This is a genomic window from Pseudomonas sp. MC6 (assembly GCF_054790575.1).
This window is the reverse complement of the sequence record NZ_CP186504.1, coordinates 2,014,290-2,071,960: the sequence shown is the minus strand read 5'-3', so window position 1 is coordinate 2,071,960 and position 57,671 is coordinate 2,014,290. Positions and strand designations below refer to the sequence as shown.

The window sequence follows — 57,671 nt, the reverse complement described above, 5'->3', positions numbered from 1 at the left end:
TGTCTGGACGATGCCGTCGCCGATCCGGCATTCGCCGCTGACCCCTATATGCACCAGCACGGCGCCCGCTCGATCCTGTGCCTGCCGTTGATGAATCAGGGCCGGGTCGCCGGGGCGTTGTACCTGGAGAACAATCTGTCGGCGGGGGTGTTCAGCCCAGCGCGTATTGCCATTCTGCGGCTGGTCGCTTCACAAGCTGCCATCTCGCTGGACAACGCGCGGCTGTATCGCGACGTCGCCGAGCGTGAAGCGAAGATTCGCCGGCTGGTCGATGCCAACATCATCGGCATCATCGTCTGGAGTGTCGAAGGGGAAATCATCGAGGCCAACGACGCGTTCCTGCGCATGGTCGGCTACCAGCGCGATGATCTGCTCTCGGGAAACGTGCATTGGCGCGACATGACCCCGCCGGCTCGGCGCGCCGAAAGCGAAGCGGCGCTGGCGACGGCGATCCGCACCGGGCGCACTCAGCCGTTCGAAAAGGAATACATCCGCAAGGACGGCAGTTGCCTGCCGGTGATCGTCGGTCTGGCCGCGTTTGAAGCCAGTCAGCAACAGGGCGTGGCGTTCGTCCTCGACCTGAGCGAGCGCAAACAAGCGGAAGAACAAGTGCGCGAAGGCGAACGCCGCTATCGTCAGGTGCAAGCGGAACTGGCCCACGCCAACCGCGTGGCGACCATGGGCCAGCTTGCGGCGTCCATCGCTCACGAAGTCAACCAGCCGATCGCCGCCACCGTTACCAATGCCAACGCCGCGCTGCGCTGGCTCGGCGCACAACCGCCGAACACCGATGAAGTCGAGCAGGGCCTCAGGTGCATCATCAGCGATGGCAACCGCGCGGCCGACGTACTCGGCCGAATCCGCGCATTGATCCGCAAGACGCCGCCGCAACGGCAAGCGCTGGACCTCAATGCGGTGGTGGACGAAATGGTCGGGTTTACCCGTGGTGAGGCGACTCGATACGGGGCTGTGGTGTCCGTGCAACTGGCCAGCGACTTGCCGGCGGTATTGGCGGACCGGGTCGAGTTGCAACAGGTCCTGCTCAATCTGATCGTCAACGCCCTGGAGGCGATGGCTGTGAGGGAGGAGGGCGAGCGCCGGCTGTCCATCACCAGTGATTACGTCGGCGAAGACGTGCGGATCACGGTCAGTGACTCCGGGCCGGGGTTTGCCTGTGAGCGCGCGGAAGAAGTCTTCACCGCGTTCTACACCACCAAAGCCACCGGGCTGGGGATGGGGCTGTCGATCTGTCGCACGATCATTGAGGCGCATGGCGGACGCTTGTGGGCGGAGGCGAATGCGCCTTGTGGGGCGCGGGTTGTGTTTGCGTTGCCGAGTCATGAGGCATTGCAGCGAACATAGGTTGCAATGTGCGCACGGTGACCACTTGGTTTTCATCGTGAACACGTAGTTCTCGAATGTCGATATCAGACACGATCATGGCGCAATCAGTCTACTGACTCACCGGGCAGGCCGGGTAAGGTGAGGTGTCTTTAAGTCAAGATAACCCCATGCAGATCATGGGGTTGATAAGAACTGCGGCGGTTGAGGGGGCTTCTTTCGGGGAGTTTTACAGGCAACGATGATGATCGTTTGCTCACAGCAACTCGCTTAAATGTCGATCAGCAGAGAATAAAAAACCAATGATCAGCCCTAACTCCATGGATTCGAGTAGCCAATTGGCGCAGGGCTTCAAGCCTCGTCACGTCACCATGCTATCCATCGCCGGGATTATCGGTGCCGGTTTGTTCGTAGGCTCAGGGCATGCCATTGCCGCAGCGGGGCCGGCGGTTCTGCTGGCTTATCTGTTCTCGGGTCTGCTCGTCGTGCTGGTCATGCGCATGCTCGGCGAAATGGCGGTGGCTAACCCGGACACCGGCTCGTTCTCGACTTATGCCGATCAGGCGATCGGTCGTTGGGCGGGCTTCACCATCGGTTGGCTCTACTGGTGGTTCTGGGTGTTGGTGATTCCCATCGAAGCGTTGGCGGCCGGCCATGTTTTGAACCAGTGGTTTCCTCAGGTCGATGCCTGGTTGTTCGCCTTGGGCTCGATCATTGCGCTGGTGGTGACCAACCTTTTCAGCGTGTCCAAGTACGGTGAATTCGAATTCTGGTTCGCCATGGCCAAGGTTGTGGCGATCATCGGTTTTATCGGTGTCGGTTTTGCCGTGTTGATGGGCTGGATTCCCGACAGGGAAGTCAGCGGGTTGAGCGGGTTGATGGCCGACCACGGCGGATTTGCGCCCAACGGTCTGTCGGCGGTGGTCGGCGCTTTCATCACTATCATGTTCAGTTTCATCGGTACCGAAGCGGTGACCATCGCCGCTGCCGAATCCAACGACCCGTCGCGAAACATTGCCAAGGCCACGCGCTCGGTGATCTGGCGTATCGGCGTGTTTTACCTGCTGTCGATCTTCGTCGTGATCTCCGTGGTGCCCTGGAATGATCCGTTGCTGGCCTCGGTCGGCTCTTATCAGCGTGCCCTGGAAATCATGAACATTCCCCACGCCAAGTTCATGGTCGACGTCGTCGTGCTGATCGCCGTGGCCAGTTGCATGAACTCCTCGATCTACATTGCCTCGCGCATGCTTTACTCGCTGGGCCGTCGTGGCGATGCGCCGAAAATCCTCAAGGCGACTTCATCGGCAGGCGTGCCCCGCGCGGCCGTTATCGCCAGCACCGTGCTGGGGGCGTTGATCACGGTGTGGAGCTACTTCATGCCCGCCGGGCTGTTTCAATTCCTGCTGGCCAGCTCCGGCGCGATTGCCTTGCTGGTGTACTTGGCGATCGCGGTTTCGCAGTTGCGCATGCGGCGGATTTTGCAACAGCGCAACGTCGAGTTGACCTTTCGCATGTGGCTGTTTCCGTGGCTGACGTGGCTGGTGATCGTGTTCATCTGCGCCGCGCTGGCGGTGATGATGATCACCCCGCAACACCGCACCGAGGTCACTACAACCATCGGACTGGCACTGGCGATTTCCTTTATCGGCTTGGTGACGTCGCGTCACCCTGCGCCGGCGGCGAGGGTCACGTCGGTGGGGTAGGCGTTTGCGCCGATCCTGATACGCCCTTCGCGAATGCCGAGGGGCATGACAGACGCCTGTGTCTCAGACCGACTCTTACGAGGACATGATGTCATCGACCCCCTCCGTGGCCGACGCGACAACGCAATGCGTGGGTTTTCTGCTGCTGGACAAGTTCACCCTCATGTCGCTGGCGTCCGCCGTCGAGCCCTTGCGCATGGCCAATCAATTGACGGGCCGGACGCTGTATCGCTGGCATACCTACAGTCCCGGTGGCGCGCAGGTCTGGGCCAGCGACGGCGTGCCGATTACCCCGGATGGGGCGTGGAGCAATCCCACCGTGGCGGACACCGTCATCGTCTGCGGTGGCGTTGGCATCCAGAGCGTGATAACCCGCGAACACACAACCTGGCTGCAGGCGCTGGCGCGGCAATCGAAACGCTTGGGCGGGGTGTGCACGGGTAGCTGGGCGCTGGCCAAAGCCGGGCTGCTCGATGGCTACGAATGCAGCGTGCATTGGGAATTTCTGGCGGCCATGCAGGAAGCTTTCCCGCGCGTCAGCGTCAGCACCAGCCTGTTTACCCTCGACCGCAACCGCTTCACCAGCTCCGGCGGGACTGCGCCGCTGGACATGATGTTGCACTTGATTGCCCGCGATCATGGCCGTGAACTGTCCGCTGCCATTTCCGAGATGTTCGTCTACGAGCGCATCCGCAACGAGCAGGATCATCAGCGCGTGCCGCTCAAGCATGTGGTCGGTACGCATCAGCCCAAGCTGCAGGAAGTGGTGGCGTTGATGGAGGCCAATCTTGAGGAACCGATCGATCTCGATAACCTCGCCGAATACGTCGATCTGTCACGGCGACAGTTGGAGCGGCTATTTCAGAAATACCTGCAATGCACGCCGTCGCGCTACTACTTGAAGTTGCGGCTGATTCGCGCACGACAACTGCTCAAGCAGACGTCTTTGTCGATCGTTGAGCTGGCGTATGTGTGTGGGTTCGTCTCAACGCCGCATTTTTCCAAATGCTATCGCGAGCACTTTGGCGTGCCACCGAGTGACGAGCGCTCAGGTTCCGAGATGAGTCGTAAACCGGTAATGCCGCCGTCAATGCTCAAGCCGCTGACGACGCTTGATCAGGCACGTAATGAATCGACGTTTGCCAGTGTTCGGATGATGGAGCGCACGGATCTGGCGTCGACGGGCTGATCGCTCGGGACGGGTTATCACTGCAGATTCCGCATCCGTATAGTTCTTGCTCCATCAGGTGATTGCCCATAAACCCTCCTGTTCAGGTCAATGAAGCCGGTGAGTCACCGGCACGAGGAGGGATCATGGACGTCACCGCAATTCCCGAAGGTTTCGCCCCGTTTACCCGCAGCAGTCCGTTGCTGGATTTGCTTGGCCCGATCTACGCGAGGGGTAGCGGGCTGCAATTGGAGCTGGGCTTATTGACTGACTCACGCCATGCCAATGGCCGTGGCACCTTGCATGGCGGTGTCTTGGCGACGTTGGCCGATGTCGGCATGGGCTACGCCATGGCCTTTTCCAGCGACCCTCCGCAGCCATTGATCACGGCGAGCATGACTCTGGATTATCTCGGCGCCGTAAAAATGAACGAGTGGCTGGAAGTGCGTTTGGAGTACTCGAAAAAAGGCCGGCAACTGGCGTTTGCTGCTGTCAGCTTGCATGTCGGCGAGAGAAACGTTGCACGGGCCAGTGCGGTGTTTGCGGTGCCGGTGAGTTGAAAATGTGTGTCCATCAAGAGCTGGGCCATCGATAGACTGCGTCTTGGGGAATAGTGGGTAAATATTTCCATGTCTCGGATGATTGCTTCTGGCCGATATCCGCTCACGAACGATTGCTATCGGCCAAATCCAGTCACTCAGTTGTCGATGTTTTTCCAGCGCAACGGCGTGCACTCCGAAACTCCGACCGACGCTGCTTCGGCGATGACCATCACTGAGTACTCATGATCCTGCCTGCCATCCTCGCACTGACCAACACCATTTCGCTGGCGGAATGAAAGCACTTTGAAACTCTTCTGACGCTAAATGCATTCTTTCACTCGAAGCCCCACAGAATGACGCCATCCGTACAAATGCGAACGCTGAGTGCCGCGTATTTGCCTAAGGCCCTGTCGCGTGAGTAGAATGCGATTAATTATCAATTGTGTACTTTCCGGAATTCCGATGCGCAGCGACGAAACGCTAGGTACTGCAGATCTAGGGCTGCTCTATCGCACCCACCACTCGTGGTTACACGGCTGGCTGATCCGACGCATTGGATGTCGCGATAACGCAGCAGATTTGGCGCAGGATACCTTCGTACGTCTGCTCAAATCCCGTCAGTCCAGCCCCTTGCGCGAGCCACGCGCCTACTTGAGCAGCATCGCCCGCGGATTGATGATCGATCAGTATCGTCGTCGCGAACTCGAACGCGCCTACCTGGAAAGCGTCACGTTGCTGCCTCAACACGAGGTTCCCTCGGAAGAAAGCCGGCTGCTGATTCTTGATGCGCTCGAGCGCATAGACCGCATGCTCGGTCTGCTTAAACCGAGAGTTCGCCAGGCGTTTTTATTTGCCCGACTCGACGGTCTGACGTGCGCGCAAATCGCCGAAAAGCTCGGTGTTTCCCGCGCGACGGTGGAACGCGACCTGGCCACGGCCCTGCAACACTGCTATCGCTTGCGTTATGTCGAGGCGTGAGTCGCAGGCGCTGGATCCGGCCATTGTTGAGCAGGCGATCCAATGGCTGGTGCGCCTTCGCTTCAATCAAGCCGATGAACAAACACAGCGCGCTTTTGAGCACTGGCTGCAGCAGCGCCCCGAGCATGTGTTGGCGTGGCAGCGCATGGAAACGCTTGGGGATGAACTCGCAGGCGTGCCAGCCCAACTGGCCCGACAAACCCTCAATGGCAGCAATCAAGGCATGCGCCGGCGGGAAAGCCTGAAGCTACTGGGCATATTGGCGACTGTCGGCACGGCAGCCTGGCTCGGCCGCGACTACACACCCGTTCCCGCCATGCTTGCGCAACAACGCAGCAGTACCGGCGAGCAACGACGCTTCCAGCTCGATGACGGCAGCCTTATCCAGCTCAATAGCGATAGCGCCGTCGACAGCGATTTCGACTCCCAGCGACGCCTGATCATCCTGCGACGGGGTGAAATCATCGTGAATGTCGGTGCGGATCAACACTCACCTCAAACGCGACCGTTCTGGGTGCAATCACGTGACGGGATCATGCGCGCTCAGAGTTCGCGCTTTCTGGCACGTGAACGTGACGATGGCACGCTGGTCGCGGCTCAGGAAGGGTCAGTCACGGTTTTCCCCGGCTCCAGTCAAACGCCTGCGAGCCGCAGCGTCCAGGCAGGCAATCAGTTGCTGTTCACATCAAGTGGCGCCCGAATGTTCAGGGACAACGGCCTTGATCTATGGAGCTGGGCGGACGGGGTGATCAGTGCGCGCAATATGCGCCTCAATGATTTCATCGTGGAGTTGTCGCGTTATCGCCCCGGGGTATTGCGCTGCGCCGAAGAGGTTGCCGATCTTCGCGTTTCCGGCACTTTCCAGCTCGCCGACAACGATCAGGTACTGGCATTGATCGCGCAATCACTGCACTTGCACATTGATTATCGGACTCGTTATTGGGTGACCGTGACCGCTGCCACCTGAGTCCATCACAACTTTTTTGCGCTGCCTGAAAAATAATGAGGTGGTTTCACATTCTCGTTCGACTTCTAAGGAAGGCCGGAATACAGGCCAGTCTGCCGATATCCTTTCTTGGAGCGAGAAAATGAGTTCGTCCCCGGTTTCACAGCGCCATCCATTAAATCGTGCCTTGCAAGGTGCGATGTTGGGTTTGATCGTCAGCAGCTACGCATTGCCATCGCTGGCGCAAACGTCGGGTGCTGACCACAGCAATCAAGTCAAGCAGTGGAACATCGCTGCCGGCCCACTGGCGCCGGCGCTTGATCGCTTTGCGCGCGAGGCTGGCATCAGTCTTTCCTTCGACGCGTCGAGTGTTGCGAACCGCACCACCGCGGGTGTGAATGGTTCGCTCGATACGTCGGCAGCGCTGTCATCGTTGCTGCAGGGGAGCGAATTGCAGATCGAACAGCAAGGCCCGAACGCCTACCTGTTGGTCCCTCAAGCAAAGACCGCCGGCCCGCTGGAGCTCGACGCAACAGACGTCGAGGACTACCGCCTTGCACCCCTCATCATCAATGCCAAGGTCAGGGTCAGTGCCGACGACGACGCCAACTCGGTGGTCGCCAAGGAGCTCTGGGTTGGCGGCAAGGTGGCAACCAGCATTCTCAATACCCCGGCATCGGTATCGGTTGTTACCAACAAGGAAATGGAACAACGTAGCGTCAGTACCACGGAAGAGGCGCTGCAATACACGCCGGGCGTGATCACGGACTTCTATGGGACGGATGACCGCAACGACTATTTCCAGATCCGCGGCTTCCAGGCCACCACTTACCGTGACGGCTTGACCCTGAGTTCGATGCGCGGCGTACGCGAAGATCCATTCGCTTACGAGCGTATCGAAATTCTGCGTGGCGCCAACTCCACGCTGTTTGGCCCCGCGGACCCGGGCGGCTCGGTGAATTTCGTGACCAAACAGCCGCGCTTCGAGCAGTTTGGCCAAGGCTATGTGACCTACGGTTCGTTTGACCATGTCGAGACGGGCATCGATGTCGGGGATGCGCTGAACGACGAGAAAACCCTGGCTGGCCGCTTTACTGCCAAAGGCCAAAACAGCGACCGCGAATACGACCACTCTCAGGACGACAACCAGTTGTTCATGGGGGGGCTCACCTGGGCACCGACGGATTACACGTCGGCGACGATGATTCTGGACTACCTGAAAACCGAAAGTTCGCCAAACAGTGGTGGCTATCCGCTGGACAAGGAATACGACCGCAGCAAGTTTTATGGCGAGCCCAGCTACAACTTTCACGATGTCGAGCGCACCAGCCTCAGCGGCAACGTCACCCATGACTTCGACAACGGCTTCGTACTGCGCAGCAATCTGCGCTACAGCAAGTTGACCGATGATTTTGGCTACGTATATCTGAGCGACAGCGCTGCACGGGTCGGTACCACCGTTGACCGCTATCAGTTTGGAACGGACACCGAAGCCGACCAGTTCAACGGCAATCTGATGCTGCAATACGATGCCCGCTTCGAGAACATCGACAGCAGCAGCCTGGTGGGCGTGGAGTACCTCGATTCGACCACCAAGGAAAGCTCGGTCTACGCTCCGACGACCTCGATTGACATTGCCAACCCCGTGTTTACTGGCGTTTCACGCTCAATCGCGCCGTATGCCGTGAACAAGCGAGACGCGACCACCAAGGCCGTATTCCTGCAGCAAAACCTGTCGTTCTACGAGCGTTTCATCGTCACCGGCGGTGTGCGCAACGACTCGATGGACCTGACCAGCAAAGGTCTGGAGTCCACGGAGAAAGACACCTTCTCCGAAACCTCCTACCGAGGTGCGTTGACCTATATCGTCAACGATGAAGTGTCCACCTATGTGAGCATGGTCGAATCCGTCTCGCCGCCGCAGGTTGGCGTCACACCGCAGACGGGCAGGCAGTACGAGATAGGCGTGAAGTATGCGCCGATGGGGATGGACGCACTGTTCTCCGCAGCCGTTTATGACCTGACCCAGGAAAACGTCACCATCGCCGTGGTGCTGCCGAGCGGCATTATTGAGCAACAGACAGTGGGCGAGTCGCGGGCGCGTGGCCTCGACCTGGAGGCCAAGGCGCAGGTGACGCAGAACCTCAGCCTGATCGGTGGTTACTCCTATATGGAGTCCGAGGTACAGCGCGGTTCGTTGTACGACGGCAGCTCCCTGAAGGGTAATGAATTCGCCACCGCACCCAAGCACTCAGCTTCGCTTTGGAGTTATTACGACGTGCCTGCCACTGATGTCAGCGTTGGCTTGGGTGCGCGCTACGTCGGCTCTTACTACTTCGATGCCGCCAACTCCGGCAAAAGCGATGGCACCACGCTGTTCGACGCCGCGTTCAACTACAAGATCGCCAAGGGCACCGACCTTGCGGTGAACCTCAGCAACCTGCTGGATGAGCAGCACGTGGTCGGTTCCGGCACCGCCAACTTCTACAACCCGGGTCGCGAGATTACCGCCAAAGTGAGTTACAAGTGGTAAGCAGACGTGTAGACCTTTTTCCCAGATAGGAAGCGGTGCCCGCTTTACTGCGGGCACCGTCAACCTGGCCAACATCTGTGAGATGAAAAGCAAGGGTATTCGATTTTCATTCCCAACCAGCCCCACACCCTCAAGCCTGATCCATCGCCGCCGCCACGCCCTGATCCTCACCCAGAAACCCACCACTCTGATGCTGCCAGAGCCGTGCATAAATGCCGTTTTTGCTCAGCAGTTCCGAGTGCGTTCCCTGTTCGATGATCCGCCCCTCATCCATGACAATCAGTCGATCCATCGCCGCAATCGTCGACAACCGATGAGCAATGGCGATCACGGTTTTACCCTGCATCATTTCATCGAGGCTTTCCTGAATGGCCACTTCGACTTCGGAGTCCAGCGCACTGGTGGCTTCGTCGAGCAGCAGGATCGGCGCGTTCTTCAGCATCACACGCGCAATGGCAATGCGTTGACGCTGACCGCCGGAGAGCTTGATGCCGCGTTCGCCGACCAGCGTGTCGTAGCCGCTGTGACCTTGTTTGTCGCTGAGTTGGCTGATGAAACCGTCGGCCTGTGCGTTGGCGGCGGCGCGGCGGATGTCTTCGTCGGTGGCATCCGGGCGGCCGTAGGCGATGTTGTCGCGAATCGAACGGTGCAGCAGGGACGTGTCCTGAGTGACCATGCCGATCGCGCTGCGCAGACTGTCTTGCGTCACGTGTGCGATGTTTTGCCCGTCGATACGGATCTCACCGCTGTCGACATCGTAAAAGCGCAGTAGCAGATTGATCAAAGTCGATTTGCCCGCGCCGGAACGGCCGACCAGACCGATCTTTTCGCCGGGGCGAATGTGCAGGCTCAAGTTGTCGAGGACCTGGCGTTCGCCGTTGTAGTTGAAATTCACCTTGTCAAAAGACACCGCGCCGCCAGCCGGCACCAACACAGTGGCGTTCGGCGCGTCCTGCACTTTGGGACCACGGGTGAGGGTGGCCATGCCGTCCTGCACGGTGCCGATGTTTTCGAACAGCGACGTCATCTGCCACATGATCCAGTGCGACATGCCGTTGATGCGCAACGCCATGGCGGTGATCGCCGCCACCGCGCCGGTGCCGACCTGGCCAAGATGCCACAGCCACAGGGCATAGCCGCCGGCACCGATAATCAGCCCGACCACCAGTGCCTGGTTGACGATTTCGAACTGGCTGACCAGACGCATCTGGCGAAAACCAGTGAGCTTGAAATCCTCCATGGCGGCGCGTGCGAAGTGCGCTTCACGCTTGGAGTGCGAGAACAGTTTCACCGTGGTGATGTTGGTGTAGGCGTCGGCAATGCGCCCGGTCATCGATGATCGAGCATCGGCCTGTTCCTGGCCGACCTTCCCCAAGCGCGGCACAAAATAAACCATGGCCAGCCCGAATAATGCGAGCCAGGCAATGAACGGCAGCATGAGTTTCAGGGCGAAGCCGCCAGCCAGGGCGATGATCGCAATGAAGTAAACGCCAATGCCCGGTGCGATTTCGATCAGCGTGAACAAGACTTCGCGCACGGCCAGCGCGGTCTGCATGACCTTGGTCGTGACCCGCCCGGAGAACTCATCGGAGAAGAACGAAAGGCTTTGCCGCAGCATCAGTCGATGGAAGTCCCAGCGCAGCCGCAACGGTAAATTGATCGCCAGGATCTGGTGCTGAACCATGGTGCGCAGCGCCACCAGCCCGATGCTGATAAACAACACAATGCCGATGCCCCACAGCACGCGACTTTCCTGCGCGTTGACACCGCCGCCGGCCTGCCACGTCGAGAGCAGATCGACGACCTGGCCGAGAAAGGAAAACAGCCAGGCTTCGTAGATTGAAACACCGGCACTGAGCAGCGCCAGCGCGAGGATATAACCGCGTGCGCCGCGCGTGCAGGCCCACAGGAACCGCATCAGGCCGACGGGCGGAGGTGGTGCTTCGTCGGGAGGGAATGGGTCGAGCCGTTGTTCAAACACGCGCAGCATTGTGGTCTCCGAAATCATCAGGGTTAGGGGATTCTGCCATTGAATGACGGACTTGAGGGTTTGCATGTCACTGACTTGTCCCCACCAAGTGTCATTGCCAGGGATCACTGCGGTGCAGCACACCACGGATTTCGGGGGCATGCCGATCAGCTAAGCTGTCTGCTCAAACGACTTGAGCAGCGCACGATGCAGCGAACAAATCCGGTTTCATGTTGGGAGTCGATGGGCAAAGGAAATGTTTAATTTCTTTTTGATGTTTGTGTTCGTGCTCATCCCCACGGCATCGCTCTCACTCGACAGTTATCTTCGCTACCGGGTGGCAAAGAGCAAACCGGTGAGCAGGCGTGGAAGGCTTGCAATCATGTTCTTTCAATCATGCTGATCATGCAGTTGCTGGGTTTGGCGCTGTACTTCTTTTACCTCGCCTAAGCCTCAACGTTTACGCCAGTTCGTCAGGCACCTTAACGGCCTCGACACGCGCCGAAATCCACTTCCGACTGTAGGCCAGTACGCCTTGAGCGATGGCCGTGGGAAAGTGGATAAAACCGTGGGGCGAGGAGGGCAGCAGGTACATCTCGACCGGCGCCGATTGCGCCCAGCGCCTGGCGATGTCGAGGGTGTCGTCGCGCAGTGGATCGAGTTCGCCGGCAAACAGCAGCGCCCGTGGGAAGCCGCTGAAGTCGCCGTACAGCGGAGAGAGTGGTGGCTGACGGCGCTGCTCGTCAGTCAACTCGGGTGTGAGCAGACGTAGCGCCTCGACCATGCCGGGGCCGTCCAGCACCAGGGTGTCCGCCGGCGCGTTGCGTACGCTTGGCGTTCCGGTGAGGTCGTAGACACCGTAATACAGCAGTGCGCCGCGGATGCGTTGCAGTAAATCGGGCCATTGTTTCAGCGCCAGCAAGGTCGCAGCCGCCAGATGACCGCCCGCCGATTCACCGACCACTACAACAGGCAGACCGGCAAATTCGGCATCACTCAATACTCCGCGCGTAGCGTTGAGGCAGTCTTGCAGCAGACCTTCAATTGGCGTTGAAACCGCTAATCGATAGTCGACCGAAACCACCGTCACTTCGCAGGTATTGACGATGGCCGCGTTGAAGTTATCGTCCATCTGCGCATTGCCGATCACCCAGCCGCCGCCGTGAAAATCCAGCACCACGCCTTTCGCCGGGCCCTTGGGGCGGATGATCCGCACGGGCACTTTACCGATCAGTTGGCGCTCAGCAGTCAGGCCAAATTTGCGCAACACGCCGGAGCCGCCGATCTGGCTGACACGCAACAGCGCTTGAATCAAGCGTGGCGTCAGGCGGTTGCGGATCTTGAAACGCGGCAGCCAGGCGAGTTTGCGGTTGAAGGCGCGCACCTGCGCCAATTCACGCTCGCCCTGCGGCCACGGCGCTTCACTACCCCAATTGGCATCGGTCATCAGCGGTTCTTGATCAGAATGGAAAAATTCAACGCAGCGGCAACGCACAGCCACGCCAGATAGGGAAACAGGATCAAGCCAGTGATCAAATCCAGTTGTATCGCCAGCACCACCATCGCCGCGACCACCAGCCACAACACGGTGAGAATCACCATCGCCGCCAGCACCTGATGCGCGCCGAAGAACACCGGCGTCCACAGTGTGTTCAACGCAATCTGCGCTGCCCATAACGCCAGCACAGTCTGGCTGCCGGGGATCAGGCTCAAGCGATAACCGGCCCACGCCAGCAGTAGATAGATAATCGTCCAGGCCACCGGGAACGCCCAGTTAGGCGGGGTGAACCCGGGTTTGTTCAGCCCTTCGTACCACGGCCCCGGCTTGAACATGACACCAGTGGTTGCCGCTGCTGCGCAGGCCAGAAGAAAAATGAAGAAGGTCATCGCCAGTCCTTGGCTGAAATCAGCCGGTTGGGGTTTAAGAAAGGGACGCCCCGGCGAGCGAAAAGTTTGCCATGAATTCCGGATTGGTCTGAGGAGTGATTCAATTTGAACTAAAAACTGACCACTGCGTCAGGATAGTCAGTTGCCTTTTTCTACTGACGCGGATGACATCATGTACACCTATCACATCAAATATCGATTCAACGGAGAGCCTCGGACTTTTCTGCTTGAACTCAAAGAACAGCAGTTGGCCGTCCACGAAGCCGCGATGCATCTGCTGGAGTTACATCTGGGCGACGCGGAAAACGGCCTGCTCATGCCCACCGCAGATTCGACACCCGAGCAGATCCTCGAACATGCCGAGCGAGTAGGGATAACGGACATCAATGTGGTCAATCAAACCAACTGACACCGATCCTTGTGGGAGCGAGCCTGCTCGCGAAAGCGCAGTGTCATCCTGCACATCGGTTGGCTGACACACCGCTATCGCGAGCAGGCTCACTCCTACAGTGGTTCTGCCGCTTGGTCACAACCTCTTTTGCATGATGATCGTGCGTTCGGCTCCGTGATATTCATCCCGAATCCTGTCGAACCCAAGCGATCGGTAAAAACCTTCAGCCGTGATCGAAGAGGGCACATGCAGCGTGGTGAAACCCTGGCTAACAGCGACCGACTCAAGCTTTTCCATCAGCCGCTTACCCAGCCCTTTACCCTGACAGCCCGGCTCGACAAACACGCTGCGAACCACGTCCTGATCAAGACTGGCGGTAGCCACGATGTGCTGATTGAAAGTCGCCACATAAACCTGACGTTTGTCTAGCAAGCCAAGAACCGCCTGCGGCGAAAAGCTGCGTTGCACCTGCTCGATTATGTCTGGCGAATAGTCGCGCCCATTGGACTCACGCAAGGTGTTCACGATGAGTTTACTGATCATGGCGGCATCTTCGCGTGTTGCCATTCGAATCTGATCTTCCATTTTCGTTAGTCCCTGAGACTTTCCCTGCCGGTGGATGGACCAAACACGCACCCCACGGCCCATTCGCGCAGCCATTTCCATTCCAAGCGAAACTGTCATATTCAGTATCACTTGCCTACCCATAGTGACCAGCCCAACGCTTAAACAATGAGGCTGCACTGTGTTTCAACGTCTGCTGTGTTCGCTGTCCGTACTGAGCCTGTCCATCGCCGCCGCCCATGCTGCCGAGCCCGTGTTGCTCGACACGCCGCGCCTGCAGGGCATGGACAATTTCCGCGATGTCGCCGGCACCACCATCGCGTATTCCACCGCCCACGACGGTACCATGCGCGCTGGCGTGTTCTACCGCGCCAACGCGGTAACCCCGACGGCGTCTGACCTGTCGACCCTCAACAGCCTTGGCATCAAAGCCGTCTACGACCTGCGCACCCCCAGCGAAATTGCCGCCACCCCTGACACAATGATCAGCGGCGCGACCTGGCAGAACATCGACATCATCGGCAGCACCACCTCTGGCTCGAACATCAGCAACATCTCCTTCAAAAGCGCCGCCGACGCCATCGCCATGATGGAGCAGACCAATCGCGCGTTCGTCAGCGATGCTGGCATGCGCGGCCAGTTCAACAAACTGTTCAACGAACTGGCCAGCACCGACGGCGCACAACTGTTCCATTGCACCGCCGGCAAGGACCGCACCGGCTGGACCGCCGCTGTGTTGCAGAGCATCGCCGGTGTCGACAATGCGACCATCATGGCCAATTATCTGGCGACCAACGACTACACCGCCGCCCGCGTCGCCGCCACGTTGAAAGCCATGCCGCCAAGCATGGCCACCGTCTACGAGCCACTGCTCGGTGTCCAGGCCAGCTACCTGCAAGCCGGCTTCGACGAGGTCGCTGCGCAATACGGCAGCATGGACAACTACCTCAAACAAGGTCTCGGCCTGTCGCAGGAAACCATCTACGTCCTGCGCGGCAAACTGGTCGAATACAACAGCCTGCCGGGTCAGGCCGGGCTGATCGGCAACGCCGCCACCGGCGCCGAATTGCTCCGCGAATTGCAGAACACCAACCTGTCCGGCACCTACAGCGCCTACAACTACTACCTGCAATCGGCCATCGATGCCGGCACCCTCGGCGGTGTTGAAACGCAGGTCGGCGGCCAAGTCCACGCCGACGCCGCCAGCTACCTACTGCGCCAAAACGCAATGATCGAACAAGCCGCCGCGCCATTCGCCAGCGGCACTGACCTCAAGGTCGGCCAATATCGCCTCTGGACCACCGCGCTCGCCAGCTACCTCGGCACCGACGGCTCGGCCCACGCCGAGAGCAGCAATGAGCACAGCCAAGGCCTGATGGTCGGCATCACCCAGCGCTTCAGCGAACAACTCAGCGCACGCGGCGGTTTCGGCTACAGCAAAGGCACCGTCGGCGGCGCGGGTGGCGAAGCCGACACCGACTTCACCTTCCTCAACATCGGCGCCCGCTACGGTTTCACCAGCCTCGAACAAGGCCTGTTTCTCGACGCCAACGCCAGCGCCGGCTACGTCGACTACGACAGCAAACGCGACCTCGGCGGCGGCCTCGGCACCGCGAAGGGCGACACCCACGGCAACCTCACCGGCGCCACTGTCGCCCTCGGCTACCGCGCCCCGGTCAACGGCATGACTTTCGAACCAAGCCTTGGTTTGCGCGTCAGCCACCTCGACCTCAGCGGCTTCAAAGAGAAGGGCAGCGAACTGGCACTCGACGTCGACGACAACAGCGCCACCCGCCGCAGCGCCGTCGCCAACCTCAACGTAGGTTTCGCCCCGGTAGCGATGGGCGCATGGCAACTGGTGCCCGGCGTACAAGTCGGTTACGAACGCACACTGGGCGACAACGAAGTCGATAGCCAAAGCCACTTGCTCGGCCTCGACATCGAACAACGCGCCGCCTTCGACAACCGCGACCAATTCAGCGGCGGCGTCAACCTCATGGCCAGCCTCGGCGCCCTCAGCCTGGGCGCAGAAGTCGGCGCCAATGGCGGCGGCAGCCACGGCTTCAACGGCGGCCTGAAAGCCAGCTACGCGTTCTAAAAAATACACGGGATCAAGGACGACCCCCCAATCCAACAAACACCCCAAAACCCAATGTGGGAGCGAGCTCGCTCGCGAAAGCGCCAGATCAGCCAACATCAACATCGACTGACCCACCGCATTCGCGAGCAAGCTCGCTCCCACAAATTTGATTCCATCCAATAGCAGCCAATCAAAAGCCCCTCACCCTAACCCTCTCCCGAAGGGAGAGGGGACTGACCGCGTGGATTGGAAGAGTTACACCGACGTGGCATACCGAGTCGAGCTCAAATTTTGAAAAGCCCACCAATCGGATCCCTCTCCCTCGGGAGAGGGCTGGGGGGCAGCCCCACCACAAAACCTGCGAGTGTCCCATGCGCTGGTATATGAAGTTGTGGGAGAGGGGACTGACCGAGGCGTCTTGCATCATGCATCGACCTGAAAGATCGAGACGATTATGGATTCAAAGCAAGACTCTCAGGTCGGTGTAGATCTTCAATATCCCCGGCTCGGTTCCCTCTCCTTGGGGAGAGGGCTAGGATGAAGGGAAAGCAGTTACCGCAAAATCAACTGGCCAACTCGGTCAAACGCCTCCGCGCCCACTCCTCGATCAACCGCGCCGGCGTGCCATCCCCCACGCTTAGCGACCCATCGGCGCGGTGCGACGTTTAGCTAAATCTTCTCACCACAAGTTACCTTGCAAACCTGTTACCCAATCACCCCCGAGCCCGAAACTCCGCCGGACTCACCCCAAAAGCCCCCCGAAAATACTGACAAAACCGCCCCACATTACTAAACCCGAACCGCAACGCCACCTCCGTCACCGACCCTGAACCCCGCCGTTTCAAAACCTCATAAGCCCGCTCCAGCCGCACCTGCCGCTGATACGCCACAATCGACATCCCGACAAACCGCCGAAAGCCCTCCTGCAACGCCCTCTGACTCACATGACTCAACCGCGCCAGATCCACACCGCTCACCAACTGCTCCGGATGCGCCTGAATAAACTCCACCGCCAACTTCACATGCCGTGGCGCAACCATCGCCGTCGGCCGCCGCAACGCCTCGGAAAAATTATGCGGCCATGCCTCCAGCACCGCGTCAATCAACATCTCGCGCAACCGCGACGGCATCAACGTCCCGCTGTTGAGCAACAGATCAAACTCGGTGCCGGTGGCCAGATCAATCAACGCCTTGATCCCCTGAAACGCCGCCGAATTCAGATCCACGCTCGGCTCAAAAACGATCTTCTGCAGAATCGGTTTATCCAATAGCGCCGATAGCCGCTCGGTGAGCTGATGGCGGTTGATCGACATCCCGTGATGCGCGTGATCATCCAGAAAGTGCATCGAACGGATATCCGCCTTATCGATCGCCAGCCCCACGTGCGACATACCGATAGACTCGGTGGCATGGTTGAAAACGATCTTGCCAGCAGTGGGAATGACGAAGGTGATCTCATCCTGCGGATCGGGGAAAGCGACGGTGAAATCACCGTGATAATGCATCCGCCGAAAACTCACGCCATCGTGCCGACCGTAAACGCCGCCAATGATGATGTTCGACGGCAGCGGTGGATTGTCGGCATAACGATTGCCAAACAATCTGGAAAACAGTGCACCGAAGTCGTCCGAACGGAGGTTGTCGGAGCGCAGGATGATTTGCTGGCGAACGGGAGTCGGAAACACCTTGGCGGCACCTTCGGTTGGGGGCTCTAGGACTGGGGTGAAGGGTAGGGCGCCAAGGAGATTAGCAGGCGTAATATGACGCGTTTGTGACAGCTAGAAACATGCCGTTACAGCGCGGCACGACGTTTAAGCAAAGGACACTCGGCAGCCCATGGCCAACATGGCAACCTGCTCACCACTCTACTCAGCGAACAAACAGAGGCACCGCGCCAAGCCCCAGGCCCTGTTTGACCCGCCCTGAAAGCCATAAAGATCATTGGAGCGGCAATGCAAGCCAACACACAAACACTCCCCATCACCCTGACCCCGGAACTCGACTTCGACCAAAACGCCGCCAGCGCTTTCGGCGAATCGCTGACCCACGAATACACCCAAGCCACGCCATTCCCGCACATCGTCATCGACAACTTCCTGCAAGCAGACGTCATCGCCAGCATTCGCGAACACTTCCCCGTCGAACCGACCGACAACGAACAGACCTACGAGCGCGGCTACAAAGGCCAACTCAAACGCCAGATCAGCCCCAACGCCTGCAGCCCGTACCTGAAGAACGTCTTCAACACCTTCAACTCCGCACCCATGCTGGAATTCCTCGAAAAACTCACCGGCATTCAAGGGCTGATTCCTGATCCTTATTTTGCTGGCGGTGGATTACACGAAACCAAAACCGGCGGCTTCCTCGGCGTGCATTCGGATTTCCGCCTGAACAAAAAGCTCAACGTTGAGCGTCGGTTGAACGTGATCATTTACCTGACCGAGGATTGGCAGGAGGCGTACGGCGGCAACCTGGAGCTTTGGGATGTGGGGATGAAAAAGTGCCTGAAGAAGGTGCTGCCGATCTATAACCGGTGTGTGATTTTTAATACGGACAAGGACAGCAATCACGGGCATCCGGAGCCGTTGACTACGCCGGAACACATCACTCGGCGGTCGATTGCGCTTTATTACTACACGGCGAGTGGGGTGGGGGTTGATCCGGGGCAGAGGAATAAAACGCACTATAAGCCGCGGCCGAAGGATCGGTGGAGTTTGAGGTATTACGTGAATAAATTGTTCAAAAAGACGGGGTGAGGAGGCTATTAGTATTCGGCAACAGCCTGTTTTCTGTGCTGGGCGGTCTGACAATGCGATGCGTCTCTGGCTTCAAGTCTCGATGCTCTATAAAGTGATGCCTAATTGATATCACCTGTGCAGGGAGCAACGATGAAGTATTTGACGAGGCTTTGTTACAACACGGACGGATGGAAAAAACCCTCAGGCGTTGCGCAAGCGAGGGAAGTCAAAGGCTCATACACACGCCAATTCGGGTTTGGACACGAGGAATGGATGTTCAGGGATGAGTGGGTCGTTGACGGTTGGCGCTACGCGTTCGTTCAGGGCGTAAACAAAAGTCGCAAGCGATTGCTTAAAAACGCGCAGCCCTTTGACTTACACCTTTTTAGTATTGAGCCAAAATCGAAGCGTCGATACGTCGGTGAGATTAAAGAGGTCGAGTGCCTTTCTGATCAACAGGCGCAGGGCACGCTTGAGTTGTTTCGAGGAAACGGCTGGTTCCAAACGATGTGTGAAGAGATTGCTGAGCTTGGTCACGACCCAGAGAACTTAGGTCATGAAAAGTATGCGCCGTTTGTGTTTAACATCAGATTTCGTCTGGATAACGTCAAACTTTACGATACTGATGAATATTCTAAGGCAGGCGATCCGATTATAGAGCGATGTAAGCGTTATCAGCTTTACTCGGTGGTTGTACAAGGTGATCAAACTTCGGGCATAAGGCGTAAACCTGCGGGCAAGGATTTCATTACCATTCCAAAAATCAAATCCACATCAAAAACGGTCACCTATCAACGCACATTTGAGCATGCAAGGATGCAAGAGAAATTACTTCAGCATCTTATGGGGGTTTATCCTCATGAGATGGTTCGCGCTGAGCGAGAATATATTGATATCGCTGTGGAGACAGAGGATTCACTCATACTCTATGAGATTAAATCGGATATTTTGCCGCGATCGGTCTTGCGCCACTCCATTGGGCAACTGCTTGAGTATGCTTATCACGCGCAGGCACGAAAAAAAGATATAAAGCTAGTTGCCGTGGGGCGGCAGCCTTTAGAAGTTGAGGATGCCGAGTACCTTGACTTGCTTAGGGATAAATTCATTTTGCCGTTGAGTTATTTGTGCGTTCCATTAGATTGAAAGTACTGAATTCTTGATGGCGAAAAAAGTGCTGTTTATACAGGTTGAACAGAGTCGTTGGTACTCTGTTGATATTGAGGGGTGTAGTGATGGGTAATGCTTCTTTTTTGACCGGCGGTGGATCGGGTTCGCCTCCGTCTATAGGTGAGTGCATCTATCAACTGGAGAATACTTCAGTTGTTTTTTTGAATGCTTGGGAAAGAATGGACATTCAACGTGCCGCACGGGCAAGTCAGGAGGCAATGCAATACCTAGATCATGTTGTGAACGAAATCATGAGGGCCAGAGACCAAATGAAGTCTGATAGCTGCTACATCGGGTCTCTGCTGGAAGCTCAACTTAATATTCCAAGAGCATTATCAGCTTCACCCGTAAGCCGTGTCCAGCAAGATGACCTATCTAAGGGGCCGGGTAATGGGGGACTTCCATTTTCAGGGAGTGCACTGTCTTTAGAGAAGTTATTGAACAAGATCAAGCATCGGAGGCTTTCTTCATCAAATTTCAGGATTGGCATCAATGGTGAGCATATCTTTATAGTGGGTGTCGATAAGCCGGATCGCCTGCCTGATTCTATCGTTGAATTTGTGGTAAGTGATTTTTGTAAACATTGCAGTGATGTGGCTAGAGTGATGTAGGTACAGTTAAGCAAAACTGCGCCAGACCACCATAACCTAAAATGGTCTGGCGTTAGATATTCCTTAGTGGTTGGCATTCGAAGGATGGTCGCCGGCGGTTTCGCGGGCGAAGCGGTTACGAGTTCATTGGATAAAGAACAGATGGAGTTTTCGTATTGCGGCATCTTCTGAGTGAACCACAACTGACCAAGGTCAGAGCGGCACTCTCCGAGCCATTCAACGATTTTCCGGTCGAATATGACTATCTGGCGAGGAAGGTTAGAGGCGTCGACCCTGACGTCCTTTACGAAATCCTCTATTTAGAGGTTGCGCCGGTGTGTTTCACTAATCTTGTGGCCGCTGTACCTCCGGTGTGGACAGGCTTCGACCCCGAAACGCTCAGAGAGTCGATTGAAGAAAGGTTGGCTGCGAGAGAGCGTAATTGGTTTCGTCGGCAGTTCGACAAGGCGCTGGTGCGTTGGTTGGAATACAACTACGCCTACATCTGGAAGGAGATCGCCAGCAGACTGTAGTTTGCAGAGCAAAATGGGTTCATATCGCCAATATTTCGATGCAAAGCATAATTAAGAGGCGGTCTTGTTCCGAATTTTTCAGTACTTCATCTGGGTCTATTTTTTGGTGTTATCGCTTTGCACACGTTTCGATGTCGGCTTGAGTGGTTATCTCTGAGTCAATGCCTAATCTGTATTTACAATAATCGATGATGTCTTGTCGCTGCTCGTTCGTGAGTTTTTCTATACGTCGATAATTTCCGTCATTCGCATGAATGTTGAAAAACTGCATTCGAAAGGTCGGATGCTTTTTGATGAAAAATATTCGAGTGACTTCGCTGTCTGAAACTTCGTTGTAGAAGCCTGTATTCAGAATAAGCAAAAGTGAAATTAGAGAAGCGAATAATAAATATCTCATACCGGCCTTGGCTTGAGTGGTGGTAATCATTCTGGCTTCGTGGGTGGGTCTGATCAACCTCCATGACGGCATCCCGACCGTCATGGAGGAATTTTCGTTACTCCGTCGGCACCACGTTATCCAACGCCCGATTCACCGCCAACTCCCCTAGCATTACCACCTGCGCAATGCCTTGCAGTGTCTTGCGTGCCGGTCCGTGAACCAGACCGATTACATCGCCGAGCATTACAGAGGCCGAGCCGAGCGATTCACTGGCGTTCACCAGCAACTCCTCAGTCTTGGTTTTTGGATTGGCGATAAACATCGTGTTGGTTTGGTACGGGGTGAGCATGATTTCTGGAGCGGGTCCGAGGTAATGAGAGAGAGCGGTCGACGGCTTCGTTGAATTTCTTTGCGTCTGGGGATTCGTCGCCCGCGATCGGGTCGGTTTCTGGCGGATTCGGTGTGATCTTGAACATGATGTAACTCCCTTGTGTCGCTTAAAAGGAGCCATCACCCACTCGCTACCAAACGATGGGTGGCGGCCATGCACAGGTTGGTAGACCGGGACACAAGGAAAACCGGCGCGCTCGAAAGCGCCCTGCGCATGACCACCATAAAAGCCAGGCGAAGACTTTCGCCAATAGTGAAATTGCGCACCTTGTATACACGGGCTACCAAACCCGATCACTGCTATTCAGTGACCGACCCACAATAGAATCCGCATCCAAGGCGCACAAGCCGGCGGATTCTGGCGTAGTCGTAGGCAACGGCGCAAGGCGTTGTAGGTTGGGATGACGTAACTTGGGGTGTCTTTAAACAAAGTCTAGAAATTGCTTCAACAGGGCAGTTAGAGCTGTTTTTGCAATGTCTTTTTGGACTGGAGGAGCGGGAGCCGTTTAGCGATCCATCAGGGCACGTCCCGTCGCTACAGGGGGATCTAATTCGCCAGCGAAATCAGCGTGTCGATGACATTGGTGGGCACGTAAATCAGCGTAATCACCGCATACGCTTTACGCGACCGAGCCATAAACGCGCCAATCGGCAACGCAATCATGATCACATCCAGCAAACCCCAAAGCGCCACCGGCGATGCTTCAAACAGTGTGACATTGACGATCAGCCCCAGGCACAGATACGTGGACAGCGACAGCAATGCATAGCGCCCATCCTGCTCGAAATACACGCGCAATCCGTTCTGCTCATCCTCACTGCGGCTCGGCAGCAGCAACGCGGCCGTGACGAACAGCGACAATGTCAGCATCACCAACAATAGAAATTCGAGAAACGAGAAGCTCTGTTTCACCGCCGACAGTGCGTTGACGCCCACCAGAATTGCAGCTGCATGGTAAACAGCATCACCGCCCAGACCAGTGCCACCCAGTCGGGCTTGGCGACGCGGCGGATGCGGAACACCGTTAATGCGCCGAGCAGGAGGCGGGTGACGGAGAGCCCGAGGATCATCGAGAGAACGGTGGCGACGATTGGGAAGTTGTTCATCTTGCCTCTCGTGAACTCGGTTTTGGCTGTCAGGGTGTTTGGGCAGACTAGGTGCGGCGGGTAGGACCGTCAAACGTGGCAGTGCGGTCGGGTTGGCAGAAAACGGCTGTAGAGCCTTGCTGCGCGGAGGTAATGGATTAGGATGCCCGAAGGCTGGAATGGATCTTCTCGACTAAGGATGTGTGGTTTATGGAATCTGCTTTTTCGCAAGTCATCGAGCGTTTGCAAAACCGTCGGTTTTCCGTGGCGAATAACGCTCAGGGCTTGTCCGATGCACGCACGGTGTTTCACTACTTCGTCGAAGGCGCGGCGGTTTGGGGGACTTATGCGGGTGGCCATATTCGCATGGGTAACCAGGTCGGGCGGGTGACCGGGCCTGACAGTATCGAGCTGCTTTATCAATGCATCACCACCGATGGCGAGATCCGCGCGGGTTGGTCGCGGGGTGTGGTGGGGGTTGATGAGGCGGGGCGGACGACGTTGCGGTTTGTGTGGGGGTGGTTGTCGGGGGCCGAGGGTGGTGGGGAGTCGAATTATGTTGAGGTGGTCGCGTAACCGTCCGGTTTTTAGCTACGCGAGCCTTTCAATCACCGCAAAACCCAATTAAGTCGAACTCACCGCCGCCACATCCCATGTCCGCATCACCTGCGTAATCGCCGCATCAATGCTCTCAATCGGCGTGTCATCCCGAGCAAGGATGGAAATCCCCTGCAGGAAACTGTCGAACACCGTCGCCATGGCGGCTGCATTCGTGTCGTCCGCTAACAATCCTTCACTCACACCACGCTCGACACACGCAACAATCCCTGCGCGGGTTCGGGCGCGGGAGTGGGTGAGGGCTTGAGCGACGTGGGCGTTTTCCGGACTCGGCGCGCTCATGACGCCGAGGGTGACCATGCAGCCTTTGGGGTGGCCGTCGTCGCACTGCATGCGTGCTGACTGGCGCAGTGCGGTTTCGATGGCTTGGCGGGGCGGCAGGGTTTCGTCCCACAGGCATTCGGTGACTTGGGCGAAGGTCGTCAGGTAGCGCTGCACGCATTCGTCGAACAAGGCTTCTTTGGAGCCGAACGCGGCGTAGAAACTCGGTGCGGAAATGCCGCCGCCCAGTTCAGCCTTCAACAGTGAAAGGGATGTCGAGTCGTAGCCGTGTTGCCAGAACAATTGCATGGCCTGGTCGACGGCGTCGTCGCGATCGAATGCGCGGGGGCGGCCGGTTCTGGCCATAGCTGAAACTCCTCGGAAAGTGATTTGGATACTAGTCGATACATAAGTCGTTGACAACGTGCCTCGGCTGCCGCCAGTATTTTATATCGATCGGTATTTAAGTCTGACATTCTGCTCACAAGGAGTTTCCCGTGACACCTTCATTGACTCTATCGGCGGCGCCCAAACGCCTGCCCATCGGCGCGCTGCTGGCGCTGGCCATGACCGGTTTTATCTGCATCGTCACCGAAACCCTGCCCGCCGGGCTGTTGCCGCTGATCAGCGAAGGCTTGGCGATTTCGCCTTCGATGGCCGGGCAGATGGTCACCGCGTATGCGCTGGGCTCGGTGTTGGCGGTGATCCCGATGACCATCGCCACGCGCGGCTGGCGTCGGCGCAATGTGTTGTTGCTGACCATCATTGGTTTTCTGCTGTTCAACTCGATCACGGCGCTGTCGTCGCACTATGGCGTGACACTCGTAGCGCGCTTCTTTGCGGGGGTGGCGGCAGGGTTGGCGTGGAGTTTGTTGGCTGGTTATGCGCGGCGGATGGTCGAGCCGGATCAACAGGGAAAGGCGTTGGCACTGGCCATGGTCGGCACGCCGATTGCCCTGTCACTGGGCGTGCCGCTCGGCACTTGGCTGGGTGGCCTGGTCGGTTGGCGCACGACGTTCGGGTTGATGTCGGCCCTGACTTTGATGCTGATCGTTTGGGTGTTGGTGAAAGTGCCGGATTATCCGCCGCAGCCTGCGCATCAGCGCCTGTCGTTGCGCCGCGTGTTGACCACGCCGGGTGTGCGGCCGGTGCTGGCGGTGGTGATCAGCTGGATGCTGGCGCACAACATTCTCTACACCTACATCGCGCCGTTTGTGGCGCCGGCGGGGCTGGCGGATCGCGTGGATCTGGTGTTGTTGGTGTTTGGTCTCGCGGCGTTGGCGGGGATCTGGCTGACGGCCAAGTTGGTTGAGCCGTTGTTGCGCAAGACTGTTCTGGTGAGTCTGGCCACGTTTGCACTGGTGTGCGTGGGATTCGGCTTTTACGGACGAGTGCCGGAGGTGATTTATCTGGGCGTGTTGGTGTGGGGATTGAGTTTTGGCGGTGCGGCGACGCTGTTGCAGACGGCTCTGGCGGATGCGGCGGGGGATGGCGCGGACGTGGCGTTGTCGTTGAATGTGGTGGCGTGGAATAGCGCGATTGCGGGCAGCGGCGTGGTCGGCGGTGTGCTGCTGGATCGATGGGGTGTTGCCGCTTTCCCATGGGCGATGGTGGTGTTGGTGGCGGTGGGTTTTGTGATTGCCTGGAGTGCTCGAGCGCATGGGTTCAGAGCTGGGCCGCGTGGGGCGGAAGCGGCGGCCGTGGTTGGGCACTGAAGGTTTTTCAACGCAGCTCATTTTTTGAAGTGCGCAAGAAGTTGCGCAGTGACTTTCTTTTTTTCTCGGGTGAATGCCCTGTAGCCCACGTCGTTATTGGCCTCCAGCCAAGTGCGCAACTTCTTGCACACCACTGCGCAAGAAGTTGCGCACTTCTCTTGGTTTTTCATCGGTTTAGTGTCAAGAAAAGTGAATCGATGGCCGCAAAGCCTTGATCTGTATGGGTTGCATAAAAGCTGGCATGAACTTTGATGGCGCATGGCCATCCTTTCAGGCAATGGTGCCTGAGAGGTATGTCTTTCAAGCAAGGAGAGCATCCCCATGGCAACACCAGCGTACATGTCCGTCACTGGCGAAAAACAAGGCCTGATCACTGCCGGCGCGTTCACCGCCGACTCCGTAGGCAACACCTACCAGGAAGGCCACGAAGACCAGGTCATGGTTCAGGCTTTCACCCACGACGTGATCATCCCGCGTGACCCACAATCCGGTCAGCCAACCGGTCAGCGCGTGCACAAGCCAGTTGTGATCACCAAGGTCTACGACAAGGCTTCGCCTCTGCTGCAAGCTGCTCTGACCTCCGGCGAGCGCATGAGCGAAATCGTTATCCAGTGGTTCCGTACTTCTGCTCAAGGCACCCAAGAGCACTACTACACCACCAAACTGGAAGACGCGATCATCGTCGCCATCAACAACAAAATGCACAACTGCCAGGATCCAGGCAACTCGCACTTCACCCACCTGGAAGAAGTGCAGTTCACCTACCGTAAAATCACCTGGACCCACGAAGTATCCGGTACTTCGGGTTCCGATGACTGGCGTGCTCCAGTCGTTTAATTACGGCTGATGGTTGTACCGCCCCGACCGGCATGACCGGTTGGGGCGCACTCACTTCTAAAGAATTTTTGCCAATAGCCCCACAGCGGGCTGTTGCGCATCGCAGCACTGCGCGAGGAACAAGGGATGTTCTCACCGGCCAACCAGCCTCATTTCAATCTGACCGTCGATGGCGTCGACAGCGATTTCCAAGTGCTGTCGTTTACCGGTCGTGAGGCCCTCAACACGCCGTTCGAATTCGAGCTGGAACTGGTCAGTGAAAAGGCCTCGATCAACCTCGAAAGCGTGCTGCACAAACTGGCATTTCTTCAGCTGTCGCCAACCGGCACTGGCATTCACGGGCTGGTCTACAGCATCGCCCAGGGCGAGGCGGGCAAGCGCCTGACGCGCTACAAGATTTCCCTGCGCCCGCAACTGGCGTACCTCGCGCACCGGGTCAACCAGCGCATTTTCCAGCAGATGACCGTGCAGCAGATCATCAGCCAAGTGCTGGAAGAACACGGCATCCTCGCCAGCGATTACCACTTCCAGCTCAGCGCGATTTATCCGGAACGGATCTACTGCGTGCAGTACGACGAATCGGATCTGGATTTCATCCAGCGCTTGTGTGAGGAGGAGGGCATTCACTACCACTTCCAGCACACGTCCAGCGGCCACAAACTGACCTTCGGCGATGACCAGACGGTGTTCCCGAAACTCGCGCCAGTGGCCTATCAGCAGGACTCCGGACTGGTCGCCGACAAACCGGTGGTCAAGCGTTTCGGCCTGCGTCTGGCGACCCGCACCAGTCGCACCACGCGCCGCGATTACGACTTCGTCAAACCGAAGATCGAGCTGGAAAGCGACGCCAAAAGCAGCGCGCAACCGGACCTCGAAGACTACGATTACCCGGGCCGTTTCGTTGATCGCGAGCGCGGTAAACACCTGGCCAATCGCGCCTTGGAACGCCATCGCAGCGACTACCGTCTGGCCGAGGGCAACAGCGATCAGCCGATTCTGGTCAGCGGGCATTTCCTCGCCCTGACCGACCACGCCAACCCGACCTGGAATGATCTCTGGCTGCTCACCGAAATCTTCCACGAAGGCAAGCAGCCGCAGGTGCTCGAAGAGTCGGTGACCAGCGACACCACCGACCTCAAGGATGATTTCCACCAGGGCTATCGCAACCGCTTCAGCGCCATCCCATGGGACGTGCCGTATCGTCCGCCGCTCGATCACCCGAAACCGAAAGTCCTCGGCACGCAAAGCGCGGTGGTCTGCGGTCCTGAAGGCGAAGAGATCTACTGCGACCAGTACGGCCGGGTGAAGGTGCAGTTCTTCTGGGACCGCGAAGGCAAGCACGACGACATGACCAGTTGCTGGATGCGCGTCGCGTCGAGCTGGGCGGCCGAGACCTTTGGCTCGATCAATATTCCACGGGTCGGCATGGAGGTGTTGATCACCTTTCTGGAAGGCGATCCCGATCAGCCGCTGATCACCGGTTGCCTGTACCACGGCGCCAATCTGCCGCCGTACAAGCTGCCGGATTTCAAGACCCTGGCGACGGTCAAGAGCAAGGAATACAAGGGCAGCCGCGCCAACGAACTGCGCATCGACGACACCACCAGCGAGATCAGCATCGCGCTGCGCAGTGACCACGGTGCGAGTGCGATCAACCTCGGTTACCTGACCCATCCGCGCCCTAGCGGTGGTCAGCCGCGTGGCGAAGGGTTTGAGTTGAGAACCGACCGCCACGGTGCGGTGCGTGCGGCGGCCGGTCTGCTCATCACCACTGAGCCGCGTCCGAACGAATCCAAGCACCACAAGGATCTGCCGGAAACCGCTGAACGCCTCGCCACCGCCAGCGATCAGCAAGATGGATTCGCCGTTCAAGCCAAAGAGCTGCAAGCCCAGGAAGCCGGCGATCAGGACGACGTCGCTAAAGCGTTGCACGCCCAGCATCAAGGCGTACTCGGCAGCGGTCCGGCGAACCTCACCGCCAACGAATTCCCCGAATTCACCGAACCGCATCTGGTGCTCGCCAGCCCAGCCGGCATCGCCCTGACCACGCCACGCTCCAGCCACATCGCCACCGGCGAACACCTGGCCTTGAGCAGCACCGGCCACACCAGCCTGTCGATCGGCAAACGCCTGCTGGCCAGCGCCAGTCGTGGCATGCGCCTGTTTGTGCAAAGCATGGGTTGGCGTCTGGTAGCCGCGTCCGGCGACATCGACGTACGAGCGCTGAAGGACAGCATCAACCTGCTGGCCAAACTCAACATCACCGCCAATGCCGACCGCATCACCATCACTGCGAAAACCGAACTGGTGATCCAGGGCGGCGGCAGCGCCACCACCTACAACGCCGGCGGCATCACCCACGCCACCAGCGGCCCGTACACCGCGCACGCGGCGAACTTCGCCTACACCGGGGCGAAAAGTCTCGCCGGAGTGTTCCCGGAACCGCCGAAACCGGGCAAGGGCAATCTGGAACTGTTCAACCAATACGCCGGGCGTCAGGGCATCAAAGAGGGCGATTACGAAGTCATCGACGCCCTGGGCAAAAGCATCAAGGGCAAGCTCGACGGCAAGGGTTTCGCCAGCGTCGCCGGCGCTGCACCGGGGCCGGCGCGCGTGCTGTTCGGCAAGGATCCAGCAGACACCTGGAGCGATGGCAGCTACATCGGTAAGCCGGAATGGCCGTTGAATCCGCCGGGGGCTGAAGACGTGCCGAGTCAGGTGCAAGCCATGGTCGCGCAGGTGTTGCCGAGCAAGAGTTGGGAGATGTTGGAGAAGGGAAAGGACATGGCGCAGACAGGGATGAGTGCGATGCAGACCGCGCAAGGTGCGATGCAAACGGCGCAGCAAGTGAAAGGCGTGGTGCAGGGCGGGGTGGCCGGGTTGCCGAAACTGGCGAGTGCGGCGTTGCCGAGTGCGTCGAGCATCCTCGGCGCCGCGAGCAAGGGCGGACAGCTACCGACGCTTCCCGCACCAACGCTTCCAAAACCTTCCTTGAAAACCCCGGGCTTGTTGGCGGGTGAGATGCTGTCATGACCACTGAAATCGTAAAACGTGAACCTCAGGTTGCTATCGTTCCACTGAACGCTATCGACATCCAGGACGTTGCCAGCAGCGCAGCGACCTTCGATGCCTGGTTGCAATCAGCCACCGATGGTGTGGTCACCCTCGACCGGATCAAGAACGTCGCCGGCGCCTTGCCGGTTGTGGGCAACATCATGGCGCTGGTCGATGCGTTGGGTGACATCGTCACCTTGTCGAACGCCAAGCAGCGTGACTTGCTCGCGTGGGCCAGCCTGGGCATCAACCTGATCGGCGTATTGCCATTACCGCCGGCCATGGCCGCTGCGCGCATGACCCTGCGCCCGACGCTGTTTCTGGTACGCCAGGAGATGAAGGCCAGCAGCAAATTGTTGCTCAGCACCTCCGTGATCGAGGTGCTGGTCGGGCACCTGAACGCTTCGATTGTCGGCACGCTGGATGATTTTGTTGAACAGGCCAAAGGCAAATTGCCCGGCATCCTGGCGGACGCTGGCAAGCTCGGCGAAGAGGTCATAAATGAGATTGCCACGGGTATCGAGGCGGTCGCTTTCGGCAATCTGGATGCCAAAGGTGATCTGAATGCGGCCAGCGCCCAGGCAAGCGCAGCAGTCGATCAATTCAAGAATGATCCGCTGGCCTCATTCAGCAATGTTTTCGGGGCTGCCGCGAGTGCTTATAAAGCGGCTGGCAAGGGCCTTGCCAACAGCGTGGCGCAAAATCTGGTACCCGATGACTTCAAGAAAAACGTCTCCGAAGAAACCAAAAAACTGCGGGTAATGGGTCCGGAGCTGCGCACCCAATTGAGCAAACTCGACGATGAGTCGGTGCAGAACTCCATTGGCTGGTTGCTACTGATCCTCTCCAGCGCCGTCACCCTGTGGCGCAAGCGCAATGCCCATGGTCAGAGCGCTGCGGTCCATCCAGACAAGACTGGAGAGGCAAAGCACACGGCGTCCGATGGTCAATTGGGATCCAGTGGTCAACAGGCTCCTGCGAAAGGCGCGCCCGAGCCGAAGAAAAACGGCGCCTGCACGGGCACATGCAACAGCATCAGTTTTGCCTTGGGTTCTGAAAGACTCAGTCATACTGATTTCAGCTTGCCGGGGCCTTTCCCTGTCGAGTGGACGCGCATATACAACTCACGCCTCGATGCCTACGATCACAGCGAACTCGGCGCTCGCTGGATTTCTGAGTTCACCACACGCTTTGACTGCGTTGACGATGGCCTGATGTTCTATGGCGCCGATGGCCGCGATCACAGCTATCCGTTGCCTAAGGTCGGCCTGTTCCACTACGACGCCATCGAAGACATCACCCTAGTCCGCAACAGCGAAGATCAACTGCTGCTGTGCCGTGGTTTCGAACGCAAGGAAACCTACGTCCGCCGTGGCCAGCGCTATGTGCTGAGCAATATCTCACTGCGCAACGGCGCCGGGATAATGCTGTATTACGAGCATCGTCACGGCGAGCACTCGGTGCTCTCTGACCTGATCACCTATCAGGAAAACGACTTCACCAAAGTGCACTTGCACCTCGGCACGATGATCGACGAGCACGGCCGGTTTATCGGTCTCTGGCAGATCGTTGATGGCGAACCACTGCGCCAGCTCTGCGCCTACCAGTACGACGCCTATGGCGACCTGATTCAGGCGCAGGACGAGAATGGCGCAGTCTGGTCGTATCAGTTCGAGCATCACCTGATCACCCGCTACACCGACCGCACCGGGCGCGGCATGAATCTGCAGTGGGATGGCCAGAGCGCCAAGGCCAAAGCCGTGCGCGAATGGGCCGACGACGGCAACTTCGACACGCGCCTGGAGTGGGACGAAAACATCCGTCTGACCTACGTCACCGATGCCCTCGGCAACGAGACCTGGCACTACTACGACATCCTTGGCTACACCTACCGCATCCGTTACGCCGATGAACGTTCGGAATGGTTCTTCCGCGACGAGGCGAAGAACATCGTGCGCCGCGTCAATGCCGACGGCAGCACCGATCGCTACAGCTACGATGAACGCAGCAACCTGCTCGAACACATCCGCGCCGATCACACGGTGATGCATTACGCCTACGACGATCAGGACCTGCTGATCAAGATCAGCGATGCCGAGGGCGGTCAGTGGCAACGCGCCTATGACGACCAAGGCAATCTGGTCGAAGCGCTCGATCCGCTCGGCAACAAAACCGAATACGCCTACAACAAATCCGGCCAGCCCACCGCGATCAAGGACGCCAACGGCAACGAAAAAACGTTGGACTACAACGACGCCGGGCAACTGGTCGAGTACGTCGATTGCTCGGGCAAAACCAGCGCCTGGGAGTACAACGAACTGGGGCAGATGATCTGCTTCACCGACGCCGCCGGAAACACCACCGAGTACGAATACAAGGCTGGCCAACTGGTGCTGATCAAGCACCCGGACAAGACCGAGGAGCGCTTTGAGCGCGATGCCGAAGGTCGATTGTTGGCGCATGTCGATGGTCTGGATCGCTGCACCACTTGGAGTTATACCGCTGCCGGTTTGATCGCCGAACGCGTGGACGCTGCCGAGCAAACCCTGCGCTATCGCTGGGACCGCCTGGGTCAGCTATTGGCGCTGGAAAACGAAAACGAACAACGCGCGCATTTCCATTACGATCCGGTCGGACGCGTGTTGGAAGAAAGCGGCTTCGACGGCCGCACCACACGCTATCAATACGATGCGCAAACCGGTCGCCTTGCCCAATCGATCAATGGCAACCGTGTGATCTCGGTGAGCTTCGACTCGATGGGCCGCTTGACCGAACGTCGCGCCACCCTGGGCGAGCAGTCGCAAAGCGAAATCTTTGCCTACGACGGCAACGGTAACCTGGTGCTGGCCGACAACGCCGACAGTCGCCTGCAATGGTTCCACGACCCGGCCGGCAATCTGCTGCGCGAGCACCAGCATTATCTCGGCCTGGAAAAGCCCACCGTCGCAATCTGGCAGCACGAGTACGACGTGCTCAACCAACGAGTAGCCAGCGTGCGCCCCGACGGCCACCGCGTCAGTTGGCTGACTTACGGCAGCGGCCACCTGCTCGGCCTGCGCCTAGATGAACACGAACTGATCGGCTACGAGCGTGACGACCTGCACCGCGAAGTCGCTCGCCATCAAGGCAACCACCTGCTGCAAACCCAAAGCTGGGACCCGGCCGGCCGTTTGCAAGAACAACTGCTGGGACGCAGCGACGACAAATCTACGCTGCTCAAACGCGAATACAGCTACGACGCCGCCGGCCAACTGACCGACATCAACGACAGCCGTCGCGGCCCGCTCGCCTATCGCTACGATCCCGTCGGCCGATTGCTCAGCGCCACCACACGTCAAGGCGTGGAAACCTTCGCCTTCGACCCGGCCGGCAACCTGCTCGACGACAAGGCGACAGAAATTCGCCGCCCACTGGACCTGACCCCACCGCGCAGCAAACTGGTCGACAACCTGCTGCGCGAATACGCCGGCACCCACTTCGACTACGACGAACGCGGCAACCAGATCCAGCGCTGGCACAACGGCCAACGCAGCGACCTACAGTGGGATTTGTTTGATCGACTGGTGCATTTCGAAGACCCGCGCCTGTCCGTCGAATTCGCCTACGACGCACTGGGACGCCGCCTGCACAAAAACTCCCGCGCGCACTACAAACAGCGTCCAGAAGCAGGCTCTCTCTGGAACAGAAACGAACACGCGCGCAAACAGCGCGAACTCGGCTGCGGCTTCACCTTGTACGGTTGGGATGGCGACAACCTCGCCTGGGAAAGCAGTCCAGCGCAAAGCGATGGCGAGCCCGGCCGCACGGTGCACTACGTCTTCGAACCGGGGACTTTTGTCCCTGTTGCACAGGCTGTACGGCACGCGCCAATCGATCTGATTGGGCTGCCGGATTACAGCGGTGAGTACAGTCTGGACGAGGACCCGTTGTGGAATCACAAGGCCACAGCATTACCGTTTGACGCGTTGGCCTGGTACCAGTGTGATCACCTCGGCACCCCGCAAGAGCTGACTGATTCACAAGGCAACATGGCGTGGACCGCGCAGTACAAGGCGTGGGGGCAGGTGACGGAACAGCGTTCGGAATGGGCGCGGCAGCATGGGGTGGTGAACCCGATCAGATTCCAAGGGCAGTATCACGATCATGAGACAGGGCTGCATTACAACCGGTATCGGTACTATGATCCGGGGGTTGGTCGGTTCATAAGCAAAGATCCGATAAGTTATACCGGAGGCATTAACCTTTATGCCTATGCAGCGAATCCGGTTGAGTGGGTGGATCCATTGGGCCTTTGGGGCTCAAACCCGATAACAAAATATCGTCACAATGAGAACGGATCGCTGAAGAGCGTAACCGCGAAAATTCGACCGGAAGATTTGGGAACTGGGACAAATACCAACACCAGTTCACGGGGGTTTGCGCGTAACTTGGGCTGTAATACGGACGACGCTGGCCATGCCATCGGAAATCGACTGGGTGGAAGCGGTGGTAAGGGGAACATTTTTCCTCAAGCCCCTAGTGTTAACCGTGGTGAGTTCCGTGACTTTGAGGGAGATATTGCCGAAGCTGTTAAAGGCGGTAGTAACGTAATAGTACGTGTCACCCCTCAGTACGATGAAGGTGCCACTCGACCTCATTCTGTTCTGTACCAGGCGAGAGTTGACGGGAATACTGAAAGTCGGCTATTCCACAACCCTTGTTCGTGCGATTGTTGATAGGAGCGTTTTATGTCACCTAGTGAGCGATTACAAAATTTTCTTTCGCAGATGCATGAGTGGGAGGTGGGATTTCATGCCGAGAAGCGATGCGACGCATATAAGACGGATTCGGGGTATCGGACTAAGGCGAATGAAGCGGCAAAATCAAGGTTGGAAGCGATATTCTCTGAAAATCTGAGTGTGAAAGCTTCAATTGCCCTTGGATCAGCAAGGCTCGATACATTAGGTACTGGACAGCCTCCGGAGTATGAACAGACCATTTTGACTGATACCGAAGAACAGCTAGATAAGGAAACGAATATTCAGGCAGTCAGAAAAAAAGGGCTGAAACAACGTTATCGATACACCGTGATCGTAGAGCGTGATGAACCAAAAATTGATGGGGTTAGCGTTTGGCGCGCTAGCAGTGAGAAATGGGAGCGTCGTCATGCGATTTAGCCCTAAACCGGTCTCTGAAGAAAATCACCTGTGCACGAGTTGATGAAAACTGCTCTGGGACAGACCACGTTTCTGAAGGTTTTTTAAGCGTGGTTTGCCTTATTCGAAAGCTTGAATTGTTCGTGGATAGACCGGGTTTTTTGAATCTTTGAGAGATATTACCAAAAGTTCAATGTCTAGCACGGTAATGAATGGCCACCCTGACTCGGTATCAATACGTCATAGCGACCGGGCGCCTATCGAAGACTTTGATCAGACTTGGAGTGGTTGAACTATCCCGGATGAGCAATCTTTAAATGATGCTGGCTGAAATTTATAGAAAAATTATAAGCAAAGAACCCTATAAAGATATGGGTGTATTCTTTGAAAGTTACGAGAGCTTCGAAGAGATACCGCTTGTGTCTAGATACAAGCGGTTGGATTTTCTAAAAAAAGAGATGAGCAACGATAAGGTTTCGGAAGTGCTGGCGGGGGGGGCTATCTTTTTGATGAATCTGATAAAGATAATGCGCGAAACGGATAAGTGTAGTTTCTATGCCATCACTTTTACGGATTTTTATGGAATAGATGAGCGGGAGGTTATTGTCCCCAATATTTTTGTTTGTCCCGGGGCGGCTTCAGTTGGATTTATCGATAAGATAAAAGAAAAAAGCGCAATAACCGTGTCGAAAGAAGTGAAAGAGGTGATAAATAAATTTCATAAAATAGGTGGCGAAGCTATCTTCGATTTTTATGAAAGTAGATTTTATGACCCCGCATGTGATGAGGAAATTGTTAGGGTCTTTGCCGTACCCAAAGAGGTGGATAATAGGGTTGGCAAGTCGAGCTTCCGAAGTCTTATACCTTAAAGCGCTATGGGTGAATAAAACTGGGATGAATTCAATTGATTTTAAGAGATGTAACGTCGGCTCGGTTATTCGTCCAGCAGATAATTCCGTCGCGCTTAAGCAGTAGATCGGATTTTTGGTAAAAGCTGTGGATGCATAGGATATCAAACTCTCTGATTGCGAGAATGATCCTTTGCGTCTTGCTAAGGGCTATGTGGATGGCAGGATACCCATTGAAACCTGTAAGGCTGAGGCTGCGGTTTGGTGGGCAAAAATCGATGAGAAAGGCGCAATACGAGGCTTTCAAGACAGGGACGTATTACTGGCGCGGCTAGCTATCTGCCTGCTGTCAAATGATGAAGATGATGTTTCTGTAATGGGAGATAATCTTTCATGGTTTTTTGAGGTGCTGGGATTCTTGAAAGTGGATATGACGATGCCAATGAGAATGATGATTGAGTATTTTGAATTTAAATGAATTTAAAGATCGCTAGGCAGGGAACAGCGTAGTAGCAATATGAGGCGAAACTTGCCGGTTGCGCTGGGACGGCGACAAGCTTACCTATGAACGCCGCCCGACACAAAGCGACGGAGAACCAGGTCGCACCGTTCGCTACGTCTGTGAACGTGCACTTTTCCTGTTGTTCAGGCTGTACGGCATGCGCCAATCTTACAAAGATCCCATAGCTCCAGCGGGCCGATAAATGAATTTTGATCATATTATTTTTATTGCGAGCACCGACTGCTTTTCAGCAAAGCTCTTAGGGGACCGTTTTGCTGATAATCTTGATGGTATAAAAAATATCGCCAGAGCGGCGACTCTGGAGTTAATGAATGGAGATGCTGACTATTACTACGATGCAGATTTTAGAGAGGAAAGAATAAATAAGACAAAAAACGATTTTGTCCAAAAGCTCTCAAAGCTTAGCGATTCAATTTCTGGAAGATTTGCTGAGCTTGACTCAATTGCTAGCCAGCGAGCACTAAGCCAGAGCGCCAATTCTATTCAACTTATAAAGAGTGTGTCTGCCAGAACATATTGGTTGAATACCGATGACTTCCAGATTGAAATTTCTGACGAATTAATCGAGGCAGTCATTCAGGCTCAGCTTATGGAAGTGCCTTTAGACACAGAAACAGATCTTGCTTGGGAAGAAATTCATGAGCGATGGGAGTATTCATCATCCGAGTGGGACAAATACATAAAAAATATTATGAAAGACGTTCCTGACGCGATCTGTGCGATATTTAACGATCTTTACAACTCGCCGCTTTCTTTAAGTTATCTGAATGTCTGGAGTGAAAGATTGTCAAGAAAACACTTTATGACTCTGATTAAGGCCATTGAAGATGAAGCTTTCTTGGAAATGGAAAAAATCGATAAGGGTTACGTAGAGCTGGTCAGGCCTACTATGAAACAGTTTTACGAATGAAGAGTTTTTAACGGGCAGATCAAGTTTTTTGACTGTTAGTCAAGCACAGTCTGCCTGCGGCTCCTCACCCGGAGTGTATGGACATGAACGAAATTTTTCACAAGATTGTCTTTGAGTTAACGCCTGGCGAGGATGGTTATCCTCCTGTATCCGCTGAGTCTATTTGGGGCATCTATGCCGGTGATGGTACCCATATCTTAGACAATACTCCCTATTACGTTTATGGCGTGAGTAAGGGAGATTCCGTGCAGGTAAAGTCCAGTGGCGATGAGATGATAGCTGTGCGTGTCGCAAAACAGGGTGGCCATTCGACTGTCAGAGTTTTTGCCTTTGCCAGTGATACTGAAGAGAGAAGTAAAATAATCGCTCATCTTCATCAGTTGGGTGCCTCGTGCTCAGTTAGTCAGGAAATGTCGCTGTTTGCAGTGGATATCCCCTCGGATTGTGATTTTTTCGCGATCGACAGATATTTGTCTGATATTGCTGATGGGGAAAATATTGCATATGAGGATGCTTGTCTGCAGCACTCACATATTAAATCATCTCGTCTGGGTGAGTGCCTGTCATTGGCTTCTTTGCCACTACTAGCTCATTGATTGAGTAAGCCCTAAGGGGGCATGGAGACAGGCCGTGAGCTGGAGTTTATTAATCGTAGTCTGTCCCTATTAATACTCCTGGAACGGGTAAGTTAAGTCTGCCTAAACGAGGGGCGCTGCCGTAACGGAGAATTTATGTCCAAGACACGTGTAATCGGTACATCGACAGACGCTATTCAAGCGGCAGAAAAGGAACTCGGCCGAACACTGCCAAAATCCGTTTCGGATTGGCTTTTGGCAAATAACGGAAAGTCCTTGGGGGCGTTAACGATATTTCCTGTGCGTGACGCTCGTGACCCACGGAAGACGTGGGAGTCGATCGTTCACCACTTTAAAAAAGACTGGCAGGAGTGGTTGGAGAATTTTTCCGATACCTCCACCGATTTCTCGGCACTTCTACCGTTCGCCGAGTTTGGCACAGGCGACTATTACTGCTTCAACTATGCGGTAAATGGGCAAACCGGAGAGCCTGTCGTTGTGTTGTGGTCCCATGAAACGGGTGAGATTGATCAGGTAGCGGAAAGTTTTGCAGCGTTTCTTGCAATGCCGGGACGGCCGGGCTGATTGTTTCCGGACCACAAGTCAAAGGAGTGACAACATGAAAGACGCGATTCGCCTGGGCGACTCCACCACCCACGGTGGCAAGGTGCTCGAAGCCTTCTCTCAGACCGACCTCAACGGCAAACCGATTGCCGGGGTTGGTCACAAGGTCAGTTGCCCGTTGTGCAAGGGGATTTTTCCGATCGCCGAGGGCAGCAGCACCTACACCGTCGATGGCACGCCCATCGCCCTCGACGGCATGAAAACCGCCTGCGGCGCTGCGCTGATTGCGAGCGGGCCGAAAGGCGCCGTGATCAGCTAGGTACTCAATCATTCTGGATTCAATCAATACCCCCGCTGTAAACCTTAAAGGACTAAACATGAAATACACCGCTTTGATCTTCGCCATGACCGCAGCCCTGGGCACCGCCAGTTTCGCCCATGCGGAAGAGATGGATCCTGCAGCGCTGAAAAATGCCTATGACATGGGGCGCAACTCGGTTGGTTTGATCAACCACTGCGTCGACAAGGGATTCTTGAAAGCTGACAGTACTGAGAACGCCAAGAAGATGAGCGACTTTATTAAGGGCATGCCTGGGCCAGTGGACAAAAGTGACGGCGACAAAATCGAAGCTCAGGGACGCAAGGGTGAGATGTTTATGAACGGTGAATACCAAAAGCTCGAGGGTAACCTGCCGCCGACGCTCAGTCTCAAGCAGTGGTGCGAACAGGCGGATCAAGGCATGCGTAATGGCTTGAGGCAAGTAGGTTTGTAAGTGAGTCCGACCTTGTGGCCCGGCTCGAAAAACGCTCGCTGATTGCGAGCGTTTTTTATTCCGCTGCAGGTGCTTGATGGAGTTGTATTGGCTCAGCCCCTTGGAATCCGCCAACCCGCCCTCATAACCATCGCTATACCCAACACCCCGAAGAGGAACGACACGCCATGACCACTCAAACCGAAACCGCCATCCTCGCCGGTGGCTGCTTCTGGGGCATGCAGGATCTGCTGCGGCGCTATCCCGGCGTGTTGCAGACTCGCGTCGGTTACACCGGCGGCGACGTGCCGAATGCCACCTATCGCAACCATGGCGACCACGCCGAAGCCATCGAAATCACCTTCGATCCTGCCGTGATCAGCTACCGACAGATCCTTGAGTTTTTCTTCCAGATCCACGACCCGAGCACGTCAAACCGTCAGGGCAATGACCTCGGTCGCAGCTATCGCTCGGCGATTTATTATCTCAGCGAAGCGCAACGTGATATCGCCGAGGACACCGCTGCCGATGTTGATGCGTCAAAACTATGGCCGGGCCGCGTGGTGACCGAAATCGAACCGGCGGGGCCGTTCTGGGAAGCAGAGCCGGAGCATCAGGATTACCTTGAGCGTATTCCGAATGGCTACACCTGCCATTTCATTCGCCCGAACTGGAAGCTGCCGAAGCGCGCGTGAGCGGTGCACGCTGCTCATTCAGCGCCAGCACGTAAGCACTGAACATATCCGCCAGCCCGTCGGCGCATACCGAGATTTCTTCCTCTGTACGGGGGCTGCTGGAAAAGTCTTTCCCCACCGAACTGAGCGTGGTCAGGATCAAATCGCACGCCGACGTGCGGATTTGTTCACCGACCTCAGGCAGCAATTCGTCCATGAACGTGGCGAAAATCCGCCGCCCGGCCGCGCGCACTTCGTGGGCCTCGGGGGCGTTGCGGTAGAGCGGGGCGGCGTCGTTCAGTGCGCCGCGCATCTGCGCTTCGTCGCACTCTGAACGAATGAATGCCTGCACCAGGGTGCGCAGGCGAGTGAGTGGCGGCTGCTCAAAGTCTTGCAGAATCCGCTGCAGCATCTGCGTGGTGTGCAGCCATTCATCGCTCTGCAATCGGAACAGGATTGCGGCCTTGTTGGGGAAGTACTGATACAGCGAGCCGATGCTCACACCGGCCTTTTCTGCCACCCGTGCGGTGGTGAAACGGCTGGCCCCATGCTCGCTCAAAACCTGAATAGCCGCTTGCAGAATCGCCGCCACCAGTTCGCTGGAGCGAGCCTGCTGCGGCTGTTTGCGTGAGGAAATAAGGGCAGTCTTGCGGTTGGTCATGGGCAGCTCGGGCGTCCGTGGGAATGCGAATAGCGCAAGAAGCGAATCGCTCGCATTATTTAAATGCGACGAATCACTCGCATTTTAATCCCCAACTAACGGAAAGCAATCATGACCACCCTGACCACTGAACCCTTGGCGAGCCTGATCGAACGCCTCTACACCCAAGCCAGCGCTGCCACCAGCCCGGTGCTGCAAACAGTGTCTGGCGAAGAACGCGAACGCCTGATGCACAGCAAAACCGAATACCTGAAACTCTATGAAATGCTCAAAGACCTGTGGCTGCCGGTCTCCCGCGATACCGGCAAACTGTTGTACATGCTGGCGCGCAACACCCAAGCCAAAGCCATTGTCGAGTTCGGCACCTCATTCGGCCTTTCGACGCTGCACCTGGCGGCCGCGTTGCGCGATAACGGTGGCGGTGTGCTGATCGGCAGTGAGTTCGAGCCTTCGAAGATCGAATTGGCGCGGCATCACTTGTTGAAGGCGGTGTCAGCGATCTGGTGGAGATTCGTCAAGGCGATGCACTGGTGACGCTGGCGACGGATCTGCCGGACTCGGTCGATCTGCTCCTGCTTGATGGCGCGAAGGCGTTGTATGGCGACGTGTTGAGTCTGGTCGAAAAACACCTGAAGCCGGGCGCGTTGGTGGTGGCGGACAACACCGACTATTGCCCTGAGTATCTGACTTACGTGCGCGCGCCGCAGAGCGGTTATCTGTCTGTGCCGTTTGCGGATGATATTGAGCTGTCGATGCGAGTGGGGTGAAACACTGGTCACTGTGGGAGCTTGCCTGCAAGCGATAGCGATCGGTCAGTTAGCTTCTTCGCAACAGACACGCCGCCTTCCCCAGCAGGCTGGCTCCCACAGGGTTAGGTGTCAGAGCAGGCTCCACGACACCCCGACATAAACCCCCATCCCTTCACCCGGAGTAGACCGCGCCGCATCCAGCCCTTTGTCGTCATACCCCGGCGTGACCGTTGCCGCGTAGTGTTTGTTGGTCAGGTTGCGCATATCCACCCACGTCTGCCAGTCACCTTTCGGCGCGTTGTAACCCAGCGTCGCGCCAAACAGTGCGTAAGGATCGGCGTAATAACTGTTGGCGTAATCCACCGCCACTTTAGACACCAGTTGCGTATTCACTGCCGCAAAGAACCCCTGCGGCCAGTCGTAACGCACTTCGCCTTGGTAATAGTGCATCGGCAGACCGGGCAGGCGGTTGTCGCCGAAGCGATCATCATCGCGATAGTGGAAATCACTGAAGGTATACGCCTGACGCAAACTCAACTGACGGCCATCATCAGCCGACCAGAGTTTGCTGTTGAGGCTGGCTTCCACGCCTTGGTGCACGGTCGGGCTGGCGTTAAGTTCATACGGCGTGACGGCATTGGCATCCGGCAACACCGACAGCAGTTCATGCCGCACCTGCGCGTAGTACCACGCCAGACTCCATTCACCGACGACGCTGTCGCCACGACCGCCCAGCTCCAGCGTGGTCGCGGTCTGGTTCTGCAGTTTGATCGGGTCTTTCTGTGTACCGCTCGCGGCGCCATTGCCAGCCGGAAAGCGCACGTTGGAGCTGTAGATCAGCGACCACGGGTGCGGCGCTTCAACCGAGCGGCTGAGGTTGCCGAACACTTGCAGGTCCGGGGTGATCTGGTAACGCAGGCCGAGGCGCGGCGCGTAATCCCAGTCGTTCATGCTGGTTTTGCCGCCGCTCTGCGGGTAGGTCACAGCACTTTCGCGGCGGGTGTAGATGGCGGCGAGACCCGTAGTCAGCCACAGGTCGTCGGCGATTTCCAGGTCGTTGCCCAAGTGCAGAACGGTGTCCGAACCCTGATAGGTGAAGTTGCGCATGCGCGTGCCGGGCACGTAGCTGGCGGTGTTGCCAGAAGGAATGCGCACGAACTCGCTGGCGCCATCGTTGGGCAGGTGTTTGGTGATGCGCAGGCCGACGTTGCTGTGGCTTTCCATGCCGAAAATCGTGTCGCGGCGTTTGTAGTCGAAGGTGCCGCTGACGTCGGTATAGGCGACCTTCAAGCGGTTCGGGCCCTCGCGCAGGTCCATCGGGTAGTCGTGGTAAACGAGGCCGGTCTGGATGCTCGAATCGTCGTCGATGTAATAAGTAGTCTTGTTGCCGATGAAGGTGCTGCCCGGCTGCTTGCGACTGTCATCGCGAGCCACATAGGACGGATTGGCCGCCCGTGGCGAGTGTTCGATGGAGTGCTTGGTCACGCGGCCGGCGAGGTCGTTGTCGGTCTCGCGGTAACGAATATAGAAGCGCGTTTCCAGGTTCGGGTTGAAGCGATAGCCGAAATTGGCGATCACACCTTTGCTTTCGCTGGCGGTGTGATCCTGATAGCCGTCGGCGTTGGAATCGGTGAGCGACACGTAGTAATCGAAGTCGCCGAGCACCTGCCCGGAACTGACCTGACGCTGCTGATAGCCGTGGCTGCCGGTGGCATAACGCACCTGAAGTTTCGGTGCGTTGTAACCGGTGTGGCTGACGTAATCGATGGCGCCACCCAGCGCCAGCGAGCCGCGATCGAAGCCGTTGGCGCCGCGCAGCACTTCAACGTGATCGACCCACAGCGGCTCGAGCAATTCATATGGCGTACCGCCCGGGCCGGTCAGCGGCAGACCGTCGAGCAGGGTGTACAGCCCCGACGCATGGGCGCCCGGCGCGCGGTTGATGCCCGAGCCACGGACCGAGATTTTCACGCCTTCGTTGCCCGCCGACTGCGCATAAACCCCAGGTTGATACGCCAGCACATCCTGATTGCTCGCCACGCGGCCCTGCAATGGCTGGCGCATGTCGACCACGCTAGTGCCGCCGGGCACCTGATCGAGGCGGGCCTTGGCCTCCTCAACAGAGACATCACTGCCGTTGCGATCCTCGGCCGAAATCAGCACTTGCCCCAGTTCCAGACCTTGAGTCTCGGCCATCGCCGGGCAGGCGAGGGCCAGGCCGAGCAGGGCGGTGGGCAGGGATTTGGACGCGGGCATCGAGAAAACTCCAGGCAGACAAGGGCAGGGCAATGAACAGTGCGACGCAAGAAAGAACGAAGGAAACACATGGCAATTTTGCTTTTTGCCCGGTCATGGCAAACGGCACGTCATGAACTAACCTCACGTGTCTGGTTTGTCCCGTCAATCAACACTCTGTTTCTGCATTTATTGGAGAGAGGCCAAGGTCATGGCAAAAGGCAAAAAGAAGGCCGCCACGGCGCCTGAAAGTCTGAAGCTGAAAAACAAGGAATACCTCGAGCATTTGCGCAAACTGCACGTCGAACTGGTCAAGTTGCAGGAATGGGTGATCGCCAAGGGCGTCAAGGTCTGCATCGTTTTCGAAGGCCGCGACGGCGCTGGCAAGGGCGGGACCATCAAGGCATTGACCGAGCGCGTCAGCCCGCGTGTCTTTCGCGTGGTGGCGCTGCCGGCGCCGACCGATCGCGAGAAAAGCCAGATGCATGTGCAGCGTTATCTGCCTTATCTACCGGCGGCCGGTGAAGTGGTGATCTTCGATCGCAGTTGGTACAACCGCGCCGGTGTCGAGCGGGTGATGGGCTTCTGCACCGACGAGCAGGCGGACAAATTCCTCAAATCGATTCCCTTGGTCGAACACGCCATCGTTCAGTCCGGGGTGATCCTGCTCAAGTACTGGCTGGAAGTCAGCCCCGAAGAGCAGACCCGTCGACTTGAAGCGCGCATCAACGACGGGCGCAAGACCTGGAAACTGACACCCATGGACCTTAAGTCCTACAGCCGCTGGTACGACTACTCACGGGCGCGGGACGAAATGTTCAAACACTCCGATACCGAACACGCGCCGTGGCTGGTGGCCGACTCCAACGACAAGCGCCGCGCACGGCTGAACATCATCACCGATGTGCTCAGTCGTATTCCGTATGAGGATGTGAAGCGCGACAAGGTCGAATTACCCAAACGGCAGAAGCCGGGCAAGTACCGCGATCCGGATTATCCGTACCGGCGCGTGGCCGGGAAGTTCTGACAAACCACCCCGATCTCTGTGGGAGCTTGCCTGCAAGCGATGGCGGTGGGTCAGCCAATATTTTCGGGGCAGACAATCCGCTTTCGCGAGCAGGCTCGCTCCCACAGGGTTTGGTGGAGTTTCCTGCATTGCTGACAAGTACTACCCCTTTGAAGTGAGCAGTCCATCCGTCGATTACGCTGAACCACTGGGGGCTCATGTCTTTCTATGGAGGACGTCCCCCACGAGATCATCCCCGATGTTCGATCAGCGTAAACGAGAAAAACTGGCGGCATGGCGCAAACTGGCGACGCAAGCGCAGATGCGTCTGGACCCGGAACAACAGTACGACGAACTGCTCAAGGCCGCCGATGAAATGGAGGAACAGGGGCTGATCACCAGCGCCGAGTGGCGGCAGTTGGTGCGCGATGCGGGCAATGTGTTTACCGGTGACCCGGGACGAACACACAGCTAATCAGTGCGCGGAGATCTCAAAACGCTCAGATCACCCGGCCTTTCTTCAGCTTCTGTTGCGCGCCTCTGGAGTCGCGCAAAAGCCGCGCAAACGCCACTTTGTCGATCGGCCGACTCATGAAGTAACCCTGCACCTCATTGCATTGATCGACCCCGAGAATATCCAGTTGCTCTTCGGTCTCGACCCCTTCGGCCGTCACGGTCAGGCCCATGGCTTTGCCCAGGCCGATGATCGCCTGCACCACCGCGCGATCATTGGTGCCGCTGCTGATCGAGGCGATGAAGCGCTTGTCGATCTTGATCCCGTCAAAAGGATAAGCGCGCAGGTAACCGAGGGACGAGTAGCCGGTGCCGAAGTCGTCCATGTTCAGGCGCACGCCGAGTTCTTTCAGGGCATTCATGGTGGTCAGGGCGCCGTCGGTGTCGTTGAGCATCACGTTCTCGGTGATCTCCAGTTCCAGGCGACTGGCTGGGAAGCGGGTTTGCACCAGCACTTCGCGAACATCCTCGACCACATCGCTGACGGCAAACTGCGCGGGCGACAGATTTACCGACAGCAGGATGTCTTCCGGCCAGCCCAGCGCGGTTTCGCAGGCCTCGCGAAGCACCCAGCGGCCGAGCGGGACGATCAGGTCGGTCTGCTCCGCCAACGGGATGAACAAGTCCGGGCCAAGCAATCCCTTGGTCGGATGCTGCCAGCGCACCAGCGCCTCGACCGAAACAATGTGTTTGCCATCGACCTTGTAGCGCGGCTGATAGTGCAGGATGAACTCGTTGTGCTTGAGCGCGTGGCGCAGGTCGTCTTCCATTTGCCGGCGGGTCTGGATCTGATCGCTCATGTGCGCTTCGAAATAGCACCAGGTGTTCTTGCCTTCGGATTTGGCCTGATAGAGGGCGATGTCGGCGTAACGGATCAAATCGCTGGGCACATACCCGTGGCGCCGGCTGAGTGCGATGCCGATGCTGGCGCCGATGTGCAGCGGATGTTGTTCGAAGACCACCGGTTGATGCAGGCTGCCGATCAGGCGGGTGCAGAATTTGTCGATTTCGTGCGGACTGTCCATACCGTTAAGCACCACGATGAATTCGTCGCCGCCCAGACGCGCGACGATGTCGTGTTCGCGGGTGCACTCACGCAGGCGCACGGCGACTTCCTGCAGCACGGCGTCACCGGCCGGGTGGCCGAGCGAATCGTTGATCGGTTTGAAGTTGTCGAGGTCGATCATCAGCAGCGACAGCGGTGGCGCGTGTTCCTTGAGCAGCAGCGCTTCATCCAGATAACGCGCAAGCTTGTTGCGGTTGGGCAGGCCGGTGAGGGCGTCGTGCATCGACAGATGCTGAATCTGCGCATGAGCGGCGACTTCGTCGGTGATGTCGCTGGCGGTGCCGCGATAGCCGATGACCGTGTGCTTGTCGAAGATCGGCCGCGCGGACAGCCGGCAGTGGCGCTGCTGGCCGGAGTGGTCACGGTAGGTGCAACGCAAGTCACTGGCGCTGTTCTCCTCGGTGAGGTTTCTCAGCCACAGTTCCAGTGGCGTGGTGTCGCAATTCAACAGGTGGCCGATGTCTTGCCCCAGCCACAGGGTTTGCGGGTAACCGGTCACTTCGCTGAAGCGCGCCGACAGATACGTCAGCGCCAGGGCGCGATCGACCTCCCAGATCCAGTCCGACGCGGCTTCGGCCACCGCGCGAAAGCGTTCTTCGCTCGCTTCGAGCTCACGGTTGGCGTTTTCCAGCGCCTGATTGGAGGTTTGCATGACGGCGAAACTCTGGTCGACGTACTGCGATGAACGCAAGGCGTGACGGAAGAAGTACGCGGTCAGCAGCATCAGCACCACAATCGTCGCGCCGAGTGGCGGCAGCAAGGACCACAATAAATGTTGCCCGGGTCGCTCCAGATCAGCGACCAGACTGTAACCGGTGCTGTCCAGCGGCACCCGAGGGCGCTGCGGGTCGATCGTCTCGTCCGGCGCCAGAGTCAGGTTGTTCAAGCCGTAACCGCTGCCAATCAGACGCAATTTGGTCGGCGTGAGTTTGTCGACGAAGACCAGCACCGAAGAAGTCTGCGGATCGCCGAGTGGTCGTTCATCGTTGGGAATGATCGTCGCCGCCGACACCAGCGCCGGCCAGCCTTCGAACAGTGAATAGCGGCTGACCGGTTTGGTCAGATCACCTTGGCCCAACACTTGATCGAGTAACTCCGTGGCGCTGACCTGAACGAACGCGGACAGCTCGGCATCGACCATTTGCCCGCGCACCACCGCGTAACGGGTGCCTTCGCGGTTCAGCACGAACACGCCGTCATAGCCGTCACTGGTGAACAGGGTTTTGCCGAGGTTCTGCTCGGTGTAGGCCCAATCGGTGTCGACCTGACCGCTCAAATGCTCGTAGGCGGTGGTCCAGTAGGCGTAGCTGGTGATGTAGTTTTTCGAGGCCGTGATGCGGTTTTCCAGCGCGCGAGCCGAGTAAAAGCGGGTTTTGGTGACCTCTTCGCTGTCCAGGCGCTCGGCGATACCCAGCAAAGCGACCGCCGCCGCAATCACGCCACTGACGAACAGCGCTCCGACCGCGAAGGCCAGGCGGCGAGTGACGGCGCTCTGGCGTGGTGGAAGCGGGGCTGCATAGCTGGAAAGGTCCATGTGCTCGTCCTTGATCCGCTGTCTTCTGAATCTAGATCCACGGCGCGGGCGCAATGTTCAGATTGTTCTCGGCGACTGCTCTGAAAGCGTAGTGAACCCCGCGTGATTTGTCTTCCCAAGTGCAGGACGCCGATCAGCGGCCAATCCCGAAAGGGCAAGACTTCCCGCGTAAAAACCGGATAATGGCCGCCATTCGTTTAGCCGTATTCTGGTAATCCCGCATGGAAATCAAGGTCAACTTTCTCGACAACCTTCGACTTGAAGCCAAGTTCGACGACTTCACGGTGATCGCCGATCAGCCCATCCGCTACAAGGGCGATGGCTCGGCACCGGGGCCGTTCGACTACTTTCTGGCATCGTCGGCGTTGTGTGCGGCGTACTTTGTGAAGTTGTACTGCGACACCCGCAACATTCCGACTGAAAACATTCGCCTGTCGCAAAACAACATCGTCGACCCGGAAAACCGCTACAACCAGATCTTCAAGATCCAGGTCGAGTTGCCGGCGGACATCTCCGAGAAAGATCGCCTGGGCATCCTGCGTTCCATCGATCGCTGCACGGTGAAGAAGGTCGTGCAGACCGGTCCGGAATTCATCATCGAGGAAGTCGAGAATCTCGACGCCGATGCTCAGGCGCTGTTGATGCCGGTGGCCGATTCGGACGCAGGCACCTTCATCGCCGGCAAGGACCTGCCGCTGGAGCAGACCATCGCCAACATGTCGGGGATTCTGGCCGACCTGGGGATGAAGATCGAAATCGCTTCGTGGCGCAATATTGTGCCCAACGTCTGGTCGCTGCATATCCGCGATGCGCATTCGCCAATGTGTTTCACCAACGGCAAGGGCGCGACCAAAGAAGGCGCGCTGGCCTCGGCACTGGGCGAATTCATTGAGCGCCTGAATTGCAACTTCTTCTACAACGACCAGTTCTGGGGCGAAGAAATCGCCAACGCCGAATTCGTCCACTACCCGGACGAACAGTGGTTCAAACCAGGTCCGAAAGATGAGTTGCCGAGCGAGATTCTCGACGACTACACCCGGAAGATTTACAACCGTGATGGCGAGTTGCGCGGTTCGAACCTGTTCGACACCAACTCCGGCAACACCCAGCGCGGCATCTGCTCGCTGCCGTTTGTGCGGCAGTCCGACAATGAAGTGGTGTACTTCCCGTCCAACCTGATTGAAAACCTTTACCTCAGCAACGGCATGAGCGCCGGCAACACCCTCGCCGAAGCGCAGGTGCAGTGCCTGTCGGAAATCTTCGAACGCGCGGTCAAGCGCGAAATCCTCGAAGGCGAAATGGCCCTGCCGGACGTGCCGCAGGAAGTCCTGGAAAAATACCCGAGCATCCTCGCCGGCATCAAAGGTCTGGAAGAGCAGGGCTTCCCGGTGCTGGTCAAGGACGCCTCGCTGGGCGGTGAATTCCCGGTGATGTGCGTGACCCTGATGAACCCGCGCACCGGCGGCGTGTTCGCCTCGTTCGGCGCGCACCCGAGCCTGGAAGTGGCGCTGGAACGCAGCCTCACCGAACTGTTGCAGGGCCGCAGTTTCGAAGGCCTCAACGACTTGCCGCAGCCGACCTTCTCCGGTCAGGCCGTCACTGAACCGAACAACTTCGTCGAGCACTTCATCGACTCCAGCGGTGTGGTGTCGTGGCGCTTCTTCAGCGCTAAGCCAGACTTCGAATTCGTCGAGTGGGATTTTTCCGGCCAAGGCGAAAACTCCAACGCCGAAGAAGCCGCGACGCTGTTCGGCATCCTCGAAGACATGGGCAAGGAAGTCTACATGGCAGTCTACGAGCACATCGGTGCCAAGGCTTGCCGCATCCTGGTTCCGGACTACTCGGAGATCTACCCGGTCGAAGACCTGATCTGGGACAACACCAACAAAGCCCTGCAATTCCGTGCCGACATCCTCAACCTGCACAACCTCAGCAAGGTCGGCCTGCGCAACCTCGCCCAAGGCCTGGAAAACAGCGAGCAGGACGATTACACCGAAATCACCACGCTGATCGGCGTCGAGTTCGACGACAACACGCCGTGGGGCAAGCTGACCATTCTGGAACTGCGCCTGCTGATCTGCCTCGCGCTGCAGAAGTACGAGCAGGCCAAGGATCTGGTTGAAGCTTTCCTGCAATACAACGACAACACCGTTGAGCGCGGCTTGTTCTATCAAGCGGTCAACGTCGTGCTGGAGATGGAACTGGACGAGGATCTGCAGCTGGAAGATTACGAAGCCAACTTCCGTCGCATGTTCGGCGATGAGCGGATGGATGCGGCGATTGGCTCGGTCAACGGCAGTGTGCGCTTCTACGGTCTGACGCCGACCAGCATGAAGCTGGAAGGGCTGGATCGGCATTTGCGCTTGATTGAGAGCTATAAGAAGTTGCACACGGCGCGGGCGAATGTGAAGCAGGGCTAAGGCTGTTTCACATTGAGTTTGGCGGTGGATTCACCCCTCACCCCAGCCCTCTCCCCTAGGAGAGGGAGCTGATCTGTGAGCTTTTCAAAACCCGAGTTCGACTCGATATCTCAAGTCGGCGTATTTCAACCAAACAACTCGGTCAGTCCCCTCTCCCTCTGGGAGAGGGTTAGGGTGAGGGGCTTTTGCTTTTTCGCCCATGCGCCGAATCCGCCAGTTGCCCGGTATCGACCCGCACAAACACCGAATCACCCACTGCCGTCAGCACATCCCCGGCATACACCTCACAGATAACCCGCGTCTTGCGCCCAACTTCACCCTCGACCTTTGCCCGCAAAACCAGCGTCACGCCCATCGGCGTCGGCTTGATGAATTTGATGCCAAGGTTGCCAGTGACGCAGTCGATGCGCGGCAGGCTGCCGGGTTCGCGGTTTTCTGCGCGGTAGTGATACGCCATCGCCGTCCAGTTGGAATGGCAGTCGACCAGCATCGCGATCAGGCCCCCGTAGACCAGATCTGGCCAGCCGCAGTACTTGGCCTCCGGCAGATGTTCGGCGATCACGTGCTCGCCGTCTTCATGCCAGTGGCTTTTGACGTGCAGGCCGTGGGGGTTGCGGCCGCCGCAGCCGTAGCAAACGCCTTCTGGCGCGGCGAGGTCTTGCAGAGGGGTAACGAGGCTGGACATGGTTTTTATTATCCTGGAGTGGTGAGTCCGGTCAGGCGCAGGCGATTGCGTCCGCCGCGTTTCGATTCGTAGAGGGCGGCATCGCCTTGTTCTATCAGAGCGGTGAGGTTGGCCGGCGGGTTGTCGAACAGGCTGGCGCCGATGCTCAGGGTCACGGCAGCGGTGGTGGGGAATGTCTGCGAAGTGGTGCTGAGAAACTGCTCGCGCAATGTGTTGCCCAGTTCCATGACGCGCTCACTCGATGCGCTGTTGAGGAGGATGACAAACTCATCACCGCCCAGACGCGCTGTCAGCGCATTGCGCGGCAGCACCGAGCGGATCATCTCGCTCAACGCGATCAGCAAACGATCGCCGGCGGTGTGACCGTACTGGTCGTTGACCAGTTTGAAGTTGTCGATGTCGATCAGCAGCAGGGCGCCGGGATGCTCCGGCGAAACCTGTTCGAGCAGGCGCGGCGCGCGTTTTTCCAGAGCGCGGCGGTTGTACAGGGCGGTCAGTGGGTCGCGCTCGGCGAGGCGGGCGATCTGTTTTTCCCGGCGATAGCGTTCGGTGCCGGTCATCGACAGGGCGATCAACATGATCGCCATCGCGCCTTCAACCAGAGAAATCTGGATGATCTCGCCACGAAACGCCGCGAGATCGATCAACGTCCCGGGGATCACCACCGTCAGGGCTTTGGCCACGTAGAAAATTCCGTGACCGAGCAGCACATAGCGCAATTGCACCGCGCCGACGCTCAACGATTTGCCATGGGGGCGCAGCAGTGAGCTGGCCTTGAGGGTCGCCAGCGCCACCAGCAACGAATTGGCCGCCAGCATGACCTTCGACCACAGTGGCCCGTCCGGCAGCAACAGCATGATCAGCCAAGTGACAAAGATCAGGTACCAGGCCGGCGACAACCGTATCTGGGTGAAGCGCGCTACGCCGAGCAGGAACAGGAAGTGCGCGGTCACCAGCAAGCCGTTGGCGAACCAGATGCCGATCAGCAAAAAGCCGCTGCTGCGCAGCAGGGCCAGGGTGGAGCCGACGGTGATGGTGGCGAAACCGGCGCTCCAGAACAGTAGCGAAGGCTCACGAATGCTGCGCCATTCGATCGCCAGATACAGCGCGGCAGCGGCTGCGAGGGCGATGGAAATGGTCAACATCGTAGGTGGGTCGAGCGGCATTTCTTGATGAGCCTGTCTGATTGGCAATTAGACCGGCGATTGTAAGCGTTCGGGCGGTTTTTTCGCAGAGGCCTTATTGCCGCGCAGACCATTGGCTACGGGAGGGCGCAGTCGTCAGCCGCCACCCTGACCACATGCCGTTCGGTCATTACTTGGGCGTGAGCCAGGTGTCGACGACTCGACGATCCAGTTCCTCCCAGTAGGCCATGCCCAGCACGCGCGTGGTGTTGAGCCCGCGCAGGTAACCGCGCAACTGATTGGCGGTGTCGATGATGAGCTGCGGGTCGGTGATGCCTTCGTTCAGCAATACGCTTTCGTACTGAACCAGATACTCGGCCACACGCTCGCGGAAATCGGGCAGAACGGCGTCACGGATCAGGTCAAACGTTCTCAAGGCGAACTCCTCATTTCATGTTTTTCTCGTTGTAGTTGAGTGTGTACCAGTCTGTACGTCGCGCAACTATTGCTAGAAGTAATAGTGACCATCACGAAACGCAAGTTCTGCTTTGTCGGCGATCGGCGGAAAATCACTTCCATCGAATACGCAGCTCAAGGAATTTGCGCGATGAACACATTGACCCGACTGGCTTTGGTCGCCTTGCTGACAGGCGGCGCACTGTTCACAGCCCCGACTTACGCAGCCGACGCCGGGTCGTGTCACTTCCAGACCATCACGGGCAGCAGCGCCACGTTGCAGCACTCGCAAACCGTGGGTGTGTTGCTCAGCGAGAATACCCTGGACAACCTGCAATACCTTGAGCGTTACCACGACATGGCGGTCAATGGCGCTAAAGATGCGCTGGATTCGCGGATTCGTGAAGCCTTTGTCAGCAGTTCTGATCCGGAACTGGCCATCGACTGGCTGGTGAGTTCGCTGCAACAGCAGTTCTTGTCCGTGACGGTTTACGACAACCTTGATGCGTTGGTACAGGCGCATCCGGACATCGTGGTGAAGCTCGACACCTTCAATCGTTTGCTGACGCAGCAAAACAGCCTGGTCGAAGCGCATTTCACCGCACGTTTCTACGACGCCGACCTGCAATACATCGGCAAGGCTGAAGGCGCTGTCGAGAAGCAGTTGCCTTCGGTGTGGGTGCATAACCAGGCAGCAACCGCAATCGCTGCGCAGATCGATAAGCAGCGTGACCTGCAACTCCACGCGTTGCAGCAATTCGATGTGTCGCTCAAGGCGCTGGTGGCGTCGAGCTGATTACTTAAAACATAAATGGCGACGGCGGCTCCGTGAGGCTGAACCGTTGCCGGTTGAACCGAACCTTTATTTTCAGGATGACACCGATGCGTCTTTTCTTTGTGCCTGCTTTGGCCGTTGCCTCTTTGTTGCTCGCCGGTTGTGCTTCGGCGCCGAATAATCCGAGCCTTACTCTGCAGACCAGCAAGACGCCTGCGCAGTACGCCGACTGTGTTGTGCCGAAGTTGCAGGGCAGTGCGTTGACCCCGACGGTTTCGCAGACTCAGCGCAGTTACCGGATTGTGGTGCCGAGCAAGATTTCTGCTGACAACGTGTTGGAGGCGTACAAGGCAGGTAATGGCGGCAAGGTGTTTATCTACGAGCGGCATTTGTTGGCTTCGAATCTTTTGCCTTCGAGTTTTGAGCGGGCTGCGCAGGATTGCATCTGATTTTGGCTTTTGTACGTATTTGACTGAGCTCCTTTGGTTGGCCGCAACCAACCAGTTTTTTGCCTCGCGGCCTTATGGGGTTGTGGGGTTTTTTTTTGTTTGGGCTTGGCGGGCTTTGGGCTTGGCGGCCTTTGGGCCGACCATGCTATTGGGTTTTGGGTGAATATCCGTTGCTGCGGGTGTTGCCGCTGGCGGTTTCGCTCTTACAGCGAGTCCCTATGGCAAACGCCCCAAAGGAACCAAAGGTCTGGGCCCCGGCGTTCGGCCCTCGCCGTGGCTCGGGTTCCTTCGTTACGGGATCTATCCGGGGGCATCGCCTACGGTTTGCTTCGCTGCACCTCCTCTCGATGCATTCGACTTCGTCGAACGGTCGCTACGCTCCGACCCCCGGATAAATCCCTCCTCTCAGCCTGCCGAAGGGGCCAGCACGGCAAGATCAAAAGCTGCAGCCGAGCTAACGCTCATCCTGTTGAGTGGTGAGGAGCGGGGAGGGTGTAGTTTTTGATTTGATTCTGAGTTCGAGTGCGGCTCGGTATTTCATGTCGGTGTATCTCTCGCCCTCACCTCGGTCAGTTCCTTCTCCCTCCGGGAGAGGGCTAGGGTGAGGGGCTTTTGATTTGCTTCCGAATTTGAGTGCGGCTCGGTATTTCATGTCGCTGTATCTCTCGCCATCACCTCGGTCAGTTCCTTCTCCCTCCGGGAGAGGGCTAGGGTGAGGGGCTTTTGATCTGGTGCAGTATTGAGTTCAACTCGGTATTTCATGTCGCTGTATCTCTCGCCATCACCTCGGTCAGTTCCCTCTCCCTCCGGGAGAGGGCTAGGGTGAGGGGCTTTTGATTTGCTCCGAATTCGAGTGCGGCTCGGTATTTCATGTCGGTGTATCTCTCGCCCTCACCTCGGTCAGTTCCTTCTCCCTCCGGGAGAGGGCTAGGGTGAGGGGCTTTTGATTTGCTTCCGAATTTGAGTGCGGCTCGGTATTTCATGTCGCTGTATCTCTCGCCATCACCTCGGTCAGTTCCCTCTCCCTCCGGGAGAGGGTTAGGGTGAGGGGCTTTTGATTTGCTCCGAATTCGAGTGCGGCTCGGTATTTCATGTCGGTGTATCTCTCGCCCTCACCTCGGTCAGTTTCTTCTCCCTCCGGGAGAGGGCTAGGGTGAGGGGCTTTTGATCTGGGCTATGTGGCCGGTTGTTGTAACATGCGGCTACTTCAATCATACGAGCAGCGAAAATGGATTCTCACTCGATATTGACCTTCACTCTGGTCGCCGCAATTGCCATCGCCAGTCCGGGGCCGGCGACGCTGATGGCGATCAACAATAGCCTTGCTCACGGGCAGCGCAGTACGATCTGGTCGTCGCTGGGCAATGCCAGTGGGCTGTTTTGTCTGTCGGCAGCGGCGATGTTGGGGTTGGGGGCGTTGTTGGCCAGTTCCGAAATTCTGTTCAACGCGGTGAAGATCATCGGTGCGGGGTATCTGTTCTACCTCGGGGTCAGGCAGTTGTTCAAAAAGGGGCCGATGTTGCCGGAAGGGACTGAGGGGGAGGCGAGCAAGGTGCGGCCGACTCGCGGCAAGTTGTATAAATCGGCCTTTTTGACGGCGGTCACCAACCCCAAGGCGACGATGTTTTTTACTGCGTTGTTTCCCCAGTTCATTGATCAGGGCGCGACGCTGCTGCCGCAGTTTCTGATCCTGACTTCGATTTTCATGGCGTTGTCGGTATCGTCACTGAGCGTTTATGCCGCGCTGGCCTCGCGGGCCAAGGGCGTGCTGACCCGTCCGGCCTTGTCCCGTTGGGTCAGTCGTGTGGTCGGTTCGACCTTTATCGGTTTTGGTGCGGCGATTCTGACGATGCGTCGGCAGGCGGCTTAAACCCATTTGAACCGGGCCGGGAATCTCGCCACGAAGCAGGTTCCCGACTCGGCGCTTGAGGATACGCTTAGCGTGCCGTTGTGTGCTGTCGCTATCTGCGACGCGATATAAAGTCCCAACCCCAAACCTTCGCAACGCTGCCCGGCTTCGGCTCGGGAGAACGGTTCGAACAGCAGTGGCATCAGTTGCGCCGAAATCGGCGTGCCCTGATTGGTCAGGGAAATCACGATCTCGTCATTTTCCGCATAGGCTTTGAGAACGATCGGCGCGCTGTTCGAGCCATGGGTCGCGGCGTTGCCCAGCAGATTGGAGAGCAATTGGCTGATGCGCAGCGCATCGCAATAGATGCCTGCCGGCACATCCAGCTCATGGATAAACACCGCTTGGGGATGGGAGGCTTGTACCTCGGCAAGGGTCAATTGCAGGGTGTGCTGCAAGTCATCCACCAACTTGCGCTGCACCGGAATCCCGCCGCCCAGTCGTCCTCGGGCAAAGTCGAGGATGTTTTCGATCAACACACCCATGCGCACGGAGCTGGTGCGAATCGCCGAAATCAGATTGAGTGAGCGCTTTTCTTCGGTTTTGCTTTCCAGCAGGTCAGCGCTCATGCGAATGGCGCTCAGCGGTGTGCGCAAGTCGTGACCCAGTACGGCGATGAATTGCTCGCGCAGGCGCCCGAGTTCATTGGCATTGTTCAGCTCGATTTGGGTCGCTTCCAGATGGCGTTGCGTGTCCAGGTTCATGGCGATCAATTGAGCGAACAAGGTCAGTGTTTTGGTAATGGCCGGTTCATCGATATTGGCCGGGACCGAATCGATGGCGCACAGCGTGCCGAAGAAATCGCCATTGGCTTTGACGATGGGAATGGAGATGTAGCTTTCCAGGCCATAGGTTTTCGGCGTGTGGTGAAGCGAAAAGACCGGATGCGCGCTGGCGTGACCGAAGATCACCGGCTGTTGATGCTGGCGGATCTCGTGGCAGATGGTTGATTCGAGCACCAGTTCGCCACCGGGTTTGAGCCCGAAATCAATCGAGTCATCGACAGCACACGCCACCCAGTTGCTTTCAGTGACTCGTGCCACCGCGGCGAAACGCATGCCGGTGAGGTGTTTGACCATGCTCAGGATGACCGGCACCGCGTCAATGCTGCGGATCGCGTCGATGTCGGGGGTAAATGCCGGATTGGTCATGGTGTGATGCTTCGTGAAGAGTTCGCTCAGAGACTATCTGTTATTGCCGAACATGACCAATGCGCTAGCCACAAAGAACAAGGGCGCCACGGATTTCCCGGGCGCCCTTTTTTATCGCTGGTTCGAACGTCAACGACTCAGAACTTGTACTTGGCCGTCAGCATGTAGCTGCGCGGGTTGCCGTAGTTGTCGTTGGAACCCCACGTGACATTGGAGCCAATCGCGGAGTAGTAGACGCGGTCAAAGATATTGTTCGCGTTAACCTGCAGATCCAGATGTTTGTTGACCTCGTACCCAGCCATCAAGTCGGTGACCGCGTAGCCACCCTGTTCGAGGCGGTAGCTGCCGTTATTGGCCAGGGCGACATCGTTGTACATGCGGCTCTGCCAGTAGACGTTGCCACCTACGCGCAGGTGTTGCAGCGGACCCTGGAAGCGGTACACGGTGGAGACTTTGAACAGATGCTCTGGCGTGTCGGTATCGAAACGCTGATTGTTGTTCGCCGGGTTCTCGTCCTTGATGTAGTGCGCACGGGTGTAGGTGTAGCCGGCACCGACCTGCCAGTTCTCGGTCAGAGCGCCTTGCAGTTCCATGTCGACGCCTTGGCTGCGCACTTTGCCCGATGAGTTGTAGCAGGTCAGGACCGGGCAGCCGAACTGAGTGTCGGCCTGTGTAGCGCGGCCGGTCTGGTCCATCTGGAACACCGCCAGGCTGGCGTTGAGGGCGCCGTTGAAGTACTCGCCCTTGATGCCCACTTCGTAGTTTTCACCGACGATCGGCTCGAGCACCTTGCCGCCGAGATCCTTTTGGGTTTGCGGTGTGAAGATGTCGGTGTAGCTGGCGTACACCGAGTGGTGGTCGTCGAGTTTGTAGATCAGGCCGGCATAGCGGGTGAGGTTGCGCGTGACTTTGTAGTCGCCATCGGCAGTGCGGTCATCGTAGTCGTACCAATCGAGCCGGCCACCGAGAATCAGCGTCAGCGGATCGGCCAGGCTCAGCCGGGTGGTCAGGTACACGGCGTCCTGGGTGGTGACGCTGCGGGTTTTGCCATCACGGACGAAGTCGGGCTTTGGCGCGCCGATCGGCCAGGCGGTGGTGTACGGGTCGTACTCTTTGGTGGTCGCGTCATACACACGGTTGCTCGCGCCAACGACCAGTTCGTGGGTACGTCCGAACGCCTCGAACGGGCCACTGGCGAAGCCGTCGAACGCACGCTGCTTGTCGGTGTGATGGGATTGATAGGCGGTGGTTTCCAGCGGGCCGGCGTAACGCGACAGGTAAGTTCCGGAGAACTCGCCGTCAAGGGTCGACGAGGAGCCGGCGACGTGAAGTTTCCAGTCGTTGTCGAAACGATGCTCCACTTCACCGAACACGGTGTCGATTTGCAGCTTGCGGTTTTCCCAATCGGTGCCCGGGTAGGTGGAGCGGGGCAGATCGAGGTGGTGGCCATTGGTGCCCAGCGGCAGACCGCCCCAGAAATAGTTGGT

General features: G+C 57.5%; 48 protein-coding genes and 3 pseudogenes (2 of these 51 cut by a window edge). 34 read left to right on the top strand and 17 right to left on the bottom strand.

From position 1 onward, the window contains the following. The 7 genes from ACOYXE_RS09295 to ACOYXE_RS09265 all read left to right on the top strand — a co-directional run. Positions 1 to 1,362 carry the 3' end of a trifunctional serine/threonine-protein kinase/ATP-binding protein/sensor histidine kinase gene (locus tag ACOYXE_RS09295; RefSeq protein ID WP_160057595.1) on the top strand. The gene continues 4,119 nt to the left of window position 1, outside the view, so only the last 1,362 of its 5,481 coding nucleotides appear in the window; its start codon lies off the left edge, out of view; the stop codon is at positions 1,360 to 1,362. A gap of 281 nt (positions 1,363 to 1,643) precedes the next feature. Beyond that, complete coding sequence (gabP, locus tag ACOYXE_RS09290; protein WP_460928847.1) at positions 1,644 to 3,044, top strand: GABA permease; 1,401 nt, start codon at positions 1,644 to 1,646, stop codon at positions 3,042 to 3,044. 88 nt (positions 3,045 to 3,132) lie between these two features. Next, complete coding sequence (gene gbdR, locus ACOYXE_RS09285; protein WP_460928845.1) at positions 3,133 to 4,233, top strand: choline metabolism transcriptional regulator GbdR; 1,101 nt, start codon at positions 3,133 to 3,135, stop codon at positions 4,231 to 4,233. A gap of 125 nt (positions 4,234 to 4,358) precedes the next feature. Next, positions 4,359 to 4,772: a PaaI family thioesterase gene (locus tag ACOYXE_RS09280; protein ID WP_460928843.1), complete on the top strand. Its 414-nt coding sequence runs from the start codon at positions 4,359 to 4,361 to the stop codon at positions 4,770 to 4,772. A gap of 444 nt (positions 4,773 to 5,216) precedes the next feature. Beyond that, positions 5,217 to 5,732 (top strand): sigma-70 family RNA polymerase sigma factor, encoded by a 516-nt coding sequence (locus ACOYXE_RS09275; RefSeq protein ID WP_460928841.1) that lies wholly within the window; start codon positions 5,217 to 5,219, stop codon positions 5,730 to 5,732. Continuing rightward, positions 5,719 to 6,699, top strand: a complete 981-nt coding sequence (locus ACOYXE_RS09270) for a FecR domain-containing protein (RefSeq protein ID WP_460928839.1) — start codon at positions 5,719 to 5,721, stop codon at positions 6,697 to 6,699. Before ACOYXE_RS09275 ends, ACOYXE_RS09270 begins: the two co-directional genes overlap by 14 nt. Before the next feature lie 121 nt (positions 6,700 to 6,820). Continuing rightward, positions 6,821 to 9,211, top strand: a complete 2,391-nt coding sequence (locus tag ACOYXE_RS09265) for a TonB-dependent siderophore receptor (protein WP_460928837.1) — start codon at positions 6,821 to 6,823, stop codon at positions 9,209 to 9,211. Between the two features lie 130 nt (positions 9,212 to 9,341). Here the strand turns inward: ACOYXE_RS09265 and ACOYXE_RS09260 are convergent, their stop codons facing one another. The 3 genes from ACOYXE_RS09260 to tspO form a co-directional block, all read right to left on the bottom strand. Further along, positions 9,342 to 11,201 (bottom strand): ABC transporter ATP-binding protein, encoded by a 1,860-nt coding sequence (locus tag ACOYXE_RS09260; RefSeq protein WP_460928835.1) that lies wholly within the window; start codon positions 11,199 to 11,201, stop codon positions 9,342 to 9,344. A 439-nt stretch (positions 11,202 to 11,640) separates the two neighbouring features. Beyond that, entirely contained in the window at positions 11,641 to 12,627 is a 987-nt protein-coding gene (locus ACOYXE_RS09255) for an alpha/beta hydrolase (RefSeq protein WP_160057604.1), read from the bottom strand. Beyond that, a complete protein-coding gene (tspO, locus tag ACOYXE_RS09250) occupies positions 12,627 to 13,067 on the bottom strand; it encodes a tryptophan-rich sensory protein TspO (protein WP_007916213.1) in 441 nt (146 codons plus the stop codon). The genes ACOYXE_RS09255 and tspO overlap by 1 nt, the downstream gene beginning before the upstream one ends. Before the next feature lie 172 nt (positions 13,068 to 13,239). Here tspO and ACOYXE_RS09245 point away from each other — a divergent pair, with 172 nt between their 5' ends. Beyond that, positions 13,240 to 13,476: a hypothetical protein gene (locus ACOYXE_RS09245; protein WP_174244448.1), complete on the top strand. Its 237-nt coding sequence runs from the start codon at positions 13,240 to 13,242 to the stop codon at positions 13,474 to 13,476. Positions 13,477 to 13,593: 117 nt separating this feature from the next. Here ACOYXE_RS09245 and ACOYXE_RS09240 read toward each other — a convergent pair whose 3' ends face one another. Then, a complete protein-coding gene (locus ACOYXE_RS09240) occupies positions 13,594 to 14,043 on the bottom strand; it encodes a GNAT family N-acetyltransferase (protein ID WP_405123931.1) in 450 nt (149 codons plus the stop codon). A gap of 160 nt (positions 14,044 to 14,203) precedes the next feature. Here ACOYXE_RS09240 and ACOYXE_RS09235 point away from each other — a divergent pair, with 160 nt between their 5' ends. Continuing rightward, the gene (locus tag ACOYXE_RS09235; protein ID WP_460928831.1) at positions 14,204 to 16,120 is read left to right on the top strand and encodes a tyrosine-protein phosphatase; all 1,917 of its coding nucleotides are present in this window, start codon (positions 14,204 to 14,206) and stop codon (positions 16,118 to 16,120) included. Positions 16,121 to 16,815: 695 nt separating this feature from the next. Here ACOYXE_RS09235 and ACOYXE_RS09230 read toward each other — a convergent pair. After that, positions 16,816 to 17,787: an AraC family transcriptional regulator gene (locus ACOYXE_RS09230; RefSeq protein ID WP_460928830.1), complete on the bottom strand. Its 972-nt coding sequence runs from the start codon at positions 17,785 to 17,787 to the stop codon at positions 16,816 to 16,818. A gap of 267 nt (positions 17,788 to 18,054) precedes the next feature. Here ACOYXE_RS09230 and ACOYXE_RS09225 point away from each other — a divergent pair, with 267 nt between their 5' ends. The 4 genes from ACOYXE_RS09225 (at position 18,055) to ACOYXE_RS09210 (ending at position 21,130) form a co-directional block, all read left to right on the top strand. Beyond that, positions 18,055 to 18,858 carry a 2OG-Fe(II) oxygenase gene (locus ACOYXE_RS09225; RefSeq protein WP_460928828.1) on the top strand — a complete coding sequence of 268 codons (804 nt, stop codon included), beginning with the start codon at positions 18,055 to 18,057 and terminating at the stop codon, positions 18,856 to 18,858. Between the two features lie 132 nt (positions 18,859 to 18,990). Next, positions 18,991 to 19,983, top strand: coding sequence for a hypothetical protein (locus ACOYXE_RS09220; RefSeq protein WP_460928826.1), 993 nt, complete (start codon positions 18,991 to 18,993; stop codon positions 19,981 to 19,983). 89 nt (positions 19,984 to 20,072) lie between these two features. After that, on the top strand, positions 20,073 to 20,618 hold the full coding sequence (locus ACOYXE_RS09215; protein ID WP_460928824.1) for a hypothetical protein: 546 nt from the start codon (positions 20,073 to 20,075) through the stop codon (positions 20,616 to 20,618). 155 nt (positions 20,619 to 20,773) lie between these two features. After that, positions 20,774 to 21,130, top strand: coding sequence for a DUF7079 family protein (locus ACOYXE_RS09210; RefSeq protein WP_460928822.1), 357 nt, complete (start codon positions 20,774 to 20,776; stop codon positions 21,128 to 21,130). Positions 21,131 to 21,239: 109 nt separating this feature from the next. On the opposite strand, the gene ACOYXE_RS09205 is transcribed toward ACOYXE_RS09210, so the two are convergent. From ACOYXE_RS09205 to ACOYXE_RS09195, 3 genes and pseudogenes are all read right to left on the bottom strand, one after another. Beyond that, on the bottom strand, positions 21,240 to 21,557 hold the full coding sequence (locus tag ACOYXE_RS09205; protein WP_460928820.1) for a hypothetical protein: 318 nt from the start codon (positions 21,555 to 21,557) through the stop codon (positions 21,240 to 21,242). Between the two features lie 67 nt (positions 21,558 to 21,624). Then, positions 21,625 to 21,985, bottom strand: a pseudogene (locus tag ACOYXE_RS09200) (DUF6124 family protein). Positions 21,986 to 22,446: 461 nt separating this feature from the next. Next, positions 22,447 to 23,006 (bottom strand): annotated as a pseudogene (locus ACOYXE_RS09195) (hypothetical protein). Positions 23,007 to 23,195: 189 nt separating this feature from the next. Between ACOYXE_RS09195 and ACOYXE_RS09190 the strand changes: the two are divergent. Continuing rightward, positions 23,196 to 23,561: a hypothetical protein gene (locus ACOYXE_RS09190; protein WP_160057611.1), complete on the top strand. Its 366-nt coding sequence runs from the start codon at positions 23,196 to 23,198 to the stop codon at positions 23,559 to 23,561. 48 nt (positions 23,562 to 23,609) lie between these two features. Here the strand turns inward: ACOYXE_RS09190 and ACOYXE_RS09185 are convergent, their stop codons facing one another. Further along, positions 23,610 to 24,230 carry a TetR/AcrR family transcriptional regulator gene (locus tag ACOYXE_RS09185; RefSeq protein ID WP_460928818.1) on the bottom strand — a complete coding sequence of 207 codons (621 nt, stop codon included), beginning with the start codon at positions 24,228 to 24,230 and terminating at the stop codon, positions 23,610 to 23,612. Positions 24,231 to 24,361: 131 nt separating this feature from the next. On the opposite strand from ACOYXE_RS09185, the gene ACOYXE_RS09180 reads away from it, so the two are divergent. From ACOYXE_RS09180 to msrA, 13 genes are all read left to right on the top strand, one after another. Next, positions 24,362 to 25,579 carry an MFS transporter gene (locus ACOYXE_RS09180; protein WP_460928816.1) on the top strand — a complete coding sequence of 406 codons (1,218 nt, stop codon included), beginning with the start codon at positions 24,362 to 24,364 and terminating at the stop codon, positions 25,577 to 25,579. 321 nt (positions 25,580 to 25,900) lie between these two features. Further along, on the top strand, positions 25,901 to 26,416 hold the full coding sequence (locus tag ACOYXE_RS09175; RefSeq protein WP_123593248.1) for an Hcp family type VI secretion system effector: 516 nt from the start codon (positions 25,901 to 25,903) through the stop codon (positions 26,414 to 26,416). Between the two features lie 126 nt (positions 26,417 to 26,542). Then, positions 26,543 to 29,449 carry a type VI secretion system Vgr family protein gene (locus ACOYXE_RS09170; protein ID WP_460928814.1) on the top strand — a complete coding sequence of 969 codons (2,907 nt, stop codon included), beginning with the start codon at positions 26,543 to 26,545 and terminating at the stop codon, positions 29,447 to 29,449. Then, positions 29,446 to 34,185: an RHS repeat-associated core domain-containing protein gene (locus ACOYXE_RS09165; protein ID WP_460928812.1), complete on the top strand. Its 4,740-nt coding sequence runs from the start codon at positions 29,446 to 29,448 to the stop codon at positions 34,183 to 34,185. The genes ACOYXE_RS09170 and ACOYXE_RS09165 overlap by 4 nt, the downstream gene beginning before the upstream one ends. Positions 34,186 to 34,197: 12 nt before the next feature. Beyond that, positions 34,198 to 34,626 carry an NTF2 fold immunity protein gene (locus tag ACOYXE_RS09160; RefSeq protein ID WP_102901682.1) on the top strand — a complete coding sequence of 143 codons (429 nt, stop codon included), beginning with the start codon at positions 34,198 to 34,200 and terminating at the stop codon, positions 34,624 to 34,626. Positions 34,627 to 34,922: 296 nt separating this feature from the next. Next, positions 34,923 to 35,474, top strand: a complete 552-nt coding sequence (locus tag ACOYXE_RS09155; RefSeq protein ID WP_460928810.1) for an Imm15 family immunity protein — start codon at positions 34,923 to 34,925, stop codon at positions 35,472 to 35,474. A gap of 172 nt (positions 35,475 to 35,646) precedes the next feature. Next, a complete protein-coding gene (locus ACOYXE_RS09150) occupies positions 35,647 to 35,931 on the top strand; it encodes a hypothetical protein (RefSeq protein WP_460928808.1) in 285 nt (94 codons plus the stop codon). A 226-nt stretch (positions 35,932 to 36,157) separates the two neighbouring features. Further along, a complete protein-coding gene (locus tag ACOYXE_RS09145) occupies positions 36,158 to 36,886 on the top strand; it encodes a hypothetical protein (RefSeq protein ID WP_160057616.1) in 729 nt (242 codons plus the stop codon). 83 nt (positions 36,887 to 36,969) lie between these two features. After that, positions 36,970 to 37,482 (top strand): DUF4265 domain-containing protein, encoded by a 513-nt coding sequence (locus tag ACOYXE_RS09140; RefSeq protein ID WP_460928806.1) that lies wholly within the window; start codon positions 36,970 to 36,972, stop codon positions 37,480 to 37,482. Positions 37,483 to 37,617: 135 nt separating this feature from the next. Then, complete coding sequence (locus ACOYXE_RS09135) at positions 37,618 to 38,046, top strand: SMI1/KNR4 family protein (protein WP_460928804.1); 429 nt, start codon at positions 37,618 to 37,620, stop codon at positions 38,044 to 38,046. A 34-nt stretch (positions 38,047 to 38,080) separates the two neighbouring features. Continuing rightward, positions 38,081 to 38,344 carry a PAAR domain-containing protein gene (locus tag ACOYXE_RS09130; protein WP_077572604.1) on the top strand — a complete coding sequence of 88 codons (264 nt, stop codon included), beginning with the start codon at positions 38,081 to 38,083 and terminating at the stop codon, positions 38,342 to 38,344. Between the two features lie 58 nt (positions 38,345 to 38,402). Beyond that, the gene (locus ACOYXE_RS09125) at positions 38,403 to 38,798 is read left to right on the top strand and encodes a hypothetical protein (protein ID WP_460928801.1); all 396 of its coding nucleotides are present in this window, start codon (positions 38,403 to 38,405) and stop codon (positions 38,796 to 38,798) included. A 167-nt stretch (positions 38,799 to 38,965) separates the two neighbouring features. After that, a complete protein-coding gene (msrA, locus tag ACOYXE_RS09120; RefSeq protein WP_160057621.1) occupies positions 38,966 to 39,472 on the top strand; it encodes a peptide-methionine (S)-S-oxide reductase MsrA in 507 nt (168 codons plus the stop codon). Here the strand turns inward: msrA and ACOYXE_RS09115 are convergent. Next, a complete protein-coding gene (locus ACOYXE_RS09115) occupies positions 39,435 to 40,112 on the bottom strand; it encodes a TetR family transcriptional regulator (protein WP_460928799.1) in 678 nt (225 codons plus the stop codon). The two genes, msrA and ACOYXE_RS09115, sit on opposite strands and share 38 nt — an antisense overlap. Before the next feature lie 111 nt (positions 40,113 to 40,223). Between ACOYXE_RS09115 and ACOYXE_RS09110 the strand changes: the two are divergent. Beyond that, positions 40,224 to 40,879: pseudogene (locus ACOYXE_RS09110) on the top strand (O-methyltransferase). 111 nt (positions 40,880 to 40,990) lie between these two features. Here the strand turns inward: ACOYXE_RS09110 and ACOYXE_RS09105 are convergent. After that, positions 40,991 to 43,117 (bottom strand): TonB-dependent receptor family protein, encoded by a 2,127-nt coding sequence (locus tag ACOYXE_RS09105; protein ID WP_460928797.1) that lies wholly within the window; start codon positions 43,115 to 43,117, stop codon positions 40,991 to 40,993. Positions 43,118 to 43,307: 190 nt separating this feature from the next. On the opposite strand from ACOYXE_RS09105, the gene ppk2 reads away from it, so the two are divergent. After that, the gene (gene ppk2 / locus ACOYXE_RS09100; RefSeq protein ID WP_160057625.1) at positions 43,308 to 44,123 is read left to right on the top strand and encodes a polyphosphate kinase 2; all 816 of its coding nucleotides are present in this window, start codon (positions 43,308 to 43,310) and stop codon (positions 44,121 to 44,123) included. Positions 44,124 to 44,361: 238 nt separating this feature from the next. Further along, positions 44,362 to 44,577 carry a hypothetical protein gene (locus tag ACOYXE_RS09095; protein ID WP_160057626.1) on the top strand — a complete coding sequence of 72 codons (216 nt, stop codon included), beginning with the start codon at positions 44,362 to 44,364 and terminating at the stop codon, positions 44,575 to 44,577. A gap of 25 nt (positions 44,578 to 44,602) precedes the next feature. On the opposite strand, the gene ACOYXE_RS09090 is transcribed toward ACOYXE_RS09095, so the two are convergent. Then, positions 44,603 to 47,215, bottom strand: a complete 2,613-nt coding sequence (locus ACOYXE_RS09090) for a bifunctional diguanylate cyclase/phosphodiesterase (protein WP_460928794.1) — start codon at positions 47,213 to 47,215, stop codon at positions 44,603 to 44,605. Positions 47,216 to 47,436: 221 nt separating this feature from the next. Between ACOYXE_RS09090 and ACOYXE_RS09085 the strand changes: the two genes are divergently transcribed. Continuing rightward, positions 47,437 to 49,635: an OsmC domain/YcaO domain-containing protein gene (locus tag ACOYXE_RS09085; RefSeq protein ID WP_460928792.1), complete on the top strand. Its 2,199-nt coding sequence runs from the start codon at positions 47,437 to 47,439 to the stop codon at positions 49,633 to 49,635. Between the two features lie 169 nt (positions 49,636 to 49,804). Here the strand turns inward: ACOYXE_RS09085 and ACOYXE_RS09080 are convergent, their stop codons facing one another. The 3 genes from ACOYXE_RS09080 to ACOYXE_RS09070 all read right to left on the bottom strand — a co-directional run bounded on the left by ACOYXE_RS09080 (position 49,805) and on the right by ACOYXE_RS09070 (position 51,880). After that, positions 49,805 to 50,320 carry a PaaI family thioesterase gene (locus ACOYXE_RS09080; protein WP_405123907.1) on the bottom strand — a complete coding sequence of 172 codons (516 nt, stop codon included), beginning with the start codon at positions 50,318 to 50,320 and terminating at the stop codon, positions 49,805 to 49,807. 8 nt (positions 50,321 to 50,328) lie between these two features. After that, positions 50,329 to 51,486, bottom strand: a complete 1,158-nt coding sequence (locus ACOYXE_RS09075; protein ID WP_160057630.1) for a GGDEF domain-containing protein — start codon at positions 51,484 to 51,486, stop codon at positions 50,329 to 50,331. A 148-nt stretch (positions 51,487 to 51,634) separates the two neighbouring features. After that, positions 51,635 to 51,880: a hypothetical protein gene (locus ACOYXE_RS09070; RefSeq protein ID WP_160057631.1), complete on the bottom strand. Its 246-nt coding sequence runs from the start codon at positions 51,878 to 51,880 to the stop codon at positions 51,635 to 51,637. A 171-nt stretch (positions 51,881 to 52,051) separates the two neighbouring features. On the opposite strand from ACOYXE_RS09070, the gene ACOYXE_RS09065 reads away from it, so the two are divergent. The 3 genes from ACOYXE_RS09065 (at position 52,052) to ACOYXE_RS09055 (ending at position 54,994) form a co-directional block, all read left to right on the top strand. Next, positions 52,052 to 52,696 (top strand): ATPase, encoded by a 645-nt coding sequence (locus tag ACOYXE_RS09065; protein WP_460928789.1) that lies wholly within the window; start codon positions 52,052 to 52,054, stop codon positions 52,694 to 52,696. An 86-nt stretch (positions 52,697 to 52,782) separates the two neighbouring features. Continuing rightward, on the top strand, positions 52,783 to 53,124 hold the full coding sequence (locus tag ACOYXE_RS09060) for a hypothetical protein (protein ID WP_160057633.1): 342 nt from the start codon (positions 52,783 to 52,785) through the stop codon (positions 53,122 to 53,124). A gap of 1,228 nt (positions 53,125 to 54,352) precedes the next feature. Then, positions 54,353 to 54,994 (top strand): LysE family translocator, encoded by a 642-nt coding sequence (locus tag ACOYXE_RS09055; protein ID WP_405123906.1) that lies wholly within the window; start codon positions 54,353 to 54,355, stop codon positions 54,992 to 54,994. On the opposite strand, the gene ACOYXE_RS09050 is transcribed toward ACOYXE_RS09055, so the two are convergent. Together ACOYXE_RS09050 and ACOYXE_RS09045 are read right to left on the bottom strand one after the other, a co-directional pair. After that, positions 54,991 to 56,184 carry a GAF domain-containing sensor histidine kinase gene (locus ACOYXE_RS09050; RefSeq protein ID WP_137216873.1) on the bottom strand — a complete coding sequence of 398 codons (1,194 nt, stop codon included), beginning with the start codon at positions 56,182 to 56,184 and terminating at the stop codon, positions 54,991 to 54,993. The two genes, ACOYXE_RS09055 and ACOYXE_RS09050, sit on opposite strands and share 4 nt — an antisense overlap. A 137-nt stretch (positions 56,185 to 56,321) precedes the next feature. After that, a protein-coding gene (locus ACOYXE_RS09045; protein WP_160057636.1) for a TonB-dependent siderophore receptor crosses the window boundary here: on the bottom strand, positions 56,322 to 57,671 show its 3' portion. 828 nt of this gene lie beyond the right edge of the window; only the last 1,350 of its 2,178 coding nucleotides appear in the window; its start codon lies off the right edge, out of view; the stop codon is at positions 56,322 to 56,324.

Excerpts from the sequence above, each read along its gene's own strand:
- ACOYXE_RS09055 (WP_405123906.1), top strand. The coding sequence starts at position 54,353 with ATGGATTCTCACTCGATATTGACCTTCACTCTGGTCGCCGCAATTGCC.
- ACOYXE_RS09185 (WP_460928818.1), bottom strand. The coding sequence starts at position 24,230 with ATGGCCAGAACCGGCCGCCCCCGCGCATTCGATCGCGACGACGCCGTC.
- ACOYXE_RS09160 (WP_102901682.1), top strand. The coding sequence starts at position 34,198 with ATGTCACCTAGTGAGCGATTACAAAATTTTCTTTCGCAGATGCATGAG.
- ACOYXE_RS09270 (WP_460928839.1), top strand. The coding sequence starts at position 5,719 with ATGTCGAGGCGTGAGTCGCAGGCGCTGGATCCGGCCATTGTTGAGCAG.
- ACOYXE_RS09065 (WP_460928789.1), top strand. The coding sequence starts at position 52,052 with ATGAACACATTGACCCGACTGGCTTTGGTCGCCTTGCTGACAGGCGGC.
- ACOYXE_RS09220 (WP_460928826.1), top strand. The coding sequence starts at position 18,991 with ATGAAGTATTTGACGAGGCTTTGTTACAACACGGACGGATGGAAAAAA.
- ACOYXE_RS09140 (WP_460928806.1), top strand. The coding sequence starts at position 36,970 with ATGAACGAAATTTTTCACAAGATTGTCTTTGAGTTAACGCCTGGCGAG.
- ACOYXE_RS09130 (WP_077572604.1), top strand. The coding sequence starts at position 38,081 with ATGAAAGACGCGATTCGCCTGGGCGACTCCACCACCCACGGTGGCAAG.
- ACOYXE_RS09240 (WP_405123931.1), bottom strand. The coding sequence starts at position 14,043 with ATGGAAGATCAGATTCGAATGGCAACACGCGAAGATGCCGCCATGATC.
- ACOYXE_RS09225 (WP_460928828.1), top strand. The coding sequence starts at position 18,055 with ATGCAAGCCAACACACAAACACTCCCCATCACCCTGACCCCGGAACTC.
- ACOYXE_RS09245 (WP_174244448.1), top strand. The coding sequence starts at position 13,240 with ATGTACACCTATCACATCAAATATCGATTCAACGGAGAGCCTCGGACT.
- ACOYXE_RS09275 (WP_460928841.1), top strand. The coding sequence starts at position 5,217 with ATGCGCAGCGACGAAACGCTAGGTACTGCAGATCTAGGGCTGCTCTAT.
- ACOYXE_RS09105 (WP_460928797.1), bottom strand. The coding sequence starts at position 43,117 with ATGCCCGCGTCCAAATCCCTGCCCACCGCCCTGCTCGGCCTGGCCCTC.
- ACOYXE_RS09075 (WP_160057630.1), bottom strand. The coding sequence starts at position 51,486 with ATGCCGCTCGACCCACCTACGATGTTGACCATTTCCATCGCCCTCGCA.
- ACOYXE_RS09205 (WP_460928820.1), bottom strand. The coding sequence starts at position 21,557 with ATGATTACCACCACTCAAGCCAAGGCCGGTATGAGATATTTATTATTC.
- ACOYXE_RS09115 (WP_460928799.1), bottom strand. The coding sequence starts at position 40,112 with ATGACCAACCGCAAGACTGCCCTTATTTCCTCACGCAAACAGCCGCAG.
- ACOYXE_RS09095 (WP_160057626.1), top strand. The coding sequence starts at position 44,362 with ATGTTCGATCAGCGTAAACGAGAAAAACTGGCGGCATGGCGCAAACTG.
- ACOYXE_RS09170 (WP_460928814.1), top strand. The coding sequence starts at position 26,543 with ATGTTCTCACCGGCCAACCAGCCTCATTTCAATCTGACCGTCGATGGC.
- ACOYXE_RS09165 (WP_460928812.1), top strand. The coding sequence starts at position 29,446 with ATGACCACTGAAATCGTAAAACGTGAACCTCAGGTTGCTATCGTTCCA.
- ACOYXE_RS09215 (WP_460928824.1), top strand. The coding sequence starts at position 20,073 with ATGGGTAATGCTTCTTTTTTGACCGGCGGTGGATCGGGTTCGCCTCCG.
- ACOYXE_RS09190 (WP_160057611.1), top strand. The coding sequence starts at position 23,196 with ATGGAATCTGCTTTTTCGCAAGTCATCGAGCGTTTGCAAAACCGTCGG.
- ACOYXE_RS09080 (WP_405123907.1), bottom strand. The coding sequence starts at position 50,320 with ATGTCCAGCCTCGTTACCCCTCTGCAAGACCTCGCCGCGCCAGAAGGC.
- gbdR (WP_460928845.1), top strand. The coding sequence starts at position 3,133 with ATGTCATCGACCCCCTCCGTGGCCGACGCGACAACGCAATGCGTGGGT.
- ACOYXE_RS09280 (WP_460928843.1), top strand. The coding sequence starts at position 4,359 with ATGGACGTCACCGCAATTCCCGAAGGTTTCGCCCCGTTTACCCGCAGC.
- ACOYXE_RS09175 (WP_123593248.1), top strand. The coding sequence starts at position 25,901 with ATGGCAACACCAGCGTACATGTCCGTCACTGGCGAAAAACAAGGCCTG.
- ACOYXE_RS09085 (WP_460928792.1), top strand. The coding sequence starts at position 47,437 with ATGGAAATCAAGGTCAACTTTCTCGACAACCTTCGACTTGAAGCCAAG.
- gabP (WP_460928847.1), top strand. The coding sequence starts at position 1,644 with ATGATCAGCCCTAACTCCATGGATTCGAGTAGCCAATTGGCGCAGGGC.
- ACOYXE_RS09125 (WP_460928801.1), top strand. The coding sequence starts at position 38,403 with ATGAAATACACCGCTTTGATCTTCGCCATGACCGCAGCCCTGGGCACC.
- ACOYXE_RS09060 (WP_160057633.1), top strand. The coding sequence starts at position 52,783 with ATGCGTCTTTTCTTTGTGCCTGCTTTGGCCGTTGCCTCTTTGTTGCTC.
- ACOYXE_RS09155 (WP_460928810.1), top strand. The coding sequence starts at position 34,923 with ATGATGCTGGCTGAAATTTATAGAAAAATTATAAGCAAAGAACCCTAT.
- tspO (WP_007916213.1), bottom strand. The coding sequence starts at position 13,067 with ATGACCTTCTTCATTTTTCTTCTGGCCTGCGCAGCAGCGGCAACCACT.
- ACOYXE_RS09265 (WP_460928837.1), top strand. The coding sequence starts at position 6,821 with ATGAGTTCGTCCCCGGTTTCACAGCGCCATCCATTAAATCGTGCCTTG.
- ppk2 (WP_160057625.1), top strand. The coding sequence starts at position 43,308 with ATGGCAAAAGGCAAAAAGAAGGCCGCCACGGCGCCTGAAAGTCTGAAG.
- ACOYXE_RS09260 (WP_460928835.1), bottom strand. The coding sequence starts at position 11,201 with ATGCTGCGCGTGTTTGAACAACGGCTCGACCCATTCCCTCCCGACGAA.
- ACOYXE_RS09090 (WP_460928794.1), bottom strand. The coding sequence starts at position 47,215 with ATGGACCTTTCCAGCTATGCAGCCCCGCTTCCACCACGCCAGAGCGCC.
- ACOYXE_RS09145 (WP_160057616.1), top strand. The coding sequence starts at position 36,158 with ATGAATTTTGATCATATTATTTTTATTGCGAGCACCGACTGCTTTTCA.
- msrA (WP_160057621.1), top strand. The coding sequence starts at position 38,966 with ATGACCACTCAAACCGAAACCGCCATCCTCGCCGGTGGCTGCTTCTGG.
- ACOYXE_RS09135 (WP_460928804.1), top strand. The coding sequence starts at position 37,618 with ATGTCCAAGACACGTGTAATCGGTACATCGACAGACGCTATTCAAGCG.
- ACOYXE_RS09050 (WP_137216873.1), bottom strand. The coding sequence starts at position 56,184 with ATGACCAATCCGGCATTTACCCCCGACATCGACGCGATCCGCAGCATT.
- ACOYXE_RS09255 (WP_160057604.1), bottom strand. The coding sequence starts at position 12,627 with ATGACCGATGCCAATTGGGGTAGTGAAGCGCCGTGGCCGCAGGGCGAG.